General features: G+C 71.2%; 57 protein-coding genes, 1 tRNA gene and 2 pseudogenes (2 of these 60 running past the window's edge). 28 read left to right on the top strand and 32 right to left on the bottom strand.

The window, feature by feature from the left end; translation table 11 throughout:
- From fabF to fasR, 5 genes are all read right to left on the bottom strand, one after another.
- Nucleotides 1-14, bottom strand: the beginning of a protein-coding gene (gene fabF, locus ACGFZN_RS23630) for a beta-ketoacyl-ACP synthase II (RefSeq protein ID WP_393860441.1). The gene continues 1,249 nt to the left of window position 1, outside the view; only the first 14 of its 1,263 coding nucleotides appear in the window; its start codon is at nt 12-14; the stop codon falls past the left edge of the window.
- Between the two features lie 85 nt (nt 15-99).
- Nucleotides 100-348 carry an acyl carrier protein gene (locus ACGFZN_RS23635; protein ID WP_030341284.1) on the bottom strand — a complete coding sequence of 83 codons (249 nt, stop codon included), beginning with the start codon at nt 346-348 and terminating at the stop codon, nt 100-102.
- An 81-nt stretch (nt 349-429) separates the two neighbouring features.
- Nucleotides 430-1,461, bottom strand: coding sequence for a ketoacyl-ACP synthase III (locus ACGFZN_RS23640; RefSeq protein ID WP_393860442.1), 1,032 nt, complete (start codon nt 1,459-1,461; stop codon nt 430-432).
- Between the two features lie 10 nt (nt 1,462-1,471).
- Complete coding sequence (locus ACGFZN_RS23645; protein WP_393860443.1) at nt 1,472-2,398, bottom strand: ACP S-malonyltransferase; 927 nt, start codon at nt 2,396-2,398, stop codon at nt 1,472-1,474.
- A gap of 89 nt (nt 2,399-2,487) precedes the next feature.
- Nucleotides 2,488-3,705 carry a fatty acid biosynthesis transcriptional regulator FasR gene (gene fasR, locus ACGFZN_RS23650; RefSeq protein WP_393860444.1) on the bottom strand — a complete coding sequence of 406 codons (1,218 nt, stop codon included), beginning with the start codon at nt 3,703-3,705 and terminating at the stop codon, nt 2,488-2,490.
- 137 nt (nt 3,706-3,842) lie between these two features.
- On the opposite strand from fasR, the gene ACGFZN_RS23655 reads away from it, so the two are divergent.
- Nucleotides 3,843-4,493, top strand: a complete 651-nt coding sequence (locus tag ACGFZN_RS23655) for a pirin family protein (protein WP_393860529.1) — start codon at nt 3,843-3,845, stop codon at nt 4,491-4,493.
- 24 nt (nt 4,494-4,517) lie between these two features.
- Here the strand turns inward: ACGFZN_RS23655 and ACGFZN_RS23660 are convergent, their stop codons facing one another.
- Together ACGFZN_RS23660 and ACGFZN_RS23665 are read right to left on the bottom strand one after the other, a co-directional pair.
- Nucleotides 4,518-5,339: a serine hydrolase domain-containing protein gene (locus ACGFZN_RS23660; RefSeq protein ID WP_393860445.1), complete on the bottom strand. Its 822-nt coding sequence runs from the start codon at nt 5,337-5,339 to the stop codon at nt 4,518-4,520.
- 19 nt (nt 5,340-5,358) lie between these two features.
- Nucleotides 5,359-5,832, bottom strand: a complete 474-nt coding sequence (locus ACGFZN_RS23665; protein ID WP_393860446.1) for a GNAT family N-acetyltransferase — start codon at nt 5,830-5,832, stop codon at nt 5,359-5,361.
- 97 nt (nt 5,833-5,929) lie between these two features.
- Between ACGFZN_RS23665 and ACGFZN_RS23670 the strand changes: the two genes are divergently transcribed.
- Together ACGFZN_RS23670 and ACGFZN_RS23675 are read left to right on the top strand one after the other, a co-directional pair.
- The gene (locus ACGFZN_RS23670) at nt 5,930-6,394 is read left to right on the top strand and encodes a MerR family transcriptional regulator (RefSeq protein WP_393860447.1); all 465 of its coding nucleotides are present in this window, start codon (nt 5,930-5,932) and stop codon (nt 6,392-6,394) included.
- Nucleotides 6,391-6,948: pseudogene (locus ACGFZN_RS23675) on the top strand (aldo/keto reductase); the annotation flags it as partial. The gene ACGFZN_RS23670 and the pseudogene ACGFZN_RS23675, both read left to right, overlap by 4 nt.
- Nucleotides 6,949-7,643: 695 nt before the next feature.
- Here the strand turns inward: ACGFZN_RS23675 and ACGFZN_RS23680 are convergent.
- Nucleotides 7,644-7,895, bottom strand: a complete 252-nt coding sequence (locus ACGFZN_RS23680) for a winged helix-turn-helix domain-containing protein (protein ID WP_393860448.1) — start codon at nt 7,893-7,895, stop codon at nt 7,644-7,646.
- A 179-nt stretch (nt 7,896-8,074) separates the two neighbouring features.
- Here ACGFZN_RS23680 and ACGFZN_RS23685 point away from each other — a divergent pair, with 179 nt between their 5' ends.
- Both ACGFZN_RS23685 and ACGFZN_RS23690 read left to right on the top strand, forming a co-directional pair.
- On the top strand, nt 8,075-8,239 hold the full coding sequence (locus tag ACGFZN_RS23685; RefSeq protein ID WP_393860449.1) for a hypothetical protein: 165 nt from the start codon (nt 8,075-8,077) through the stop codon (nt 8,237-8,239).
- 209 nt (nt 8,240-8,448) lie between these two features.
- Nucleotides 8,449-8,619: a hypothetical protein gene (locus ACGFZN_RS23690; protein WP_393860450.1), complete on the top strand. Its 171-nt coding sequence runs from the start codon at nt 8,449-8,451 to the stop codon at nt 8,617-8,619.
- A gap of 252 nt (nt 8,620-8,871) precedes the next feature.
- Here the strand turns inward: ACGFZN_RS23690 and ACGFZN_RS23695 are convergent, their stop codons facing one another.
- The 6 genes from ACGFZN_RS23695 to ACGFZN_RS23720 form a co-directional block, all read right to left on the bottom strand.
- Nucleotides 8,872-9,027: a hypothetical protein gene (locus ACGFZN_RS23695; protein ID WP_393860451.1), complete on the bottom strand. Its 156-nt coding sequence runs from the start codon at nt 9,025-9,027 to the stop codon at nt 8,872-8,874.
- A 93-nt stretch (nt 9,028-9,120) separates the two neighbouring features.
- Nucleotides 9,121-9,576 (bottom strand): hypothetical protein, encoded by a 456-nt coding sequence (locus tag ACGFZN_RS23700; protein ID WP_393860452.1) that lies wholly within the window; start codon nt 9,574-9,576, stop codon nt 9,121-9,123.
- Between the two features lie 1,226 nt (nt 9,577-10,802).
- Nucleotides 10,803-13,046 (bottom strand): phage/plasmid primase, P4 family, encoded by a 2,244-nt coding sequence (locus ACGFZN_RS23705; RefSeq protein WP_393860453.1) that lies wholly within the window; start codon nt 13,044-13,046, stop codon nt 10,803-10,805.
- A gap of 125 nt (nt 13,047-13,171) precedes the next feature.
- Nucleotides 13,172-13,357, bottom strand: a complete 186-nt coding sequence (locus ACGFZN_RS23710) for a hypothetical protein (protein WP_393860454.1) — start codon at nt 13,355-13,357, stop codon at nt 13,172-13,174.
- A gap of 3 nt (nt 13,358-13,360) precedes the next feature.
- Entirely contained in the window at nt 13,361-13,666 is a 306-nt protein-coding gene (locus ACGFZN_RS23715) for a helix-turn-helix transcriptional regulator (RefSeq protein ID WP_393860455.1), read from the bottom strand.
- A 157-nt stretch (nt 13,667-13,823) separates the two neighbouring features.
- Nucleotides 13,824-15,374, bottom strand: a complete 1,551-nt coding sequence (locus ACGFZN_RS23720) for a recombinase family protein (protein ID WP_393860456.1) — start codon at nt 15,372-15,374, stop codon at nt 13,824-13,826.
- A gap of 25 nt (nt 15,375-15,399) precedes the next feature.
- Here ACGFZN_RS23720 and ACGFZN_RS23725 point away from each other — a divergent pair.
- Nucleotides 15,400-15,879 (top strand): annotated as a pseudogene (locus ACGFZN_RS23725) (aldo/keto reductase); the annotation flags it as partial.
- A 3-nt stretch (nt 15,880-15,882) separates the two neighbouring features.
- Here ACGFZN_RS23725 and ACGFZN_RS23730 read toward each other — a convergent pair.
- The 3 genes from ACGFZN_RS23730 to ACGFZN_RS23740 form a co-directional block, all read right to left on the bottom strand.
- Nucleotides 15,883-16,731 carry a DUF4429 domain-containing protein gene (locus ACGFZN_RS23730; RefSeq protein WP_393860457.1) on the bottom strand — a complete coding sequence of 283 codons (849 nt, stop codon included), beginning with the start codon at nt 16,729-16,731 and terminating at the stop codon, nt 15,883-15,885.
- 66 nt (nt 16,732-16,797) lie between these two features.
- A complete protein-coding gene (locus tag ACGFZN_RS23735; protein WP_393860458.1) occupies nt 16,798-18,015 on the bottom strand; it encodes an alpha/beta hydrolase in 1,218 nt (405 codons plus the stop codon).
- 83 nt (nt 18,016-18,098) lie between these two features.
- Complete coding sequence (locus ACGFZN_RS23740; RefSeq protein ID WP_393860459.1) at nt 18,099-18,734, bottom strand: TetR family transcriptional regulator; 636 nt, start codon at nt 18,732-18,734, stop codon at nt 18,099-18,101.
- Between the two features lie 66 nt (nt 18,735-18,800).
- Here ACGFZN_RS23740 and ACGFZN_RS23745 point away from each other — a divergent pair, with 66 nt between their 5' ends.
- Together ACGFZN_RS23745 and ACGFZN_RS23750 are read left to right on the top strand one after the other, a co-directional pair.
- A complete protein-coding gene (locus ACGFZN_RS23745; RefSeq protein WP_393860460.1) occupies nt 18,801-20,420 on the top strand; it encodes an MFS transporter in 1,620 nt (539 codons plus the stop codon).
- Nucleotides 20,421-20,659: 239 nt separating this feature from the next.
- Nucleotides 20,660-20,965: a small hydrophobic protein gene (locus ACGFZN_RS23750; protein ID WP_393860461.1), complete on the top strand. Its 306-nt coding sequence runs from the start codon at nt 20,660-20,662 to the stop codon at nt 20,963-20,965.
- Between the two features lie 85 nt (nt 20,966-21,050).
- On the opposite strand, the gene ACGFZN_RS23755 is transcribed toward ACGFZN_RS23750, so the two are convergent.
- Together ACGFZN_RS23755 and aceE are read right to left on the bottom strand one after the other, a co-directional pair.
- Nucleotides 21,051-21,794, bottom strand: coding sequence for an ion channel (locus ACGFZN_RS23755; RefSeq protein ID WP_393860462.1), 744 nt, complete (start codon nt 21,792-21,794; stop codon nt 21,051-21,053).
- A gap of 90 nt (nt 21,795-21,884) precedes the next feature.
- Nucleotides 21,885-24,632, bottom strand: a complete 2,748-nt coding sequence (aceE, locus tag ACGFZN_RS23760; protein WP_393860463.1) for a pyruvate dehydrogenase (acetyl-transferring), homodimeric type — start codon at nt 24,630-24,632, stop codon at nt 21,885-21,887.
- A 416-nt stretch (nt 24,633-25,048) separates the two neighbouring features.
- Between aceE and ACGFZN_RS23765 the strand changes: the two genes are divergently transcribed.
- The 6 genes from ACGFZN_RS23765 to ACGFZN_RS23790 all read left to right on the top strand — a co-directional run bounded on the left by ACGFZN_RS23765 (nt 25,049) and on the right by ACGFZN_RS23790 (nt 29,637).
- The gene (locus ACGFZN_RS23765) at nt 25,049-25,486 is read left to right on the top strand and encodes a DUF3052 domain-containing protein (RefSeq protein WP_330340350.1); all 438 of its coding nucleotides are present in this window, start codon (nt 25,049-25,051) and stop codon (nt 25,484-25,486) included.
- A gap of 132 nt (nt 25,487-25,618) precedes the next feature.
- Nucleotides 25,619-26,077 (top strand): peroxiredoxin, encoded by a 459-nt coding sequence (locus tag ACGFZN_RS23770; protein ID WP_330340351.1) that lies wholly within the window; start codon nt 25,619-25,621, stop codon nt 26,075-26,077.
- A gap of 138 nt (nt 26,078-26,215) precedes the next feature.
- Nucleotides 26,216-26,791: a calcium homeostasis/redox stress adaptation protein gene (locus ACGFZN_RS23775; RefSeq protein WP_393860464.1), complete on the top strand. Its 576-nt coding sequence runs from the start codon at nt 26,216-26,218 to the stop codon at nt 26,789-26,791.
- Nucleotides 26,792-26,897: 106 nt separating this feature from the next.
- The gene (locus ACGFZN_RS23780) at nt 26,898-27,476 is read left to right on the top strand and encodes a TerD family protein (RefSeq protein WP_393860465.1); all 579 of its coding nucleotides are present in this window, start codon (nt 26,898-26,900) and stop codon (nt 27,474-27,476) included.
- A gap of 142 nt (nt 27,477-27,618) precedes the next feature.
- Nucleotides 27,619-28,758 (top strand): DUF475 domain-containing protein, encoded by a 1,140-nt coding sequence (locus tag ACGFZN_RS23785; protein ID WP_393860466.1) that lies wholly within the window; start codon nt 27,619-27,621, stop codon nt 28,756-28,758.
- Between the two features lie 144 nt (nt 28,759-28,902).
- On the top strand, nt 28,903-29,637 hold the full coding sequence (locus ACGFZN_RS23790; RefSeq protein ID WP_360143923.1) for a Tellurium resistance: 735 nt from the start codon (nt 28,903-28,905) through the stop codon (nt 29,635-29,637).
- 12 nt (nt 29,638-29,649) lie between these two features.
- Here ACGFZN_RS23790 and ACGFZN_RS23795 read toward each other — a convergent pair whose 3' ends face one another.
- Complete coding sequence (locus tag ACGFZN_RS23795) at nt 29,650-30,396, bottom strand: TerD family protein (RefSeq protein ID WP_393860467.1); 747 nt, start codon at nt 30,394-30,396, stop codon at nt 29,650-29,652.
- A gap of 187 nt (nt 30,397-30,583) precedes the next feature.
- Between ACGFZN_RS23795 and ACGFZN_RS23800 the strand changes: the two genes are divergently transcribed.
- The 3 genes from ACGFZN_RS23800 to ACGFZN_RS23810 are packed head-to-tail and all read left to right on the top strand — an operon-like array spanning nt 30,584 to nt 35,006.
- Complete coding sequence (locus tag ACGFZN_RS23800; RefSeq protein WP_393860468.1) at nt 30,584-31,750, top strand: HpcH/HpaI aldolase/citrate lyase family protein; 1,167 nt, start codon at nt 30,584-30,586, stop codon at nt 31,748-31,750.
- Nucleotides 31,747-34,191 carry a phosphoribosyltransferase gene (locus tag ACGFZN_RS23805; RefSeq protein ID WP_393860469.1) on the top strand — a complete coding sequence of 815 codons (2,445 nt, stop codon included), beginning with the start codon at nt 31,747-31,749 and terminating at the stop codon, nt 34,189-34,191. The genes ACGFZN_RS23800 and ACGFZN_RS23805 overlap by 4 nt, the downstream gene beginning before the upstream one ends.
- Entirely contained in the window at nt 34,191-35,006 is an 816-nt protein-coding gene (locus ACGFZN_RS23810) for an HAD family hydrolase (protein WP_393860470.1), read from the top strand. The genes ACGFZN_RS23805 and ACGFZN_RS23810 overlap by 1 nt, the downstream gene beginning before the upstream one ends.
- Before the next feature lie 48 nt (nt 35,007-35,054).
- Here the strand turns inward: ACGFZN_RS23810 and ACGFZN_RS23815 are convergent, their stop codons facing one another.
- The 3 genes from ACGFZN_RS23815 to ACGFZN_RS23825 all read right to left on the bottom strand — a co-directional run bounded on the left by ACGFZN_RS23815 (nt 35,055) and on the right by ACGFZN_RS23825 (nt 37,400).
- A complete protein-coding gene (locus ACGFZN_RS23815; protein WP_393860471.1) occupies nt 35,055-35,270 on the bottom strand; it encodes a zinc ribbon domain-containing protein in 216 nt (71 codons plus the stop codon).
- A 9-nt stretch (nt 35,271-35,279) separates the two neighbouring features.
- Nucleotides 35,280-35,888, bottom strand: coding sequence for a DUF4383 domain-containing protein (locus ACGFZN_RS23820; protein WP_393860472.1), 609 nt, complete (start codon nt 35,886-35,888; stop codon nt 35,280-35,282).
- A gap of 120 nt (nt 35,889-36,008) precedes the next feature.
- Nucleotides 36,009-37,400 (bottom strand): hypothetical protein, encoded by a 1,392-nt coding sequence (locus ACGFZN_RS23825; RefSeq protein ID WP_393860473.1) that lies wholly within the window; start codon nt 37,398-37,400, stop codon nt 36,009-36,011.
- 246 nt (nt 37,401-37,646) lie between these two features.
- Between ACGFZN_RS23825 and ACGFZN_RS23830 the strand changes: the two genes are divergently transcribed.
- Nucleotides 37,647-37,721, top strand: a tRNA-Val gene (locus tag ACGFZN_RS23830).
- 45 nt (nt 37,722-37,766) lie between these two features.
- Here the strand turns inward: ACGFZN_RS23830 and ACGFZN_RS23835 are convergent.
- The gene (locus tag ACGFZN_RS23835) at nt 37,767-38,108 is read right to left on the bottom strand and encodes a hypothetical protein (protein WP_393860474.1); all 342 of its coding nucleotides are present in this window, start codon (nt 38,106-38,108) and stop codon (nt 37,767-37,769) included.
- 131 nt (nt 38,109-38,239) lie between these two features.
- Nucleotides 38,240-39,151 carry a ketopantoate reductase family protein gene (locus tag ACGFZN_RS23840; RefSeq protein WP_393860530.1) on the bottom strand — a complete coding sequence of 304 codons (912 nt, stop codon included), beginning with the start codon at nt 39,149-39,151 and terminating at the stop codon, nt 38,240-38,242.
- Nucleotides 39,152-39,244: 93 nt separating this feature from the next.
- Between ACGFZN_RS23840 and ACGFZN_RS23845 the strand changes: the two genes are divergently transcribed.
- Both ACGFZN_RS23845 and ACGFZN_RS23850 read left to right on the top strand, forming a co-directional pair.
- Nucleotides 39,245-39,475: a DUF2277 domain-containing protein gene (locus ACGFZN_RS23845; protein WP_393860475.1), complete on the top strand. Its 231-nt coding sequence runs from the start codon at nt 39,245-39,247 to the stop codon at nt 39,473-39,475.
- A 269-nt stretch (nt 39,476-39,744) separates the two neighbouring features.
- A complete protein-coding gene (locus ACGFZN_RS23850) occupies nt 39,745-40,200 on the top strand; it encodes a DoxX family protein (protein WP_393860476.1) in 456 nt (151 codons plus the stop codon).
- A 69-nt stretch (nt 40,201-40,269) separates the two neighbouring features.
- Here the strand turns inward: ACGFZN_RS23850 and ACGFZN_RS23855 are convergent, their stop codons facing one another.
- The gene (locus ACGFZN_RS23855) at nt 40,270-40,803 is read right to left on the bottom strand and encodes a superoxide dismutase family protein (protein ID WP_393860477.1); all 534 of its coding nucleotides are present in this window, start codon (nt 40,801-40,803) and stop codon (nt 40,270-40,272) included.
- A 256-nt stretch (nt 40,804-41,059) separates the two neighbouring features.
- Between ACGFZN_RS23855 and ACGFZN_RS23860 the strand changes: the two genes are divergently transcribed.
- The gene (locus ACGFZN_RS23860) at nt 41,060-41,674 is read left to right on the top strand and encodes a DedA family protein (protein WP_393860478.1); all 615 of its coding nucleotides are present in this window, start codon (nt 41,060-41,062) and stop codon (nt 41,672-41,674) included.
- A 10-nt stretch (nt 41,675-41,684) separates the two neighbouring features.
- Here the strand turns inward: ACGFZN_RS23860 and ACGFZN_RS23865 are convergent, their stop codons facing one another.
- On the bottom strand, nt 41,685-42,329 hold the full coding sequence (locus ACGFZN_RS23865; RefSeq protein WP_393860479.1) for an HNH endonuclease family protein: 645 nt from the start codon (nt 42,327-42,329) through the stop codon (nt 41,685-41,687).
- A 394-nt stretch (nt 42,330-42,723) separates the two neighbouring features.
- Between ACGFZN_RS23865 and ACGFZN_RS23870 the strand changes: the two genes are divergently transcribed.
- Nucleotides 42,724-43,305, top strand: a complete 582-nt coding sequence (locus ACGFZN_RS23870) for a TMEM165/GDT1 family protein (protein WP_393860480.1) — start codon at nt 42,724-42,726, stop codon at nt 43,303-43,305.
- Between the two features lie 186 nt (nt 43,306-43,491).
- Nucleotides 43,492-44,160: an HAD-IA family hydrolase gene (locus ACGFZN_RS23875; protein ID WP_393860481.1), complete on the top strand. Its 669-nt coding sequence runs from the start codon at nt 43,492-43,494 to the stop codon at nt 44,158-44,160.
- 122 nt (nt 44,161-44,282) lie between these two features.
- On the opposite strand, the gene ACGFZN_RS23880 is transcribed toward ACGFZN_RS23875, so the two are convergent.
- Nucleotides 44,283-44,846, bottom strand: coding sequence for a peptidoglycan-binding protein (locus tag ACGFZN_RS23880; RefSeq protein ID WP_393860482.1), 564 nt, complete (start codon nt 44,844-44,846; stop codon nt 44,283-44,285).
- 893 nt (nt 44,847-45,739) lie between these two features.
- Here ACGFZN_RS23880 and ACGFZN_RS23885 point away from each other — a divergent pair.
- The gene (locus tag ACGFZN_RS23885; RefSeq protein WP_393860483.1) at nt 45,740-47,779 is read left to right on the top strand and encodes a DHA2 family efflux MFS transporter permease subunit; all 2,040 of its coding nucleotides are present in this window, start codon (nt 45,740-45,742) and stop codon (nt 47,777-47,779) included.
- Here ACGFZN_RS23885 and ACGFZN_RS23890 read toward each other — a convergent pair.
- Nucleotides 47,766-48,269: a GNAT family N-acetyltransferase gene (locus tag ACGFZN_RS23890; RefSeq protein WP_393860484.1), complete on the bottom strand. Its 504-nt coding sequence runs from the start codon at nt 48,267-48,269 to the stop codon at nt 47,766-47,768. The genes ACGFZN_RS23885 and ACGFZN_RS23890 overlap by 14 nt on opposite strands.
- A 167-nt stretch (nt 48,270-48,436) precedes the next feature.
- Here ACGFZN_RS23890 and ACGFZN_RS23895 point away from each other — a divergent pair, with 167 nt between their 5' ends.
- Both ACGFZN_RS23895 and ACGFZN_RS23900 read left to right on the top strand, forming a co-directional pair.
- Entirely contained in the window at nt 48,437-49,069 is a 633-nt protein-coding gene (locus ACGFZN_RS23895; protein WP_393860485.1) for a hypothetical protein, read from the top strand.
- Nucleotides 49,070-49,683: 614 nt separating this feature from the next.
- Nucleotides 49,684-50,283: a hypothetical protein gene (locus tag ACGFZN_RS23900; RefSeq protein ID WP_393860486.1), complete on the top strand. Its 600-nt coding sequence runs from the start codon at nt 49,684-49,686 to the stop codon at nt 50,281-50,283.
- A 24-nt stretch (nt 50,284-50,307) separates the two neighbouring features.
- Here the strand turns inward: ACGFZN_RS23900 and ACGFZN_RS23905 are convergent, their stop codons facing one another.
- Nucleotides 50,308-50,745, bottom strand: a complete 438-nt coding sequence (locus tag ACGFZN_RS23905) for a DUF1992 domain-containing protein (RefSeq protein ID WP_393860487.1) — start codon at nt 50,743-50,745, stop codon at nt 50,308-50,310.
- Between the two features lie 126 nt (nt 50,746-50,871).
- Between ACGFZN_RS23905 and ACGFZN_RS23910 the strand changes: the two genes are divergently transcribed.
- Nucleotides 50,872-51,264, top strand: a complete 393-nt coding sequence (locus ACGFZN_RS23910; protein ID WP_393860531.1) for a hypothetical protein — start codon at nt 50,872-50,874, stop codon at nt 51,262-51,264.
- Nucleotides 51,265-51,292: 28 nt separating this feature from the next.
- Here the strand turns inward: ACGFZN_RS23910 and ACGFZN_RS23915 are convergent, their stop codons facing one another.
- Nucleotides 51,293-51,964 carry an O-methyltransferase gene (locus ACGFZN_RS23915; RefSeq protein ID WP_393860488.1) on the bottom strand — a complete coding sequence of 224 codons (672 nt, stop codon included), beginning with the start codon at nt 51,962-51,964 and terminating at the stop codon, nt 51,293-51,295.
- Nucleotides 51,965-52,141: 177 nt separating this feature from the next.
- Complete coding sequence (gene proP, locus ACGFZN_RS23920; RefSeq protein WP_393860489.1) at nt 52,142-53,515, bottom strand: glycine betaine/L-proline transporter ProP; 1,374 nt, start codon at nt 53,513-53,515, stop codon at nt 52,142-52,144.
- Nucleotides 53,516-53,903: 388 nt separating this feature from the next.
- Between proP and ACGFZN_RS23925 the strand changes: the two genes are divergently transcribed.
- Nucleotides 53,904-54,647, top strand: the 5' end (the start) of a protein-coding gene (locus tag ACGFZN_RS23925) for a bifunctional glycosyltransferase 87/phosphatase PAP2 family protein (protein WP_393860490.1). It continues 1,299 nt past the right edge of the window; the window shows 744 of its 2,043 coding nt (coding positions 1-744); it begins with the start codon at nt 53,904-53,906; the stop codon falls past the right edge of the window.

Consider the following 54,647-nt stretch of genomic DNA (forward strand, 5'->3'; position numbering starts at 1 on the left):
TTGGTCGGGCTCACGGGAATTCTTTCTCCAACGGATGCGGGAATCAACGGCGCCACCGCCGGGTGGCGGGGCCTTGGGCCCTGGGCCTAAGGGGTGTCCTTAGGCCTGGTGCTTGAGGATGTAGTCGGTCGCGTCGCCGACGGTCTTGAGGTTCTTGACGTCCTCGTCCGGGATCTTCACGTCGAAGCGCTCCTCGGCGGCGACGACGACCTCGACCATGGACAGCGAGTCGACGTCCAGGTCGTCGGTGAAGGACTTGTCCAGCTGGACGTCCTCAACGGGGATCCCGGCGATCTCGTTCACGATCTCGGCGAGACCGGCGACGATCTCTTCCTGAGTGGCGGCCATGTCAGGCGCTCCTTCTTCGATGTTCCAGACGGTTTGTGGCGATTTCTGCCGTGCCCGATCGCAAGATCCGGCACGGAGTGCCTAGGGGAGGGTAACGACCGTGGCGGCGTAGACGAGACCCGCCCCGAATCCGATGACGAGCGCGGTGTCGCCGCTCTTCGCCTCCCCGGTCGCCAGGAGCCGCTCCATCGCGAGCGGGATCGAGGCGGCCGAGGTGTTGCCGGTGGTGCGGATGTCACGGGCGACCGTGACGTGCTCCGGCAGTTTGAGGGTCTTCACCATCGAGTCGATGATCCGCACGTTGGCCTGGTGCGGGATGAAGACGTCCAGCTCTTCCGAGCTGATGCCGGCCGCGTCCAGCGCCTGCTGGGCGACCTTCGCCATCTCGAACACGGCCCAGCGGAACACCGCCTGGCCCTCCTGCGTGATGGCGGGGAACTTGATGTTGCCCTCGCTGTCCAGGGGCAGCTGGGAGACGTCGCCGACCCGGAAGCGGTCCCAGGTGACGGTCTGCTTGATCGTCTCGGCCTTGTCGCCCTCGGAGCCCCACACCGTCGGGCCGATGGCCGGCTCCTGGGAGGGGCCGACGACGACCGCGCCGGCGCCGTCGCCGAACAGGAAGGCGGTGGCCCGGTCCTCCAGGTCGGTCAGGTCGCTGAGCCGCTCCACGCCGATGACGAGCACGTACTCGGCGGAACCTTCCACCACCATGCCCTTGGCGAGGGTCAGGCCGTAGCCGAAGCCCGCGCAGCCCGCCGAGATGTCGAAGGCGGCGGCCTTGGCCGTGCCCAGCTTGTCGGCGATCTCGGTGGCGACGGCCGGGGTCTGGCTGAAGTGCGAGACCGTCGAGACGACCACGGCGCCGATCTGCTCGGCACGGATGCCGGCGTCGGCGATCGCCTTGCCGGCGGCCTCGATCGACATCGCGGCCACGGTCTCCTCGGGACCGGCCCAGTGCCGGGTCTCGATGCCGGAGCGGGAGCGGATCCACTCGTCGGACGAGTCGATCTTCTCCAGGATCACCTCGTTGGGCACGACCCGGGTCGGCCGGTAGCCGCCGACACCGAGGATGCGCGCATACGGGGCACCCTTGCTGGGCTTGATCTTCGCCATGTACGGCTCCTTAGGCGCCGGCGTGCTCGGAGAGGAGCGCGCGGGCCGCGTCGAGGTCGTCGGGGGTCTTCAGGGCCAGCGTCGTGACGCCGGGCAGCGCGCGCTTGGCCAGTCCGGTCAGCGTGCCGCCCGGGCACACCTCGATGAGCGCGGTGACGCCCAGCTCCTTGAAGGTCTCCATGCACAGGTCCCAGCGCACGGGGCTGGCGACCTGGCCGACCAGCCGCTCGAGCACCTCGGCGCCGCTCGTGACCGCCTTGCCGTCCCTGTTGGACACGTAGGTCACCTTCGGGTCGGCCGGGTCCAGCTCCGCGGCGGCCTTGGCCAGCGTCTCGACGGCGGGGGCCATGTGGTGGGTGTGGAAGGCGCCGGCGACCTTCAGCGGGATCACCTTGCGGACGCCCTCGGGCTTGTCCTCGTTCAGCGCGGCCAGCTGCTCCAGCGTGCCCGCGGCGACGATCTGGCCCGCCCCGTTGATGTTCGCCGGGGTCAGGCCCAGCTTCTCCAGGTGCGCCACGGAGGTCTCGGGGTCGCCGCCGAGCAGCGCCGACATGCCCGTCTCGGTGACCGCGGCCGCGTCGGCCATCGCCAGGCCCCGCTTGCGGACCAGGCCCAGCGCCGCGGTGTCGTCCAGCACGCCCGCGAAGGCGGCGGCGGTGATCTCACCGACGCTGTGGCCGGCGACCGCGCCGGGCGCGATCTCGGACATGGCACCGAGTGCCGCGGCGGACAGGATCCCGGCGGCGACCAGCAGTGGCTGGGCCACCGCGGTGTCGCGGATGGCGTCGGCGTCGGCCTGGGTGCCGTAGTGCACCAGGTCCAGGCCGAGGGCGTCCGACCAGGCGGCGACGCGGTCGGCGGCGCCGGGCAGTTCGAGCCAGGGAGTCAGGAAGCCGGGCGTCTGGGCGCCCTGGCCGGGAGCGACGAGTACGAGCACTCTCACACTCTCTCTTGGGGACGGCCGGGGCCGCCCGTGAGGACAAGGACGAAGAACACGAAGGGCTTTTGTGGACCTCCCACAAAACCTTATGCCGGGGGTTCGCCGTCGACCAGACGCCCCAGGATGAGCGCAATCCGCAGTGTGAACGCGGATCGTACATCCGAAGGCGACCAACCGGTGACGTCTGTCACACGTCTGAGCCGGTAGCGGACGGTGTTCGGGTGAACGAAGAGCATCCGGGCCGCGCCTTCCAGGCTGCTCGCCTGCTCCAGATAGACACTCAAGGTTTCCAGCAGCGCGGAACCGGCCTCTTCCAGAGGTCTGTAGATCTCCTCCACCAACTGCTCGCGGGCGCTCGGATCACCCGCGATCGCGCGCTCCGGGAGGAGATCGTCCGCCAGCACCGGCCGCGGGGCGTCCTGCCAGGCGGAACACGCCTTCAGCCCCGCGGCGGCGGCCTGCGCGGACCGTGTGGCGGCCAGCAGATCGGGCACCACGGGCCCCGCGACGACCGGACCCGCGGCGAAGGGCCCGATCAGCGACTTGGCAACCGCGAGCGGGTTGTTGCTGCCGCCGGCGATGACGACGAGCCGGTCGCCCAGCACCCCGGTGAGCACCTGGAGCTTGGCGTGCCGGGCGGCCCGCCGGATGGCCTCGACGGTCAGCTCGCTGTCCCCGTCCGGTGCCGTGCCCAGCACCACGCACACGTGCTCCGGCGAGTTCCAGCCGAGCGCGGCGGCCCGGCTGACGGCCCCTTCGTCGGCCTCCCCGCTCAGCACGGCGTTGACCACCAGCGACTCCAGCCGCGCGTCCCAGGCACCGCGTGCCTCGGCGGCCTGGGCGTACACCTGCGCGGTGGCGAACGCGATCTCGCGGGCGTACACCAGCAGCGCCTCGCGCAGCACGCTCTCGTCCCCGGGCGCCGCGACCTCGTCGATCGCGCTCTCCATGACCTCGATGGTGGTGCGCACCATCTCCACGGTCTGCCGCAGCGTGATGGCCCGGGTCAGCTCGCGCGGCGCGGTGCCGAACACGTCCGTGGAGATCGCCTGGGGCGCGTCCGGGTGCCGGAACCACTCGGTGAAGGCCGCGATGCCCGCCTGGGCGACCAGCCCGATCCACGAGCGGTTCTCCGGGGGCATCGCCCGGTACCACGGCAGGGTCTCGTCCATGCGCGCGATGGCCTGAGCGGCGAGCGACCCTGAGGACTTCTCCAGCCGCTTGAGGGTCGCGGCGTGCGGGTGGACGTCGTGCATGTGGAGATCGGCGTGCGGATCGCTGCTGCGGGATTCGGGTTCGGGCACGGGACAAGACTGCCTTATCGGGCCGGGACGGTGTGCCGCCGGGGTTCGGTCGCCTTCGCAGGCCGCCTCCCGCGGGGCCTTGCGGCCGGGGTACAGCGGGTCCCGGCGGCCCGTGCCCGGCTACCGTGGTGCGCGTGATGGACGTACGGCGCGCCGGTGAGCGCTACCCCGGGGGCGATCCCGGGGCCGGGATCGAGTCGTGGCACGCCTTCTCCTTCGGCCCGCACTACGACCCCGGCAACCTCCGCTTCGGCGCGGTCATCGCCTGCAACGAGGAACGGCTCGCGCCCGGCGCCGGGTTCGACGAACACCCGCACAGCCACACCGAGATCGTCACCTGGGTCGCCGAGGGCGAGCTGACCCACCGCGACTCCACCGGCCACGAGACGAAGGTCCGCCCCGGCGACGTCCAGCGGCTCAGCGCGGCGGCGGGCGTCCGGCACGTCGAGCGCAACGACGGCCCGGCGCCGCTCACCTTCGTCCAGATGTGGCTGGCGCCCCTGAAGCCGGGCGGCGAGCCCGCGTACGAGATCGTGCCCGGCATCGCCGACGCCACCCCGTACGCCGTGCCCGAGGCCGGCGCGATGCTCCACGTGCGCCGCCTGGCGCCGGCCGAGCGCACGGCCGTCCCCGACGCGGCGCACGTCTACGTGCACGTGGTCCGCGGCGCGATCCGGCTGGGGGAGGAGCACCTGGACGCGGGCGACTCGGCGCGGATCACGGACGCGGCCGGTGTGGAGGCCGTGGCCGTCACACCGGCCGAGGTGCTGATGTGGGAGATGTCATAGCGGCGGGGGAGAGGGGCCGGGGGCTCAGCCCCGCAGCTCCGCCAGCACCGCGTCGGTGAACACCGGCCACGCCTCGATCGCCCAGGGACCGAACGCACGGTCCGTCAGCGCCACCCCGGCGACCTCCGCGTCCGGGTCGATCCACAGGAACGTACCGGACTGCCCGAAATGCCCGAAGGTGCGCGGTGACGAGGAACTCCCGGTCCAGTGCGGGGACTTGGAGTCGCGGATCTCGAAGCCCAGCCCCCAGTCGTTGGGGTTCTGGTGCCCGTACCCCGGCAGCACCCCCTTCGTGCCCGGGTACTGCACGCTCATCGCCTCCGCGACCGTCCGCGGGTCCAGCAGCCGCGGCGCCTGCACCTCCGCCGCGAACCGCAGCAGGTCCGACACCGTGGACACGCCGTCCTTCGCCGGGGAGCCCGCCAGCGACGTCGACGTCATGCCCAGCGGCTCCAGCACCGCCTGCCGCAGATAGTCGGCGAACGGGATCTGCGTCGCCCTGGCGATGTGGTCGCCGAGCTGCTCGAACCCGGCGTTGGAGTAGAGCCGCCGCTCACCGGGCGGCGCCGTCACCCGGTGCTCGTCGAAGGCCAGCCCGGAGGTGTGCGCCAGAAGGTGCCGGACGGTCGCCCCGGGCGGCCCGGCCGGCTCGTCCAGCTCGATCGCGCCCTCCTCGTACGCGACGAGCGCGGCGTACGCGGCCAGCGGCTTGGTGACCGAGGCCAGCGGAAACCGGTGTCCGGCGGGACCGTGCGTCCCGAGGACGGTCCCGTCGGCTCGTACGACGCCCGCCGCGGCGGTGGGGGCGGGCCAGTTCTCGATCAGCGCCAGGCTCTGCAACGACATGCCGGCGAGCCTATGCGGCTCACAGGGCCAGCCGCATCGAGGGGTCCGGCTTGCGCACGAAGCCGAGGGACGCGTACAGCGGCTCGGCCTGCGCGGACGCGTTCAGGTCGACCTGTCCGGCGCCCCGCTCCCGGAACCACTGCAGCAGCTCCTCCATGCACGCGCGCGCGTACCCGCGCCGGCGGGCGTCCGGGTCGGTGGCGACGCTGAAGACGTGCCCGACCCGCCCGCGCGGGTTCCCGGCGCGGCCGATGCGGTACTCCAGCGCCCCGCATACCAGCGCGGCCAGCGCCCCCGGCCGGTCCGGGTGATCGACGACGAACGCCACGAAGTCCCCGTCCGCATCGGCCAGTTTCTCCCGCAGCACCGGCAGGGACGCGGCGTGCCAGTCGGTCGGCCCGCCCCCGGCCTCGAACATGGAATCGATCATGACCTGGCGCAGCCGCAGCACTTCCGCGGCGTCCTCGGGCACGGCCCGGCGTACGAGACTCATGGACCGCACGCTAGCGACGCGCCCCGGCCCGCGTCCTGGGGATTTCTTACCGGATCCGCTTGCTTGGAGTGCACTCCAACCCCATAGCGTGGAGGGCATGACGGTGATGCAGACCACGCCAGCGGACACCGCACCCACGGCCCCCGCCGACATCTGCTCCGCCCCGCCCAGACGCCATCCGCGCCCCGACGGCCAGGACCGCTACACGATCAGCGAGGTCGTGGCGTTCACCGGCCTGACCGCGCACACCCTGCGCTGGTACGAGCGGATCGGCCTGATGCCGCACGTCGACCGCTCGCACACCGGCCAGCGGCGCTACAGCAACAGCGACCTGGACTGGCTGGACTTCGTGACCAAGCTGCGGCTGACCGGCATGCCGGTCGCCGACATGGTCCGGTACGCGGAGCTGGTCCGGGAGGGCGAGAGCACCTACGCCGAACGGCGGGAACTGCTGGAGTCGACCCGCAGGGACGTGCTGAACCGGATCGCCGAGCTGCGCGACACGCTCGCCGTGCTCGACCGCAAGATCAGCTTCTACGCGATGGAGGGGACCGCGCGATGACCGACGCCAGGATTCCGGCCGTACGGCTCGGCGAGGGCGGACCGGAGGTGGGCGTCCAGGGCCTCGGCTGCATGGGCATGAGCTTCGCGTACGGCCCCACGGACGCCGGCCAGGCGCGCGCCGCGCTGGAGCGGGCGCTCCAGCTGGGCGTGACGCTGTACGACACGGCCGACGCCTACGGCGCGGGGGAGAACGAGCGCTTCCTCGCGCCCTTCTTCGCGGCGCACCGGGACGAGGTGGTGATCGCCACCAAGTTCGCGCTGTCGATCCCCGAGGACGACCCGGCCAAGCGGATCATCCGCAACGACGCCCCGTACATCCGCCAGGCCGTCGAGGGCAGCCTGAAGCGGCTCGGCGTCGACGTGATCGACCTCTACTACATGCACCGGCGCGACGTGAACGTCCCCATCGAGGAGACCGTCGGCACGATGGCGGAGCTGGTCCGCGAGGGCAAGGTCAAGCACCTCGGGCTGAGCGAGGTCACCGCCGGCGAACTGCGCGCCGCGCACGCCGTGCACCCGATCGCGGCCGTGCAGTCGGAGTGCTCCAAGTTCATGATCGCCGCATAATTGTGACCCTTGGAATCGAAGGAGCGTTAGCCCAGGTCAGCGCGCTGCGCTCCCAGCGAAGTAGCCCATGATCACGCATCATGGGCTCCCTGCATTTCCAAGGAAAGTTCGCTCTCCGGCCTGCGATTCGTAGCCAGCCTGCATTCTGCTGAGCGCCCCTGAGAGCGGCCAGGCAGCGCCCCGGGCAGCCTGTCCGGCTGGCCCGCCGGAGGCTGGCACAGCCCTCTCAGGACGGCCAGCCACGGCCCCGCCGGAGCCGTGCCAGCACGGCCAGCACAGCGTGAAGACATAGGCCGTGATCTAGCCCGCCACCTCCACCTGCGTGGAGGTGCTGGCCGTGAAGACGTGGCCAGCCTGGCACTACCGTTTCACTGGCCACGCATGCACCGTGCAGCCATGCGCGCATTACCTGGCCGTGGTCAATGCATGGCCTGCGCATTGCCACGTTTGCTGAGCAATCGCAGGCAACGTCGTACATATCCACGAACGTGCAGGCCATCGGCCTGGCCGAGCCCTGCGCCGCAGCCTGAGCGAGGCTGGAGCAAACGCCCCGCCGCCCCACCGGCGCGCATCACCGCAGGTCAGCCGGCTGAGCCCCTGGCTCTGACCCGGGGGTGTTAAACCGGGGCCGCTGGGCTGGGCTGGAGTGCGCCCTCACATTCGCCCCAGACCCCTCAGACTCACGCCTGAGGCGGCTGCGCCGTGTCCGGTGTGGCAATGACGTACGTGCCCTTGGACGGCAGCTTTGCCACCAGGCCACGGGTCACCAACTCGCGCACCGCGCGGCGCACTGTCCCGATGCTCACGCCGTGGATATCGACCATGGCCCGCTCCGAGGGGAGCGCGGCCCCTATGGGCAGCGTGCCCGACGCAATGTCGGCGGCGATCTGATCGGCCAGCTTCACGTATTCGTAGCGCGGGAGATCGGTCACCTCTCCACCCTTGCGCGGCCGTCCGCGTCCCGCATCACGGGGACGCGTCCCGACTCGGAGGGACGCAATGGAACGCAGGGGGGTGCGGGGGGACGCGGTTGGCACTACGGTCGTAGATGAAAGGACCCCGGCGAGTCGGTCAGGACTCCCGGGGCATGGCCGACTGCATAGGAGTCGACATGGCCGACGATATCCCCCGGCTGACGATCCGCGTCTACCGCGTGAGCGCGTCCGGTGCCGTCGTGGAGGACCGGGGCACCGTCCACGTACGCGACATCAAAGAGCCTCTGCTGACCGGCGAATGGCCGCCGTGCCGCTGCCCGCGCCACCGGGCGGCATCATGACCCGCGCCGTCCACGTATGCCGCCACTGCGACGAAGTAATCACCGACCCTGAAGACGCAGTTCTCGTCTGGCACGAGATGAGCAACAGCGGTCCCGGCTGGAGTGTGTACGCCCACCGGGCGCACGTCCACCTCGTGAAGCCGGACCCGCAATTGGTAGCGATCCTGACCCGCATCCGCGCAACGCGCGCACGGAAGAACTGAGGGTCAGTGATTCAGTTCCTCGCCGGAATGGCCGTCGCCTGGCTCATCGGCCAGGCGCACCGCAGCATCAAGGCCACCGACAAAGCTATCCGAACCCTGCGCCGCCGCGCGGCTGAGCAAGACGCCGAATGGCGCAGGCACTACCCGAAGGACCAGGAAGGGCAGCAGGAGCCGTAGGGGGCGGACAGGGACGCGGAGCGAGAGTGGGGGAGTCGTCCCCTTACCGTCCCCAGCGCCAACAAATGCACGGCATGTGCGGCGTTTTTCCTTGAATATCGCTGCATTTGCAGTGCGGGCATAGGAAAACCCCCCGGGGTGGTGAGCCGGGGGGTTTTCTCATGGCCTGTCAGGGCTTATTCATGCCGGTCTGCCATGGCGTCGACGGGGTCCGTCAGCGTGAATGCAGCCCTGCCAGGTGCTTGTGCAGGCTCAGCCCGTGTAGTTCTGCATGGAGCCGCCCATGTGGCCGGAGTCGGGGGACTCCGTGTCCATGGCGTTGGGTCCGGGGCGCTGTGCGCCCGTGTTGGTGCCCCCGAGAGGCTGAACGACATTGGGTGCGGCACAGCCGCCCTTAAGCGCGCTCATAGGCTGTGAGCCGCCTTCGTGACCGGGGTCACCCGAAAGGTCAGTGCCGGGTACGGCACGCGTGGAATCCATGGCGTTACTCCTGTCCGGCAATCAGTTGCCGTTGTAGTAGTTCGGATTGCCCTGGGACTGGAGGTAGGCCATCAGTTCCTCAGGAGTCTTGCAGTTCTGGATACGGGCGGCCTGCTCGCGTTGGGTGCCCATGGGCGCGGCTACGCCGAGAACGCCCATCTCCTGCATGCGCTGCATCTGCTGCATCTCTTCTTGCGTGAGACGCGGAGAGCGCGGGTGACCACTCTGCTGCTGAAATAGGCGGTTCCTCGTGGCCGCTTCGTCATCCACGAGTTCCTGAACCATGGCCTTGGTTTCGTCCAGCTCGCGCTTTAGCTGCTGGTTCTCCGCGTTGAGCTGCCTCATGGCCTGACGCAGTCCGGGAGATCGTGGCGCATTCCGCTGCCTCTGCTGCGGCTGCTCTTCGTACTGGTCCTGCTCTTCGTACTCGTCGGCGTCGTATTCGTTGCCGTCGTAGTACCCCATGCCGTAGGACACCTGCGCCCCTTCCTAGGTCACTCGCCCCCGGGAATGAAGGCGGGTTCCGCTCCGGACTTGGAGAACCACCAGTGCCGGTCGATCTGGTCGGTGAAAGCAGGCTACCGGGAATTCGGAACCCCCCAGCCGGCCACCGGGGTTCCATATCGTTCTCGATGCCTACGGCCATCTCGTCCTCGGTGAAGGTCTAGGCGTTCGCCGCGACCTTGTCCCGCTTGTGTGGCGGGAGATACCGGCCAGGCTGTGCGGGAAATCGCTCAAGCCCTGGCCGGACATAGGGCACCCGCTTTGGCCGTCGCTCCCTGTTCGGCCACTGGATACCGAACCGGTCCCGGTGTAGTCCTCGGTGCCCTGGCTTTCGCTGACAGGGCTTCTCTTCGTGGCGTGGCCGGGTGGCCGCGCACATGGCGATCACGGGGATGGGCGACATACGATCGCCTCCTCTTGATTGGCGTTGAGGGATTAGTGGCCCACCCCGGAGTCCGGCCAGGGTGGGCCGCAGCTCTTATGCGGCGGGGTTCTCTTCCTGACGCTGCGCCCTAAGCAGATCCAGGAGAGTCGGGTCCTGCGGCCCGGTCCATCCGTCGTCCGTGGCTAGAAGGATTCGCAGATACTCCGCGCCTTTGTGGTTGCCGATGAACAGGCCGAAGGTCAAGCCGCACACAGAGCACCACAGGTCTATGCGGACGTACTCACCACGAGTTCCGACCGGGCTGTCGTAGTCATCTCGGTCGGGGTGGACATAGATGCTCGGCGCGGAGTTCTCCGGCGGGCCACCGTTTTCGATTCCGTGTGTCTCGCCACAGTGGGGACAGCGGAGTGCGCCGTCGTCATCGAACGTTGGAACATAGCCATTCACTTCTTCTCCTCGATGTCGTTGTTGACCGCCCACTTGATGGCGGCCTTCAGCGCCAGGACGGCCCTGGCGATATGGGGGCCGGTCCGGCCGTTCTTCATGGCGCACGGCTCCCCGGCCGGAGCGGAGCAGTGGGGGCACGGAAAGTCGTCTGGTGTGGGCATGGGGCGGTCGGCCACAGCGGTCACTTCTTCTCCTCGGTCCCAGGGGGCACAATCTGTGCCCCCTCCGATTTCTGCATTCGTGCTGATCAGAGCGATATCGGCTTCGCCAGGGGGCACAAGGGGGCACAAATCTCTAACCCCCCTTACGTACGTACGCGTGGGGGGTAGGGCCGTAGCTGCCCCCTGTGCCCCCTGCTGCCCCCTGGTCACCGGGGGCGGCCCATTCCTTCGGCCGTGTCCGTGACCCTGATTCCGGCGAAGCCACGGTTCCCGTTCACCTTCGCTGGCCGTACTCCGGCGGACTCCAGCCGGTCATAGAACTCGGTGGCCTTCAGCGTCCCGTGGCCGTCGCGGGCGGCCCAGTTCTTGTAAACGGCGTACAGCGCGGTGCGCGGGGACCAGGAGGCGGGATCAGGTGCCGTGCATTCCGATATCCACGTGCGCACCTGGTCCACCCGGCGGATGAACTCCTCCCGCGCCTCCTGCGCGGACGTGGACAGCTCGAAGTCCCCTCGCGCCATAAGTCGCTTCAGTGCCGGGACTGCCTTGGCCGCGATACCGGCCAGCTCCGATTTCGTCTGGAGCCGCTGATCAAGCGTGCGGTCCTCGCGCCCCTCGAAGTTGTGCGGGAAGTGCTGGATAACCCAGCGCGAGAGATAGCCAACGGTGGTGTCCGCTGACCCCGGAATCTTGTTGGCGCTGAACACCGGTACCGCCCAGGGCGTGAACTCGAAACCGTCGCGTCCCTTGTGTTCGGCCCTGATCGAGTCCAGTCCCGTGATGTTCTTGAAGACGCCCGTGGTCTCCAGATAGGTCCCGTCGATATCGCCCGCAATGTTCGCGATCTTCCCGAACAGGGACGCGGTGGCGAACCGATTGGTGACCAGGTCGGTGAGCGACGCGGAGCTGATGTTCTGCTTTCCGAGCAGTGCCTCCAGCACTCGCAGGAACGTGCCCTTTCCGTTGCGCCCGCTGCCGGTCAGCATGACCGCTTTGTGGAGCGGGTTGCCGGAGTACATGAGATAGCCGATCAGCTCCCACATCATGTCGACCGTGTCGGCATGCAAGACCTGGCCTAGAAAGGCGTCGAATTCGGGGCAGCCGGCAGTCGGGTCCCAATCCACGGAAAGCTGAACCGTGGACAACACGTCCGGTGAATGCGGGACGAGCATCCCTGTCTGCCAGTAGTACAGGCCGTTACGGAAGTTGATGACTTCTGGGATCGGTTCGCATTCGATGTCCGGGATGCGACTGCGGACTACGTCTTCGGCGTTGACCGCGTAACTGCGCCGGTAGTTCTCCCCAAGGAGAGACGCAGCGCGGTGACGCGCCACGTCCTTGGATGGCACCCAAACGCCCTCCCGGTACTCCCACAAGAGACTGTCGATACCGGCCGCGAGCGGGCCGATACCGAGAACGTCTGTCGCCAGGGTCGCCGCAAGGAAAGTCCGCGTCCCCTCGACACGGGCGAAGTATTTCTCCGGGTCTTTTGGCCGCATTTGCCGCTCTTCCCAAAGCTTCGGCCGGTGTTCCGGTGTGCCGATGTGTCGTAGACCGTGCTCGATGCCGTCATAACCCCTGTCATGGCCTTTGACCCAAATACGCACGGCCGCGTACAGCGCGGTGCGCAATTCCTGCTCCGGGAGCTGGAGGGGCACGAACTTGGAGAGTCCAAAGGCGATGTTGTTCACCGGGGTCTCACCCGGGCCGTTCACCGGCAGGTCCCGGATGGTCTGGAGTTTGCGCTCAAGGTGCCGCCGTAGGCCTTCAGGCGTCCCCTGGAACCCTTCAAGGACTTCCCCGGTCTCCTTGTCCACCGGAGGCTCGTACGGGGCCTCAGAGCGCTTTGCCTCCGCCAGGTAATCCGCCCACGCCTGAGGGAGAACAGGGCAGTCCTCCGGCCGTGGCGGGGCGTCCATGAGATTCCCGTCGGCGTCGTACCACCGGTATGTGGTGCCGGTTTTCGGGTGCACGCTCGGCCACACCACCATCGTGCGGTGATGGTGCTGGATGATCTCAACGTCGGAGACGGAGTTCCCGTCGATGACGGCCGTCACCTCACCCTTGAGTACCCGGTGTTCGCCTGGCAGGTGGAAAGGGCGGATCCCGTGTTCTCCTGGCCCCCGGGCGCTGGAGTACGGCCCTTTCGGCAGCGGACCGCATATGGCCTCCACAGCGGCGATGGTGGCCGCGCCGTGCTTATCGTCGTGCTCGTCCACGTCCAAGCCGACCATGCCCTTACGCATGCGCAAGGCCAGGTTGTTTCGGCTGTACGGCAAGCGCCCCGCCAGGCGTACCGCTTCGTCGGCGTCGATTTGGCGTCCGTCGTAACCGGTGACATCCCTCATGGACGGGTGTTTGGTCCCCGGGTGGATGGGAGTAATCCCATCCCAGCCCTGTTCAACATAAGCGGGAACGCCCTGCCCATAAGGGCCGGAGAGATCTGGCATCCTTTACCTATCCGGTGTTCAGACCGCCCTGGCCCTTCCTCTCGGCCGGGGCGGTTGCCTTTTCTGGACCGGCAGTCAGACCCCGCACTAGGCAGGGCTCCTCTCCTCCAGACCGGTCCTAAGGCCTAGGTCATGTCATGCTGGTCCTGTTCTGCACAGGCGGTTGAGCCGTCCTCGGATACCTGAGCCGGGGGCGGCTCTTCCGTGTTCTCGGTCTCGTCGTCCTGCTCAGCGCAGATGACTTTCCAGTCCAGTCCGGCCCTGCCGAAGTGGCGGCGAACGGCGGGGTTTTCAAACCAGTCGGTAGACATGGCTCATGCCGCCTCAGACTGTGCGGGGACCGGAGCCAGCAAGGAGCGCAGCCTTTCGCGTTGCTCAGGGGTGAGTGAAGGCGCAGCGTCGACTATCAGGGCGATATGCGCGTCCAGCGTCACGGACGGTGGGGTGACGTACGAGAGGAGCGAATGAACCTCCGCCTCGGAAACGCAGAGACTCCCGCTTGTGGCGCGGTACCCGATGAGTTCCCCGCGCTTGATCATGTTGTAGACCGTGGTGCCACTGACGCGAAGGACCTTCGCCGCGTCCGTGACTTTGATCAGGTCGTCGGGAACGCAGTTCATCACTGACTCTTTCGGAGAGCAGGCGGACGCAACGACCCCACGTCGTTACGGCCGGGGACTCTCCTTTCCCGACGGCACTCCGCAACGTACAAGGCGCTTCGCAGGATCTCCAAAGAAATCTGCAAAGCGCCTTGTCAGAGCTGTTTTTGGCCTCTTGCTACCGGACCCATTTGATGTCGACGGACTCCGGGTCGAAGGCCGGGGCACCTGCCTTCGGTCGCCCACGGCGGCCGGGCAGGAGCGTCACCGTGACCAGGGTGGCCAGGATCTTGCGCCGCCTGCCCAGGCCGTACGTCTCGCGCCACCAGGCCAACGCGTCCTCGGGGTCGGCTGTGTGGCGTCGGATCAGTTCCGGGAGGTCTGCGGCATCGAGCGGTCCCGGCTCCGCCGCTGCTGCTGCTGCGGTGACCGTGTCGGCCATCTGCTGCTCCACGGCCAAGATGCGCTCCCGCAGCCTGCGGGACGCTGCCCGGTACTCCACGGGGTCCGTGTCGTCGTCCTCTGCGAACGCCTCTGCCAGAGCCTCCAGGCGGGCTGTCAGGGCCGCGTGACGCGCGCTCAGGTCGGCCATGGACTGCGTGTCCGTGCCCTCCGTGGTGGGGCTCGCGAACAGGTCGTGCGCGTCCTGGCGGCACAGCCGGGCAATGATCACCCGCTCCACATAGTCATCGATCGGAGAGGCGTACCGGGTCACATGTCCTGCGGCGCAGCGGTAGCGCTGCGGCTCGCCCGCTCTGGCTCCGCCCGCACCGACCGGATCCGTGCACTTGTGGCACAGGTACAGGCCGGTGCCCAGGTACTTGATCTTCTGGTCGGTGGGCCGGTCGGGGTAGGTGTTCCGGCTCGGGTCCCGCAGCACCGTGCGCAGGGCCTGCCATGTGGGGCGGTCCAGGATCGGCTCCCAGGTGGCCGGACCGATGATCTCCCCCTCGTGCTCGATCAGTCCGGCCAGCCGGGCACCGGTGAGCATGGTGCGCAGGGACGGGATGCCCCACGTCTTGCCGCGCGGCGTACGGATGCCCCGGGCGTTCCAGTCGCGGCAGATGGCACCCAGGCTCTTGCCGGTGGACGGGTTGGCCGCATAGGCGAGCACGTCCTGTGCCGCCTGCCGGATGAGCGCGGCCTCGCGCGGGTCGGTCTGCGGCACCTGCGGCGGGCTGCCGGGAGCGCGCTTCTTCAAGGGCTTGTGCCCGAACCCACGGGTGCCGCCGTGGTAGTGCCCCGCCGCCCGCAGCTCTGCCTTCTTCTCGCGCATCCGCTCGATGGCGTGCTCGATCTCGTGAGTGCTCACGCTGGCAAGGATGCGGGCCACCATGCGGCCGGATGCGGTGCCCAGGTCCAGCTCTCCGTGTGTCACGGGGCGGACCACCGCGCCCGTCCGCTCCACCACATCGATCAGGGGTTCAAGGTCGCGTGCCTGCCGGTACAGGCGGTCGACGTGCCAGACCAGGACGGCGTCAGCCTCCCTGGTGCTGAGCATGTCGAGTAGGGCCGCGTAGGCGGGGCGCTGCGCGCGCATGCCGTTCTTGCCGTACGCCGTCTTGTCGTCGTCCACCTTCACGCCGACCACGTGCCAGCCGAGATCTGCGGCCAGCTTGCGGCAGGCGTCCTCCTGACGCCCTACGCCGAGTTGGTCTCCGTCGCGGTCCTCACTGATGCGGGTGTAGATCACGGCCCTGCGCTGGCTGTTCGCGGTGTGTGTGCTCACGCCTTCAAAGTACGCCCGGAGCCGTAAGTCGGAGTGGTCGCTGTTCAGCCGGGACATCGAGGCCAAGGTCGTGCCGGCCGCGCGGGACCTGGGCGTCGCCCTCGTGCCGTACTCGCCGCTCGGCCGCGGCTTCCTCACCGGCTCCTTCACCCACGCCGAACAGGAGCTGACCGCCGACGACTTCCGCCGCCGGCAGCCCCGCTTCACCGGCGCCAACGCGGCCGCCAACGCCGTCCTGCTGGAGCCGGTCCGCGCCGTCGCCGAGGCCCACGGCGCCACCCCCGGCCAGGTCGCCCTGGCCTGGGTGCAGCAGCGGGCGACGGTCCACGGCCTCCCGGTGGTGCCGATCCCGGGCACCCGCAAGCCGCAGCGGGTGGAGGAGAACGTGGCGGCGGCCGCCCTCACCCTGACCGGTGAGGAACTGGCCCTGCTGGAGCCGATCGCGGGCCAGGTGGCGGGCGAGCGCTACGCGGACATGGCGTTCACCTCCGCGGGCCGCGAATAGCTCTCACAGTTCCGCGAGCAACTCCGCCTTCTTGGAGGAGAATTCCTCGTCGGTGACCAGCCCCGCCTGATGCAGCTCGCCCAGGTGCCGGATCCGCTCGGCGATGTCGGCGGGGTCGCGCCGTGCCGGGGCCGGTGCCACGGGCACCGGCCCCCGGGTGCGGACGGCGGCGAGGACGGCCGCCGCGAACGGCAGCGACTCGTGCACCGGCCCGTACCCCAGCCCGAACACCACCGCGGCCGGATCCTGGTCGGCCGGCACGGGCGCCGCCGCCTCGGCCGACCTGGGCAGCAGGCGCAGATGCCCCTCGAACACCTCCGGCGAGCGCCACTGGACCCCGCTCAGCTCTGTGACCGGAAAGCTCTGGTCGCCCGCCTTCCACTTCGCCGACGACGCCCCCGTCCACGACCAGCGGAACTGCACGACCGTGCCGTCGAAGCTCGCCTTGCCGTCGTACGCCTTGAAGGACAGCGGCGCCTCGGGCGCGGCCACCAGGTGGTGCTCGACGGGACCGGACTCGGTCAACAGCCCCTTCAGCTCGTCCGCGTAGTACTCGGCGAGCGTCTCCCGCTCGGCCGGCAGCACCAGCCGGTACGGGTCCGAGCCCTCCTTCAGCTGCCCGGCCGCCGCATCCATCAGCGGATCCGCGCCCGCCCGCGGCAGCAGCCGCAGGACGACCGTGCCGCGCTTGCCGGGACCGATGGTCACGCCCTCGACCGCGGACAGCGGGACGCGCCGCTCCCCGAGCGCCTGGAACAGCTTCGGTGTCCGAATCCCCCGTTCGTAACGGATGAGCACGGAGTCGGACTCGAACTCCCAGACGGCATGAAATCCCGCCAGTACGTCACCCATGCGGCTCATCGTATGCGGCACGTGCTCCTCCGTCGCCACCCGCGCAGACCGCACTTCCTGCTGTTTCTACGCGCGTCCGGCGGGAGACGCGCCGGACAGACCGGCTCGGCACGCGTCGTTGTCGTGGGCGCACGTCACCGCGTCGTACGCCCCGACGGCCACGTCGGCCAGGTTGCGCAGACTGTCCGTGCCCGGCTGGAAATAGCCGGCGTGACCCCGCGCGTCCCGGGCGGACAGCACCCGCGCGCCGAACGCCGACGACACCGGATCGGCGCCGTGCCCGAGCCCGCCGAGCTCCAGATACGGCACGTCCTGGATCCAGTCGCTCGCGTCGCGCATCGCCCACACCCGCGCCCCGGTGCCCAGGTGCGAGGCGCTGGAGACACGCATGCCGGGGCTCGCCGCCACCGCGATGTCGGTGACCCGGCGGGGCATGGCGTGCGCCGCGACCCCGCAGACCACCGAGCCGTAGCTGTGGCAGACCATCGCCACCGGGGCCCGCCCGGGCAGGGCGTCCAGCAGGGCGTCCAGCCGTACGGCGCCCTCCGCGGCGCGCCCGCCGGTGGCCGCGTCCATGCCGAGCCCGTCGGGGGCGGTGTAGTCGGCCCAGGCGATCACGGCCGTACGGACCGCGGGGCTCTGGGCGCGCTCCGCCGCGTACAGCGCCTCGGCCATGCCGACCGGGGCGGTGTACGGGCGGCCCGTCTTCTGGAAGGTGAGCAGATCGGTGTCGACGCCGGGGACGACGACGGAGATCCGCTCGGCCTTGTCGAGACTTCCGAACACCTCCGCGATCCGGCCCGAGCCGTCCGGGTCGAAGGCCAGGATGTGCCGGCCCCGGGTCAGCAGCGACTCGTAGCGGTGCATGCGCAGGCCCGCGTCCTGCTGGCCGGCCGCGCTGAGCCGGCTGTCGTGCATGCGCTTGCGCTCGACCTCGCGCTGCTGCTCCAGCGCGAGGTGGTTGGCGCGGTAGCGCAGGGTCACGGGCGCGCCGTTCATGTTGCCGACCGCGAGCGGGTAGCGGCGGGCCAGACGGCGCTGGTCCTCCGGCGAGAGGGAGGCGAAGAAACGGCTGAGCACGGCCGGTGCGGCATGCGGGTCCGGCAGATGGAGGCCGTGGATGCCGCCCTGCTCCCACTCGGTGAGCGAGGCCTGCAGTGCGGTCGACTCCCGGTGGCTGCGCAGGGCGGTCCAGCCGGTGGTCGCGAGCATCACGAACACCACGGCCAGCGCCAGCAGTGCGCGCCAGACGTTCAGTTGCGGGGAGGTGTCGAAGGAAGTCACTGGGAGGACACACTAGGAGAACGAGAGGGTCTCGGGGTAACCGAGTGACCGGTATCACGTTTCGTCGGGCATCGAACGGGTCGTCAACGATCTTCCGTCGCGCGCCAGTTCCCGGTGAGCGCCGAACCCACCCGATCGAGGTAGGACGCGGTGAGTTGACGCATGGCGTCCAGGCTGAAGTCGTCGCCCGTGCACCACTGCCGCTCCGTGACCCTTATCACGCCGCCGAACACGGCCACGGCCAGCCTCGGCCGCGGGTCGGCGTCCACGTCCACGCCCTCGCGCTCGGCCAGCAGCCGGGCGATCGTCTCCTCCGTCGCCGCCGAGCGGCGCAGGTGCGCGGCGAGCAGCGCGGGCGTCGACTCGATCGTGCGGTACATGCGCAGGTACAGCTCGACCGGGACGCACGTCTCGACCGTCTCCCGGATCGCGTCCCACCCTTCCAGGACCGCCTGCCGCAGCGCCTCCAGCGGCGCCTCGTGCGGCGGACGCGCGCGTACGGCGTCGACGAAACGCGCCTCCGTCATCTCCTGGACCGCGAACGCCGCGTCCTCCTTGCCGGCGAAGTAGCGGAAGAAGGTGCGCTGCGAGACGTCGACGGCCTCGGCGATCTCGTCGACGGTCGTGTGCTCGTACCCCTGGGTCGTGAACAGTTCGAGGGCGGCCCGCAGCAGCGCTTCCCGGGTGCGCTGTTTCTTGCGTTCGCGCAGTGTTTCCATAGGTGTCAGTTACTGACGGATGAAATGGTTTGTCAATTGTCAGAGGCTGTCACTAGCCTCGTATGTATGACTAGTCAGACCACCATCGATGCGACGGGGCCGGAGGGCGCGGCGCCCAAGGCCCCGCTCGAGTCGCCTCCGGCCGCGGGGCTGCGCGGCCATCCCTGGCTCACCCTGATCACCGTCGCCGTCGGCGTGATGATGGTGGCCCTCGACGGCACCATCGTGGCCATCGCCAACCCGGCGATCCAGAAGGACCTGGGAGCCACCTTCGCCCAGGTGCAGTGGATCACCAACGGCTACTTTCTCGCCCTCGCGGTCTCCCTGATCACCGCGGGCAAGCTCGGCGACCGCTTCGGCCACCGGCAGACCTTCCTCATCGGCGTCACCGGCTTCGCCGCCGCCTCCGGCGCCATCGGCCTGTCCCACAGCATCGCCGCGGTCGTCACGTTCCGCGTCTTCCAGGGACTGTTCGGCGCCCTGCTGATGCCGGCCGCGCTCGGCCTGCTGCGGGCCACCTTCCCGGCCGAGAAGCTCAACATGGCCATCGGCATCTGGGGCATGGTGATCGGCGCCTCCACCGCGGGCGGCCCGATCCTCGGCGGCGTCCTCGTCGAGCACGTCAACTGGCAGTCGGTGTTCTTCATCAACGTGCCGGTGGGAGCGCTCGCCCTGGTCCTGGGCGTGCTGATCCTGCTCGACCACCGCGCGGAGAACGCCCCGCGCTCCTTCGACCTGCCCGGCATCGCGCTGCTCTCCGGCGCGATGTTCTGCCTGGTCTGGGCCCTGATCAAGGCCCCGACCTGGGGCTGGGGCGACGGAAAGACCTGGCTGTTCATCGGCGCGTCCGCGGTGCTCTTCGCCGTCTTCGCGTTCTGGGAGACCAGGGTCAAGGAGCCGCTGATCCCGCTGGGGCTGTTCCGCTCGGTCCCGCTGTCGGCCGGTGTCGTCCTGATGGTCCTGATGGCCATCGCGTTCATGGGCGGCCTGTTCTTCGTCACCTTCTACCTGCAGAACGTGCACGGCATGAGCCCCATCGACGCGGGCCTGCACCTGCTGCCGCTCACCGGCATGATGATCGTCGGCTCTCCGCTCGCCGGCGCCGCGATCACCAAGCTCGGCCCGCGCATCCCGCTGGCCGGCGGCATGGCCGCGACCGCGGTCGCCATGTACGGCATGTCGACACTGAAGGCCGACACCGGCAGCGGTGTGATGTCCGTCTGGTTCGCGCTCCTCGGCCTCGGCCTCGCGCCGGTCATGGTCGGTGCCACAGAGGTCATCGTCGGCAACGCCCCCATGGAGCTGTCCGGTGTCGCCGGCGGCCTCCAGCAGGCGGCCATGCAGATCGGCGGCAGCCTGGGCACGGCCGTCCTGGGCGCCGTGATGGCCTCCAAGGTGGACAGCGACCTGCCGGGCAACTGGACGGGCGCGGGCCTGCCGAAGCTGACGCCGGATCAGCTGGACAAGGCCTCCGAGGCGGTCCAGGTCGGTGTCGCCCCGGTGCCGAAGGGCGTGCCGGAGCAGATCGCCGCGAAGATCACCGAGGTCGCCCACCACACGTTCATCACCGGCATGAGCCTCGCCTCCCTGGTCGCGGCCGGCGTGGCGGCGGTCGCCGTGCTGGTCGCGCTGCTCACCAAGCGGGGCGCGAACGCGGAGGCCGGCGCGGGCGTGGGCCACATCTGAGGCCGCCTCGGCTCCGGAACGCGCGCGGAGTTCGCCTATCAGGGTGACTCCGCTAAAGATCGCTCGCACCGGCGCGCGCCACGGGTCACAGTGGGTCAAGTCCTCCGCAGGGCATGGGAGGAGGCCGGGCCGTGGCGCGCGCTGCTGGGAGGGGGGCAGCGCGCGCAGGTCTGCCGGCGGCGAACCGGGGTACCCGCACATCGAAGCCGAACTGTCCATACGGCCTCAGGGAGTTGATGATGGCAGGCTTCGGGCACGGAACGCGCGGGTACCCCCGGTCACGTGGCCGCACGTGGCACCGGACCGGGCCGGACCGTGCGACGCTCGGCATCATCGGCACGATCTGTGCCGTGGCCGGTTTCTTCGCCCTGGGTATCGTCCTCGGCCCGGTGGCGGTGTTCTGCGGCTGGCAGTCCATGGGCCGCACCTGGTCCAACGACCGTGACATCCCGGCCCTGGTGGCGCTGGTCCTGGGCGCGATCGACACGCTCCTGGCCATCGTCGCCCTGGCAGGCGCGGCGACATGGGGCCACGGGCTGCTCTAGGCGAGGTTCCCGGTAGCGGGGTGCGGGTCGCACGCCTGCGCGGCGAGCGACCGCGCCTCGCCCCGCCGCACCACCCGGCGGCCGGTCAACTCCGTTGCCCGGAGCGTTCCTCCGCCAGCCGGGCCACCTCGGCCCGCAGCAACCGCACCTCCTCGGCCAACTCCGCGATGGCGAGCGTCTGCCGCCGCTCCTCCGCGTCGTCCTTCTCGAAGCGCGAGATGAACCACGCCGCGATGTTCGCGGTGACCACACCCAGCAGCGCGATCCCGGACAGCATCAGCCCGACGGCGATCATCCGCCCGAGCCCGGTCGTCGGCGCGTGGTCCCCGTAGCCCACGGTCGTCATCGTCGTGAACGACCACCACACCGCGTCACCCAGCGTCCGGATGTTCCCGTGCGGCGCGTCCCGCTCCACGGACAGCACGGCGAGCGACCCGAACATCAGCAGCCCGATCACGGCCCCGCCGACGTACGTCGTCAGCCGGATCTGCGAGGCCATCCGCGCCCGCCGCCCCACCAGCAGCAGCGTCGACACCATCCGCAGCAACCGCAGCGGCTGCAGCACCGGCAGCACCACCGCGCACAGGTCCATCCAGTGCGTGCGGACGAACTCCCGCCGGCGCGGGGCGAGCGCCAGACGCATCAGGTAGTCCACCGCGAACGCGGCCCACACCACCCACTCCGTGGCGGTGCACACGACCGTCACGGAGCGGCGCGCGGGATTGTCCACGATCGGCACGGCATAGGCGACGGCGAACGCCACCGCCAGCGCGAGCAACGGCCGCTGAGTACACCTCTCCCAACGCGCCTGCGCCGACCGCTCGTTCATACCCGCATCGTAAACGCGCCCCGAAGGGGGCGCGGGGAACCGCGCGACCAGGCCCCGCGCACCCGCACCCGGCAACCGAGAGTGGGGAGGCTACGCGTCGCCCCCCGCCGCCCCCGGATCCGCCGCCGACACGTCCAGCAGCTGGTACCGGTCGATGGCCTGCTTCAGCACCGAGCGGTCGACCTTGCCCTCGCGGGCCAGCTCGGTCAGCACCGCGACCACGATCGACTGGGCGTCGATGTGGAAGAAGCGGCGCGCCGCGCCGCGCGTGTCGGCGAAGCCGAAGCCGTCCGCGCCCAGCGACTGGTACGTGCCCGGCACCCAGCGCGCGATCTGGTCCGGAACCGAGCGCATCCAGTCGGACACGGCCACGAACGGACCCTCGGCGCCGCTGAGCTTGCGCGTCACGTACGGCACCCGCTGCTCCTCCTCCGGGTGCAGCAGATTGTGCTCCTCGCACGCCACCGCCTCGCGGCGCAGCTCGTTCCAGGAGGTGGCCGACCAGACGTCGGCGCGCACGTTCCAGTCCGCGGCGAGGATCCGCTGCGCCTCGAGCGCCCACGGCACCGCCACGCCCGACGCCATGATCTGCGCCGGGACGGAGCCGCCGGTGCCCTCGCTCAGCCTGCGGATGCCCTTGAGGATGCCCTCGACGTCCACGTTCGCCGGCTCGGCCGGGTGCTGGATGGGCTCGTTGTAGACGGTCAGGTAGTAGAAGACGTCCTCGCCGTGCGGGTGCTCGGCGTCGCCGCCGTACATGCGGCGCAGGCCGTCCTTGACGATGTGCGCGATCTCGTACGCGTACGCCGGGTCGTACGCCACGCACGCCGGGTTGGTCGAGGCCAGCAGCTGGGAGTGGCCGTCCGCGTGCTGCAACCCCTCACCGGTCAGGGTCGTACGGCCGGCGGTCGCGCCCAGGACGAATCCGCGCGCCAGCTGGTCGGCCATCTGCCAGAACTGGTCGCCGGTGCGCTGGAAACCGAACATCGAGTAGAAGACGTAGACCGGGATCAGCGGTTCGCCGTGCGTGGCGTAGGCCGAGCCGGCCGCGATCAGGGAGGCCGTGCAGCCCGCCTCGGAGATGCCGTCGTGCAGCATCTGGCCGGTCGGCGACTCCTTGTAGGCGAGCAGCAGGTCCCGGTCGACCGCCTCGTACTGCTGGCCGAGCGGGTTGTAGATCTTCGCGCTCGGGAAGAAGGAGTCCATGCCGAACGTGCGGTACTCGTCCGGCGCGATCAGCACGAACCGCTTGCCGATCTCCTTGTCCCGCATGAGGTCCTTCAGGAGCCGGACGAACGCCATCGTCGTGGCGATGGACTGCTGGCCCGTGCCCTTCTTCACCGTCGCGTACGCCTTGTCGTCCGGCAGCGCGAGCGGCTTGGAGCGCACGACGCGCGTGGGGACGTACCCGCCGCACGCCTTGCGCATGTCGTGCATGTACTGGATCTCTTCGGTGTCGCGGCCCGGGTGGTAGTACGGCGGCGCGCCGGACTCCAGCTCCTTGTCGGAGATCGGCAGGTGCAGCCGGTCGCGGAAGCGCTTGAGGTCGTCGACCGTCAGCTTCTTCATCTGGTGCGTGGCGTTGCGGCCCTCGAAGTTCGGGCCCAGCGTCCAGCCCTTGACCGTCTTGGCCAGGATCACCGTCGGCTGGCCCTTGTGCTCCAGGGCCGCCTTGTACGCGGCGTAGATCTTCCGGTGGTCGTGACCGCCGCGGCCCAGCATCAGGATCTGGTGGTCGGTCATGTTCTCGACCATCGCGCGCAGCCGTACGTCGTCGCCGAAGAAGTGCTCGCGGATGTACGCGCCGGACTCGGTGGCGTAGGTCTGGAACTGGCCGTCCGGCGTGATGTTCATCTTGTTGACCAGCACGCCGTCGCGGTCCTGCGCGAGCAGCGGGTCCCAGGTGCGGTCCCAGATCAGCTTGATCACGTTCCAGCCGGCGCCGCGGAAGACGGACTCCAGCTCCTGGATGATCTTGCCGTTGCCGCGCACCGGGCCGTCGAGCCGCTGCAGGTTGCAGTTGACCACGAAGGTCAGGTTGTCCAGGCCCTCGCGCGCGGCGATGGACAGCTGGCCGAGCGACTCCGGCTCGTCCATCTCGCCGTCGCCGAGGAAGGCCCACACATGGGACTTGGAGGTGTCGGCGATCCCGCGCGCGTGCATGTAGCGGTTCATCCGCGCCTGGAAGATCGCGCCGAGCGGGCCGAGGCCCATGGAGACCGTCGGGAACTCCCAGAAGTCCGGCATGGAGCGCGGGTGCGGGTAGCTGGACAGGCCGTTGGGGTACTTGGACTTCTCCTGGCGGAAGCCGTCCAGCTGGTCCGCGGTGAGCCGGTCGAGCAGGTACGCGCGCGCGTAGATGCCGGGGGAGGCGTGGCCCTGGAAGAAGACCTGGTCGCCGCCGTCGCCCTCGTCCTTGCCGCGGAAGAAGTGGTTGAACCCGACGTCGTACAGCGAGGCGGAGGAGGCGAAGGTGGCGATGTGGCCGCCGACGCCGATGCCGGGACGCTGGGCGCGCGAGACCATCACCGCGGCGTTCCAGCGGGTGGCGTTGAGGATCCTGCGCTCGATCTCCTCGTTGCCGGGGAAGAACGGCTCGTCCTTGGTGGCGATGGTGTTGACGTAGTCCGTGCTGCGCATCTCGGGCACGGCGACGCGCCGCTCGCGGGCTCGCTCGATCAGCCGCAGCATGAGGTAGCGGGCCCGCTCCCGGCCGCGCTCGTCGACTGCGGCGTCCAGGGAGTCGAGCCACTCCTGGGTTTCCTCGGGATCGAAGTCAGGAACCTGACTCGGAAGGCCGCCAATGATGATCGGATTGCGATCGGATCCGGAAGCCACGCTGTTCCTTACCTGTCAAAGGGCCGATTTTTTACTCGTGCCTGCACCGTTCCCCATCGTGTACCTCGGGACGGCGTACGTCATCTCCTCGGTGTCCCCCCACTGTCTCCAGCGGTCAAAACGCAACGATACGCCCGGGGTGTGACGGGCTTGGCAAAGTTGTTCGAGGGGCGTATCACCGGATGATTCCGAGAGGGTTCCGATCCGGGCAAAGCGGGCACATCGGTGTGATGTGGGTCGCCGACAATCGGGGTACGGTGCCAGGAGTTGCGTCGACACGGCCGGGATCGTCACCGTTTCGGCGGTCCGGAGGGCCGGGTACTTGCGCGATCCGCCCCGCCCGTGTGGACTACGGCCAATGCTTCGCGCACGCGCGTGGCTGAGATACTCACCAAGACATGATCAGGAGGCAACCCGTGAGCGCGACCGCGGACCACGCGGAGGAGCGGACGAACCCTGCCGCCAGGCTGGGGTTCCAGCCCGGGCAGGTGGTCCAGGAGATCGGCTACGACGACGACGTCGATCAGGAGCTCCGCGAGGCCATCGAGGAAGCCATCGAGGGCGACCTCATGGACGAGGACTTCGACGACGTGGCCGACGCCGTTGTGCTGTGGTTCCGTGACGACGACGGCGACCTGACGGATGCGCTGGTGGATGCCACCACGTACATCGAGGAGGGCGGCGCGATCCTGCTTCTCACGCCGAAGACCGGCCGTGCGGGGTACGTGGAGCCGAGCGACATCCAGGACGCCGCCACGACGGCCGGCCTGACGGCGTCGAAGAGCGTCAGCGTGGGCAAGGACTGGAGCGGAAGCCGCCTGGCCACGCCGAAGGCCGCCAAGTCCAAGAGGTGATCTTCGCCGTGTGAGCGGCCGGGCCGGTTTCCGGCCCGGCCCGTCCCCGGCTCCCCGGTGATCGCTGCGTAGGGTGGACCCGAGCGTTTGCTGTGCGCTCACCCGAACAGCCCACCGAAGGGATGCACGACGATGGCGATCCAGGTCGGCGACAAGGCGCCCGACTTCGAGCTCAAGGACAACCACGGCCGCACCGTGAAGCTCTCGGACTTCCGCGGCGAGAAGAACGTGGTCCTGCTCTTCTACCCCTTCGCCTTCACCGGTGTGTGCACCGGTGAGCTGTGCGAGCTGCGCGACAACCTGCCGAAGTTCTCCGACCGCGGGACGCAGGTGCTCGCCGTCTCCAACGACTCCATCCACACCCTGCGCGTCTTCGCCGAGCAGGAGGGCCTGGAGTACCCGCTGCTCAGCGACTTCTGGCCGCACGGCAACGTCAGCCGCGCGTACGGCGTCTTCGACGAGGACAAGGGATGCGCCGTCCGGGGCACCTTCATCATCGACAAGGAGGGCGTCGTGCGGTGGACCGTGGTCAACGGCCTGCCGGACGCGCGCGACCTGAACGACTACGTGAAGGCGCTCGACACCCTGTAGGCCGACCGTGGCCGACATCCGCGCCGGCGCGGGTCCAGGGCCTGCGGGGGGCGGGAACCCGTCACTAGGATCGGCTCGTTGATCCCATATCCGAAGCACGACGGGGCTCCCCGCCCCTGGACACCACATGGAGGACCCGTGGGAGTCAGCCTCAGCAAGGGCGGCAACGTATCGCTGACGAAGGAGGCCCCGGGCCTGACCGCCGTCATCGTCGGTCTGGGCTGGGACGTGCGCACCACGACCGGCACGGACTTCGACCTCGACGCCAGCGCGCTGCTGCTGAACAACTCCGGCAAGGTCGCCAGCGACCAGCACTTCGTCTTCTTCAACAACCTCAAGAGCCCCGACGGGTCGGTCGAGCACACCGGTGACAACCTCACCGGTGAGGGCGAGGGCGACGACGAGCAGATCAAGGTCAACCTCGCCACCGTCCCGGCCGACATCGAGAAGATCGTCTTCCCGGTGTCGATCTACGACGCGGAGAACCGCCAGCAGTCCTTCGGCCAGGTCCGCAACGCCTTCATCCGCGTCGTGAACCAGGCCAACCAGCAGGAGATCGCCCGCTACGACCTGAGCGAGGACGCCTCCACCGAGACCGCCATGGTCTTCGGCGAGCTGTACCGGCACGGCGCGGAGTGGAAGTTCCGCGCCATCGGCCAGGGGTACGCCTCGGGCCTGCGCGGCATCGCCCAGGACTTCGGCGTCAACGTCTGATCCCGGCAGGGATCCGGCATCCGTACCGTCCGGCGCCGCACCGTTTACGGGCGGCGCCGGACGCGCAGGACAACCAGGGAAGCACCACTAGGGGAGGACCAGCATCATGGGCGTCACGCTCGCCAAGGGAGGCAACGTCTCCCTCTCCAAAGCCGCACCGAATCTCACCAACGTCATGATCGGCCTCGGCTGGGACGCGCGTTCCACCACCGGTGCCCCCTTCGACCTGGACGCGAGCGCGCTGCTGTGCGGCGCGAACAACCGGGTGCTGGGCGACGAGTGGTTCGTCTTCTACAACCAGCTCAAGAGCCCCGAAGGTTCGGTCGAGCACACCGGCGACAACCTCACCGGTGAGGGCGAGGGCGACGACGAGACGATCCTGGTCGACCTCGGCAAGGTCCCCCCGCAGTGCGAGAAGATCGTCTTCCCGGTCTCCATCCACATGGCCGACGAGCGCGGCCAGACCTTCGGCCAGGTCTCCAACGCCTTCATCCGGGTCGTCAACCAGGCCGACGGCCAGGAGCTGGCCCGCTACGACCTGAGCGAGGACGCCTCCACCGAGACCGCCATGATCTTCGGCGAGCTCTACCGCTACCAGGGCGAATGGAAGTTCCGGGCGGTGGGCCAGGGGTACGCGTCGGGTCTGCGCGGCATCGCCCTCGACTTCGGGGTGAACGTCTCGTAGCGAGCCTCGGTCCCGGACGGCACCGCCGGTAGGGTGCACCTCTACACTCGGGGTCAACGTTTCGCAAAGCCGAGTACGGCGCGGGGGAGACCCTCACCCAGACTTCGTCTGGGAGGCGCCCCCATAGATGATTGGGTAGCCAGTGCTTCTGAAAACCTTCGGCTGGTCGTTCGCGGTCACCGCGCTCGGTCTGGTCGCCGCGGTCTTCTACGGGGGGTGGGAGGCCTTCGGCGTCGTCGCCATCCTGGCCGTCCTGGAGATCTCCCTGTCGTTCGACAACGCCGTGGTCAACGCCGGCATCCTGAAGAAGATGAACGCCTTCTGGCAGAAGATCTTCCTCACGGTCGGCGTTCTGATCGCGGTCTTCGGCATGCGGCTGGTCTTCCCCGTCGTCATCGTCGCGCTCACCGCCAAGCTCAACCCCTACGACGCGGTCCACCTCGCCCTCACCGACAAGGACCGCTACCAGCAGCTCGTCACCGACGCCCACCCGGCCATCGCCGCCTTCGGCGGCATGTTCCTGCTGATGATCTTCCTCGACTTCATCTTCGAGGACCGGGACATCCAGTGGCTGCGCTGGATCGAAAGGCCCCTGGCCAAGCTCGGCAAGGTCGACATGCTGTCGGTCTGCATCTCCCTGATCGTCCTGCTGATCACCTCCTTCACCTTCGCCACCCACGCCCACCAGCACGGCGGCGCGCACGCGGACAAGGCCCAGACGGTCCTGATCGCCGGCATCGCCGGCCTGATCACCTACATGATCGTCGGCGGTCTCTCCGGCTACTTCGAGGACCGGCTGGAGGAAGAGGAGGAACGCGAGCACGAGGAGGAGGAAGAGGCCGCCCGCACCGGCAGGAAACGCTCGGCGGTCGTCCTGGCCGGCCAGGCCGCGTTCTTCATGTTCCTCTACCTGGAGGTCCTGGACGCGTCCTTCTCCTTCGACGGTGTGATCGGCGCCTTCGCCATCACCAACGACATCGTCATGATGGCCCTCGGCCTGGGCATCGGCGCCATGTACGTGCGCTCCCTCACCGTCTACCTGGTCCGCCAGGGCACCCTGGACGACTACGTCTACCTGGAGCACGGCGCCCACTACGCCATCGGCGCCCTGGCCGTGATCCTCATGGTCACCATCCAGTACGAGATCAACGAGGTCATCACCGGACTCGTCGGCGTCGTCCTGATCGCCTGGTCCTTCTGGTCCTCCGTCCGCCGCAACCGCGCCCTGGCAGCCGCCGGCGACGGCACCGGCGAGAAGACCGAGGTCTCCTCGGGGGTGTGATCCCCCGTCCCCTACGGGACAGATCCGGGCGGTGACGGGGTGTGGCACCGCGTCCGGCGAGGGAACGCTCTGAATCGGGGCGGCCGACGCGGTCGGCCGCCCCGAGCGTCATGGACGACGGGCACACGAACACCTGGGGCGGGAATGGGTCTCTTCGACGGGCTGCGCGGCGCCGGCGCCGCCGACTTCGACGCGGGCAACTCGGCGAACGGCATCGAACTCACCAAGCGGCACCAGACGGTGTCGCTCACCAAGCAGGGCGCGGCCACCGGCCATCTGCGCGTCAACCTCACCTGGCGGATGCGCACCTCCGACTTCGACGCGGGCCGGCGCCCCAGCCTGCTGCGGCACCCCTTCAAGGCGCTCAGGCCGCCGGAGGTCCTCGGCCACGGCCAGAGCATGGTCAACGTCGACCTGGACCTGGGCTGCCTGTACGAACTGTCCGACGGCACGAAGGGCGTCGTCCAGCCGCTGGGCGGCTACCTCGGCGACGTCAACGCGCCGCCGTACATCAAGCTCAGCGGCGACGACCGGTTCGGTTCGGCGTCCGGCGAGACGATGTACGTCAACCTCGACCACCGCGACGCCATCAAGCGGCTGCTGGTCTTCGTCTACATCTACGACCAGACCCCGGCCTTCGACCGCACCCACGCCATCGTCACCCTCTACCCGAGCAACGGCCCCCACATCGAGATAGGCCTCGACGAACGCCACCCCCAGGCCCGCTCCTGCGCCGTGGTGATGATCGAGAACGTCAAGGGCGAGCTGGTCGTCCGCCGCGAGGTGAAGTTCGTCTACGGCTTCCAGGGCGAACTGGACCGGCTGTACGGGTGGGGACTGCAGTGGGGCAGGGGCTACAAGACGAAGGTGGAGCGGTGAGGCGGCCCGCGCTCACCGCCCGATGAACTGCGGCCCCTGCGGAGGCAACCGGAAGTCGGGGTCCACCGGCCCCACGGCCGCCGGCACCGGCGCCGGCTGCGGGTAACCGTACGCGGGCGCAGCCGAGACCGGCTGCGGATAGCCGTACGCGGGCGGCTGCTGCGGCACCGCCGACGTCGGCTGCTCGGGCGCGACCGCCGGGCCGTCCTCGCCCCCGGACTCGTCCACCGAGATGCCGAAGTCCGTGGCCAGCCCCTTCAGCCCGTTCGAATACCCCTCGCCCAGCGCGCGGAACTTCCAGCCCTCCCCGCGCCGGTACAGCTCACCGCAGATCAGCGCCGTCTCCGCGCCCGTCTCCGGCTTGATCTCGAACACGGCCAGCGGCTCGGCGTCCGCGACCGCCGCGTCGTACAGCAGGATGCACAGCGACGGCACCCGGTCGAAGGTGACGCCGTCCGCGGACGCGACCAGCAGGATCCGGGTCACGTCCGGCTCGACACCGGGCAGCTCGGCCTGGACCGTGTCGGTCAGGCCCTCGGCGATGCGCTTCTTGCCCAGCCGCCACACCTTCCCCGAAGGGTGCCGGGGCTGGTTGTAGAAGACGAAGTCCTCGTCGGAGCGCACACGGCCGCCGGGGCCCAGCAGCAGCGCCGACGCGTCCACGTCCGGGACCGACTGCCCCGGCGTCCAGCGCAGCACGGCACGGACCGTGCCGGCTTCCAGAGGGACGTTCGACCCCTTCAGCATCGCGTGCGTCATGCGGTCATCCTGCCTTCTCGGTCCTGGCCACGACAATGCGGGGGGTAGTGTCCACAGCGGCGCGGACACGGGCGGGTTACCGGAAATTCATGCCCGCGGGGAACCTCCGACATGGGTCCTTACGTACTATTACCGGCCACCCTTTACCGAACACTGAGACTCGGGTTCATCGCCCTGGGGGAGTTCTATGCGTCATTTCGGGCACATCGCCCCCGAGGCGCGGCGGCGCCTCTTCCACCGGGAGCCGTGCGCGTTCACCGCGGACGGGCCTGCCCGGCTGCTCGCCGCCGCCCTCGGCGCCACCCTGTACAGCCCGGCCACCCGGCCGCGGCTCGCCGACGACATCGTCAAGCAGGCCGGGAACGGCGTGGTCTCGATGGTGCTGTGCCTGGAGGACTCGATCGACGACGCGGACGTGGTGGCCGGCGAGGAGAACCTCGTCCGGCAGTTCGCCGACCTGGCCGCCCGGCCCGGTTTCGAGCCGCCGCTGCTCTTCATCCGCGTGCGCGCCCCCGGGCAGATCCCCGACCTGGCACGCCGGCTCGGCGCGTCGGTGCGGCTGCTGTCCGGATTCGTGCTGCCCAAGTTCACCGAGGAGCGCGGCATCCCCTTCCTGGAGGCCCTGACCGCCGCCGAGGCGGAGTGCGGGCGCCGGCTGTTCGCCATGCCCGTCCTGGAGTCCCCGGAGCTGCTGTACCGCGAGTCCCGCGTGGACACCCTGGAGGGCATCTTCCGCGCGGTCGACAAGTACCGGGACCGGGTGCTCGCGCTGCGCCTCGGCGTGACCGACTTCTGCTCCTCCTACGGCCTGCGCCGCGCCCCCGACATGACCGCCTACGACGTCCAGATCGTCGCCTCGGTGATCGCCGACGTCGTGAACATGCTGGGCCGGGCCGACGGCACCGGATTCACCGTGACCGGGCCGGTCTGGGAGTACTTCCGGCTCTCCGAGCGCATGTTCAAGCCCCAGCTGCGGCAGAGCCCGTTCCTCGAGGTGCAGGCGGTCGAGCTGCGCGAGAAGCTGATCGAGCACGCCCTGGACGGGCTGCTGCGGGAGATCTCCCTCGACCAGGCCAACGGCCTGCTCGGCAAGACCTGCATCCACCCCACCCACGTGCTGCCCGTGCACGCGCTGTCCGTGGTCAGCCACGAGGAGTACAGCGACGCCCAGGACATCCTGCGGCCGGAACGCGGCGGCGGGGGTGTACTCCGGTCGGCCTACACGAACAAGATGAACGAGGTGAAGCCGCACCGCGCCTGGGCCGAACGGACCCTGCTGCGCGCCGAGGTCTTCGGGGTCGCCCGGGAGGACGTCGGCTTCGTGGAGCTGCTCGCCGCGGGAATGAGCGCATGAGGAACGCAGTGCACGACGCCGTATGGTCCGGCAGCTGGGTCGCCGAGCGGCTCGGGGTCGAACTCGTGGGGGACGACGCCCTGCGCTCCCTGCTGGGCCTCGCCCTGCGCCGCAACCCCAAGCGCGCCCATCTTCTGGTGTCGAACGTCCTCGGCAAGCATGTGCCGCAGTCGCCCGCGGTGGTCTACGGCCACGGGTTCCGGCTCGGCCGCAAGGTCGCCGACCTGCTCACCCCGGCCGAGGCCCGCGCCGCGGTGGTCCTCGGCTACGCGGAGACCGCGACCGGCCTGGGCCACGCGGTCGCCGACGGGCTCGGCACGGCGCCGTACCTGCACTCCACGCGCCGGCCGGTGGCCGGCGTCGCCCCCGCGGGCGGCTTCGAGGAGTCGCACTCGCACGCCACGTCGCATCTGCTGCTGCCCGAGGACCCCGCCCTGCTGGCCGGCGACGGTCCCCTGGTGCTCGTCGACGACGAGTTCTCCACCGGCAACACCGTGCTGAACACCATCCGTGACCTGCACGGACGGCATCCGCGCGCCCGGTATGTGGTGGTCGCCCTGGTCGACATGCGCTCGGCCGAGGACGTCGCGCGGATGGAGCGGTTCGCCGCGGAGACCGGGGCGCGACTGGACCTGGTCGCCGCCGCCTCCGGGGCCGTACGGCTGCCGCAGGACGTGCTGGAGAAGGGGCAGCGGCTGGTGGCCGCCCACGAACCGCGGCCCGGCGCCGGTGCGGTCCCGCAGCGGCCGGCGCACGTCGTCCGGGTCGACCTGCGCTGGCCCCATCGCCTCCCCGACGGCGGCCGCCACGGCTTCACCCCCGCCCACCGGGCCCGCCTGGAGGCCGCGCTGCCCGAGATGGCGGCCCGCATGTCGGACGCCCTGCCCGCCGGCGCCCGCCGCGTCCTCGTGCTCGGTTTCGAGGAGCTGATGTACGCCCCGCTGCGCCTCGCGCGTGAGCTGGAGCAGGTCGCGGACGCGGAGGTGCGCTTCTCGACCACCACCCGCTCGCCCGTCCTCGCCGTGGACGACCCTGGCTACGCCATCCGCACCCGGCTGGTCTTCCCCGCGCACGACGACCCGGCCGACGGCCCCGGCGAGCGCTACGCCTACAACGTCGCGGGCGGAGGCTTCGACGCCGTCGTCGCCGTGGTGGACTCCGTCGCCGACACCCCCGCCCTGCACGCGCCCGGCGGCCTGCTGGCCCGGCTCGGCGCGCACACCCCGCACGTCCTGCTCGCGGTCGTCCCGTCGTACGTACCGCACGCTCCCGAAAGGCCGGCCATGCTGCCCGAGCCCCTCCGCGGCCCCGCGTTCTCCAGTTACCCGCCCGAGGAGGTCGGCTGGCTGCTCCAGGACCTCTCCGACGTCACGCTGGAGGCGCCGACCGAGGAGCGCGAGGAGGCCATCCAGAGCGGCGGCGCGCACTACGCCGAGTCGCTGCCGGTGGAGTACCAGCCCAGCGAGCAGTACCAGGAACTGTTCCACGCGGCCCTCGACGCCTCCGCCGCCCGGATCGCGCAGGCCGTCGGCGTGGTGACCGAGACGGTCGTCGCCGAGCGGTCGCCGCGCCCGGTGCTGGTCTCGCTCGCCCGCGCGGGCACCCCGGTCGGCATCCTGATGCGCCGCTGGGCCCGGTTCCGGCACGGCCTCGACCTGCCGCACTACGCGGTGTCGATCGTGCGCGGCCGGGGCATCGACGCCAACGCCCTGCGCTGGCTCGCCGCCCACCACGACCCGCGCGACGTCGTGTTCGTCGACGGCTGGACCGGCAAGGGCGCCATCACCCGCGAACTCGCCCAGGCCGTCGAGGAGTTCGAGGCCGCCGAGGGCATCACCGGCTTCGACCCGGAGATCGCCGTGCTCGCCGACCCGGGCTCCTGCGTGCGCACCTACGGCACCCGCGAGGACTTCCTCATACCCTCCGCGTGTCTCAACTCCACCGTCTCCGGCCTGATCTCGCGCACCGTGCTGCGCGCCGACCTGGTCGGCCCGGACGACTTCCACGGCGCGAAGTTCTACCGCGAACTCGCGGGCGCCGACGTCTCCGTCGCCTTCCTCGACACCGTCACCGCCCGCTTCCCGGAGGTCGCCGACGCCGTCGGCACCGCGGTGAAGGAGCTGATGGCCGAGGACCGCACCCCGACCTGGGCCGGCTGGCGGGCGGTGGAGCGGATCAGCGAGGAGTACGGCATCCACGACGTGAACCTCGTCAAGCCCGGTGTCGGCGAGACCACCCGGGTGCTGCTGCGCCGCGTGCCGTGGAAGATCCTGGCGCGCGCGGGCGCCGGTGCCGACCTCGACCACGTCCGGCTGCTCGCCGCACAAAGGGGCGTCCCCGTCGAGGAGGTCGGGGAACTGCCGTACAGCTGCGTCGGGCTGATCCACCCCAGGTACACGCGGGGCGCCACCGGCGCCGACGGCAGGGCGGTGGGCGTCTGATGCCGGTGCTGGTGGCGAGCGACCTCGACCGCACGCTGATCTACTCCTCGGCGGCCCTCGCCCTGACCATGCCGGACGCCAGGGCGCCGCGGCTGCTGTGCGTGGAGGTGCACGAGAGCAGGCCGCTGTCGTACATGACGGAGACGGCGGCCCAGTTGCTGACCGATCTCGGCGACGCGGCGGTCTTCGTCCCGACGACGACCCGGACGCGCAAGCAGTACCAGCGGATCAACCTGCCGGGGCCGCCGCCGAAGTACGCGATCTGCGCCAACGGCGGCCATCTGCTGGTCGACGGGGCCACCGACGCCGACTGGCACGCGGGCGTGCAGGCCCGTCTCGCCGCCGAGTGCGCGCCGCTGGCCGAGGTCGCCGGGCACCTGCTGCGCTCGGCCGACCCCGCCTGGGTGCGCAAGCACCGCATCGCCGAGGACCTGTTCGCCTATCTCGTCGTCGAGCGCGAGCTGCTGCCCGAGGAGTGGGTGAAGGAGCTGGCGGTGTGGGCGCAGGACCGCGGCTGGACGGTCTCCCTCCAGGGCCGCAAGATCTACGCCGTGCCGCAGCCGCTCACCAAGAGCGCGGCCGTCCGCGAGATAGCCCGCCGCACGGGCGCCGGGCTCACCCTGGCGGCCGGGGACTCCCTCCTGGACGCCGACCTCCTGCTCGCCGCCGACCGGGGCTGGCGCCCGGGACACGGCGAGCTGGCGGACACCGGCTGGCGGGCCCCGGAGGTCGCGGCGCTGCCGGAGCGCGGGGTGCTGGCGGGGGAGCGGATCGTACGGGAGTTCCTGCGGGCGACGCGCACGGCGACCGGCTAGACGCGCGGGGCTGTGGCGCGTGGGGCTGTGCGGCGCCCCCGTGGGCGGCTATCCGCAGCAGCCCCCGCCGCAGCAGCCACCGCCGCCGCCGGCCGGCGCCTGGGGGGCCGCTCCCGCCCTGCCGCCCACCGCCACGGTGGACAGGAGCTTGACCGTGTCGTCGTGCCCCGCGGGGCACGACGCGGGCGCGGCCGACTCGGCCATCGGACGGTTCAGTTCGAACGTGTCGCCGCAGGTACGGCACCGGTACTCGTAGCGAGGCATGCGCACAGATTAACCGGCGCCGCGGGACCCGGGCTCTTCCTCGCCCTTGCCGGGCAGCGGCATCGTCATCGGCGGCACACCGGTCTCGTGCTCGCGCCCCGGCGGCTCGGTGCCCGGATCGGGATGGCGGGCCCGCCAGTACGGGTTGTCGTGCGGCAGGCTGGAGCCGACCCGGCCGTACATGCCGAAGGTCATCAGCAGCAGGCCGACGACGAAGCTGAAGAACACGTTGGGGATCCGGAACGCCAGGAAGTTGTAGTCCGTGTCCAGCAGGCCCAGGAACAGGAAGCCGCTCAGCAGGAAGAGCACGCCGAACACCATGTTCAGCGTCGAGGCCGCGTTCCCGCCGATCACCATGCCGGCCAGCAGGATCGCCCCGACGACGATCGACAGCACACTCAGCGTGCCGTTGGTGTTCAGCCCGGCGACGCGGTCACCGCTGAGGCTGAAGAAGCCGATGTGGTTGATCAGGCCCAGGACGCCGAAGACGACGAGGAACGCGCCGATCAGCCCCGCGCCGATCCGGTAGACCGTGTTCAGCTTGTGGTCGACGGGCAGATGCTCGTCGAACGAGATCCGCCGCCGCGGCCTCGTGTGCACTGGTGCGTGTGTGGCCATGTCCGCCTCCCTCGGGCGCTAGCGGAGGCCATCCGTCCATCCAATATCCGCCTGCCCGACCACACCCGGCAACACACACGCCCGCCGCGCACCCCGCCGCGCACCCGGCGGGCCGGCCGCTCAGTGCCCCCCGCGCTCCTCCCGGATCCGGGCCACCACCTGGGCCGCCGTCTGCCGGACGGCGTCCGTCTCGGTCAGGAAGTGCCAGTAGTCCGGGTGGCGCCCCTCCAGCGAGCCGATCGCCCGCTCCAGCCGCTCCACCGCCTCGTCCAGCGGCCGGGCGTGCCGGGGGTCGGGGGTGGTGCGGCCCGTCATGGCCAGCCGCTGGGCGTCGCGGATCGCGAACCGGGTCCGCTCGATCTCCGCCTGCGGATCCTTCTGCGCCTCGTTCAGCCGCCGCAGCCGGTCACCCGCGGCCGACACGGCCTCGTCGGTGGTGTTCAGCAGGGCCCGTACCGTCGACAGCAGCGACGTGGCGTCCGGCCAGCGCTGGGCCTCCCGCGCCGCCTGGGCCTCGCGGAGCTTCAGCTCGGCCTGCCGTACGTTCTGAGCGGCCTGCTCGGGCACGTGCTGGAGGTCCTGCCAGCAGGCGGCGGCGAACCGGCGCCGCAGCTCGCTCAGCACCGGGTCCACCTGCCCGGCCCTGGTGGTGAGCGCCTGCGCGCGGGTGCGCAGGCTGACCAGCCGGTGGTCGATCTCGGCGGCCTTCTCCGGCAGCCGCTCGGCCTCGGCGCGGATCGCCCCGGCCTCCCGCTGCACCCGCTCGGCCCGCTCCAGGGTCTGCTGCGCCCCGTGCTGCCCGGCTCCCTGGTTCAGCTTGGTCAGCTCCGGCGACAGAGCGGCGAGCCGGGCGGCGAGGTCGTCGGCGCGCAGGCCCTCGGCCCGTACGGCGTCCAGGGCGTTGCTCGCGCCCAGCAGTGCCTGCCGGGCCCGCTCCACGGCGGGCGCCAGCCGGGCCAGCTGGGTCTCGGCCTTGTCCAGCAGCGGCCCGAGCGAGCTGCCGAAACGGTCCAGCTCCTGCTTGGCCCGGACCAGCTCGTCCTTCGCCGCCGTCAGCTCCGAGCGCGCCCGCGCCGCCGCGGCGGCCTCCAGGTCGTCCCGGTCCAGGTCGTGGGCGTCCACGGCCTGGATGTAGCGCCGGCTGACCTCGTCGATGCGCTGCCCGAGCGCCGCGAAGTCGGCGGCGGCGCGCCGGGCGGCGGGGGAGTCGTCCACGGCCGTGATGGTCTCGACGGAGATCCGCAGGTCGCGCTGGGCGGTGTCGAGTTCGTAGAACGCGGCCGCCGCGGCGTCCTTCGCGGCCTGCGCCTCGGCGCGCTGGCTCTCGGCCCGGCCGCCGAACCAGCGCCGGGTGCCGCCGCCGGCGAACGCGGCGGGCAGGGCGAGCGCGGCCAGCACCGGCAGGCCGATCAAGGTGAGGGTGTCGCGCAGGGCCGCGGACCCGGACCGGGCCCGTGCGGCGGTCGACGGCGGGTACGACCGCGTCGCTGGCGTGCCCGGTGTCCCCGTCACATCCCTCTCCCGTGCTGTGGTCCGCCCCTGGGTGGTGTCATTCTCCCACCCGTTGTAGACGAACACACGGGCCGGTCAGTTCGCGGTTCCGGCGGCTCGGTTCGCCGTGCGGACGTCCGGCAGCCTCCCGGACCCGGGGCGGGGCAGCCCCCGTACCCGGCCCCTGGCCCGGCGTTACGGGTTTGCCGCGCACCGGTGCGGGCAAGGTAGGCTGTCGACTCGTCCTGGGCGCGTGCCCGGGTGTCCGGGTGCGTAGCTCAGGGGTAGAGCGCCTGCCTTACAAGCAGGATGTCGGCGGTTCGAAACCGTCCGCGCCCACCAGCGAGCCCCCGGCCCATGCGGCCGGGGGCTTTCGTCGTCGCGCCGTCATCCCTCCTCTGCGGGCTGTTCGTGGGCGTGCTTCAGCTTGGAGCGGGCGTCCGCGCGGTCGGCCGCCGCGACCTCGGCCCAGAAGCGGTGCGTGGTGACGAACACCGCGAGTTCGTGCTCGCGGCGGCGCAGCTTCTCCACCTCGGCCTGTTCGTCCGCCGTCCAGCCCGGGGACGCGGGACGCTCCACCTTGCGCCAGCCGGTGTCGTCGCTGAAGCCGTCCATCGGCTCGACCGACCAGGGCAGGCGCTTGAGCAGGGCCGACAGCTCGGCCCGGACCTGATGCAGCTCCTCCTGACCGGCGAGGAGGTCACTGGGGAATTCATAGGTCGTAGCCACACGCCAATGCTACGCCTGTTCGATTTAGGGGAGCGAGTTCGTTCGCGGGGTGCGCGGGAGGTTCAGCCGAACGGGTGGCCCGGCGGGCAGGACGCCCCGCCCGCCGGTGCCGTCTCCGTCTCCTTGCGCGGTCAGTGGCCGGCGGCCCGCAGCTCGGCCACCAGGCGGGCCGTCACCGGCGCCGCGACCCCGTGTTGGGCGGCCGCACGGAGCAACGCCCCGCCGATGGCGTCGAGTTCGAGCGGCCGGCCCGCTTCGGCGTCGCGCTGCATGGAGGACTTGGCGCCGGGCGGGAAGGCGTCGTACCGGGCCATCGCCTGGGCCGGGTCGGCCGGTCCGCCGCAGGCGCGGCTGACCGCGGCGGCCTCGGCGACCAGCGCCTGAAGCTCCTCGCGGTGCCGGGTGCGGGCCTCGCCGAGCGGGAGGCCGTACCGCGTGGTGAGCAGGGCGAAGGGGGCGAGGAACGCCATCTTCGCCCACAGGGCCGCCGTTTCGTCCCCGACCGCGCGGGCGGTCGCCCCGCCGGACGTGAGGACGGCCGCCAACTCCTCGAGGCGGGGTCGCGGTACGGCGTCCCCGGCCAGGTCGATCTCCGTGAACGGGCTGCCGTGTTCGATCACGCCGGGGCCGACGCGGGTGGACTCCACGCGGATCACGGCGGGGGCGACCCGGTCGGGGCGGTACCGGGCGCGCAGGGCCGCCGGGTGTTCGACGCCGTTCAGCAGCGGTACGACGAGGGCGTCGCCCAGCGCGGCGGGCGGCACCCGGGTCAGGGCGGCGTCCAGCGCGGTGTGCTTGACGGCGATCAGGCAGGCGTCCACCGGTTCGCGCAGCTCGGTGTCCGCCTCGACGGGGGCGGTGAACGGGCCGAACTGCGGGCTGCGGACCGCGATTCCGCCGCGGCGCAGGGTCTCGGCGGTGTCGTTGCGGGCCAGGCAGATCACGCGGTGCCCGGCGCGGGACAGCAGGGCGGCGAGGAGACCGCCGGTGCCGCCGGGGCCGAGCACGGCCAGAGTGTTCTTTTTCGCCACGGCGTTCGCCATGAGGCTCATCCCTTCGACGGTCGGCCCCGGGGATCGGTGGCCGCCTTCGGCGGGATCATCGCACCGCGCCGCCGGCTGCGTGAGACTGGGGGCATGTGCCGGAGCATCAAGACCCTGCGTCCGCCCGTGCTGCCTGGTGAGGCCACGGAGGAGGACATCCACGCCGCCGCTCTGCAGTACGTGCGGAAGATCTCGGGCTTCCGGGCCCCCGCCGCCCACAACCGCGAGGTCTTCGACCGGGCGGTGGCGGCGGTGGCCGCGGCCACGGCGGAGTTGCTCGCGGGGCTGGAGGTGCGCGGGCAGTCGGCCAGGAGCGAACCGTAGCGCCCCGGTGACGTGTCATCAGGACAACCGGGCCGGGAATCGGCGCAGTTGGCGGCCCTGCCGTGCCCTCGTGCGGCCGTCCGCGCCCTCCCGCGGCCCTGCGCGGCGCACGGCCGACGCGTGCCGCTCATCCATGGCCAGATGTTGAACTTGCAAGCACTGGTTAGGTCCCCCTAACCTGGGTGCTCCATTCGGTACCGCCGCCCCCACGACCGGCCCTTCTCCCGTCCCCGGCCGGCCCGACCGACACCGAAGAGGAGCACCCCCTCATGACCGCACGCCTCCATACCGCTCAGCCCTATGTCCTCGGGCTCTTCCGCATCGTCGTAGGCCTGCTCTTCACCGTGCACGGCGCCGCGTCGCTCTTCGGCGTCCTCGGCGGCGCCGCCGGCACCCACGGCGGCACGATCCCGGCCGGCACCTGGCCCGGCTGGTACGCGGCCGTGATCCAGCTGGTCGCGGGCGGCCTGGTGCTGCTCGGCCTCGGCACCCGCGGGGCCGCGCTGATCGCCTCGGGCTCGATGGCGTACGCCTACTTCGACGTCCACCAGCAGGCCGCGCTGTGGCCCATCCAGAACGGCGGCGAACTGCCCGTGCTGTTCTGCTGGTCCTTCTTCCTGCTGGTCTTCACCGGGTCCGGCGCCTTCGGGCTCGACCGGCTCGTCGCCCGCCGCACCGCCGCGGACGCCCGGGCCGCCACCGAGCGGGCCCCGATGGCCGCCTGACACGGCCGACGGCGCCCTTCCCCGCCACGAGGGGAAGGGCGCCGTCCTGTCTCCCGCGGCCGGCCCCGCCTACGACGCGCTGCGGAACGGCACGGTGACGCAGGCGACGCGGGCGCCCTTCATGCCGGGCGCGTCGTGGATCAGCACCGAGCCGGCCTCGCCCTTGCGGAAGGACCAGGCGTGCTTGGCGCTCGCGCTGCCGATGCCGTTCGCGTTGGACTTGAAGTCCAGCCAGATCTCGTTGTCCTTGGTCATGTGGGCGGCGTCCGTGCCCGGCTTGTTCTGGTAGTGCTTGCCCGCGGCGGCGGGGTCGGCGCCGCAGGCCTTCTGGTGGACGTGGACCCCGAAGTGATGGTTGGGCTTGACGCCGGCCACCCGCAGTTCGACGGTCGTGGCGCCGTTCGCCGCCGTCTTCTGGCGGACCTGGACCAGGGCCCCGGACGGGACGAGTTTCTTGTCGTACGTCACCGCCATCGGCTTCGCGGACCCGGCCGGCGCGGAGAACACGCCGTAGGTCTCCACCGAGTAGCCATGGGCGGTGCTCGGCGTCCCGGTCGCGAACAGGGCCGCGGCGAGGACGCCCGCGTAAACGGCTGCCACCATGATGTGCACCTTTTTCTGCGCTTGACGCGCCGTCTTTCGTGTCGGACGTGGGCCGGTATGTGTGCCCGGACTCCGTGCAGGTCTGTCTCCATTGCTACGGATACGGCCCCGACGCGCCGCCCAGCGGGCGCCGTCCGGGTGACAGCGCGCGTCCACCGCTTCGACGCTCCGTAGCATCTCCGGGCCCCTACGGCACTGCTGTCCCACCCGCGGCGTACGCTGTACGGCTGTCAACGGGGGAGCTACGGGAGTCGTCGTGTTCGAGAGTGTGGGGTCGCTGGCCGCCGGGCCATGGATCTATGCCGCGGTGGTCATGTCCGTGCTGCTCGACGTGTTCGTGCCGGTGCTGCCCAGCGGAGTGCTCGTCATCACCGCGGGTACGGCCGCCGCCGCCGGGTCGGGCGCGGCGGCCGGCCGGGTCCCGCACGACGTGCCGGACCTGCTGGTCCTGGTCCTGTCCGCGGCGACCGCCTCGGTCCTCGGCGATCTGGTGGCCTATCGCCTGGCCTGGCGCGGCGGCGAGCGGCTGGACCGGGCCATAGCGCGCTCCCGGCGGCTGACCACCGCGCAGGAACGTCTCGGCGACGCCCTGGCCCGGGGCGGCGGCGCGCTGGTCGTCCTCGCCCGCTTCGCCCCCGCGGGCCGCTCGGTCGTCTCCTTCTGCGCGGGCGCCGCCCACCGCCGCGCCCGCGACTTCGTGCCCTGGTCGGCTCTGGCCGGCCTGTCCTGGGCCGCCTACAGCGTGGCCCTGGGCTACTACGGCGCCCAGTGGCTCGGCGCGACCTGGCTGGCCACGGCCGTCTCGTTCGCGGCCCTGGTCGCGGCGGGCGCGGCGGCGGGCTATCTGATGCGCCGCCGCCCGGCTTCCTGACGCCGAGGGATCAGCAGCTCGCCAGGTAGTTCGTCAGCGCGCTCTTCTCCGCGGAGTCGACCGAGAGGTCGTAGTAGTACTTCACCTGCACCCAGGCCCGGACGTAGGTGCACACGTACGCGGAGCGGGACGGCACCCAGGTCGCCGGGTCCTGGTCGCCCTTGGACTGGTTGACGTTGTCGGTGACGGCGAGGAGCTGGGGGCGGGTGACGTCGTTGGCGAACGCCTGCCGCTGCGCGGTCGTCCACTTGCTCGCGCCGGAGTCCCAGGCCTCGGCCAGCGGCACGAGGTGGTCGATGTCGACGTCGGAGGGGGAGGTCCAGGTGGCGCCGTCGTACGGCGAGTACCAGCTGCCGCTGGTGGCGGTGCAGGCGGAGTCGGTGACGACGTTCGTGCCGTCCCGCTTCAGGATCCACTCGCGGGTGTTGCAGGTGCCGGAGATGGTGATCCAGGTCGGGAACTTGTCGCGGCTGTAGCCGGTGCGGTCCTCGGTGGCGACGGTGAGCTGGGAGAGGTAGCTGCGCGCGGTGGCGGCGCTGACCGGGGTCGGCAGGGCGGCGGAGGCGCTGGGGGAGTCGAACAGGGCGGCGGAGGCTATGAGCCCGGTGAGAACGGCGAGTATGCTCAGCCGTCGACGCGCGTAGAACCTGGGCATGCGAACTCCCTTGTGGGGTCAAGGACTTGGGTGCGAGCAAGGGAATGCTCGCGGGGCCGCGTGGCCGGTGGGTGAGCGCTCGGTAAGAAACTAGTGACGCGTCCATGTCACGACAAGGGCCGGGCGGGGTTCGCGGCGGAACCTTCACATCCCGTAGGATGGGCGGCGCAGAAGGGGAGTAGCTCTTCGCCGGACCGTCGACATACTGCTCAGCCAGCCTGAGCCGGCGCCCGGAGGCGGACCCTCGGGTCCCTCGAGGACCGCCAGCGAGACCTTCGGCAAGCAGTGCACGCCCGTGCCCCCACGGCACGGGCGCCGAGTGCGCTGCCGTGCCGAGGTGTCATCGCGTGACGTACCGCACTCTCGGCGGGGCAGCCCGACCGATTGAGGAACCTTGATCAGCATCACCGTGACGGCGCTCGTCTTCGGCGTCATCTTCCTCGCCGAACTGCCGGACAAGACCGCGCTGGCCGGCCTCGTCCTCGGCACCCGGTACCGCGCGAGCCACGTCTTCGCCGGAGTCGCCGCCGCCTTCCTGCTGCACGTCGTGCTCGCCGTCGCGGCCGGCAGCGCCCTGACGCTGCTGCCCCAGCGGATCGTGCACGCCGTCACCGGCGTCCTCTTCCTCGGCGGCGCGGCGATGCTGCTGCTGCAGAAGGGCGAGGAAGAGGAGGAGATCAAGAAGCCCGCCGACCACTCCTTCTGGAAGGTCGCCGGCACCGGCTTCACGCTGATCCTCGTCGCCGAGTTCGGCGATCTCACGCAGATCATGACCGCCAACCTCGCCGCCCGCTACGACGACCCGGTCTCCGTCGGCCTCGGCGCGGTGCTCGGCCTGTGGGCCGTCGCCGGACTCGGCATCGTCGGCGGGAAGGCCCTGATGAAGAGGGTGCCGCTGCGGCTGATCACGCAGATCGCGGCGCTGCTGATGCTGGGGCTCGGCGTGTGGAGCCTGTACGAGGCGGTGGCGGGCTGAGCCCGGCCGAGCTGAACGCCCGGTGAACCCTTCGCGGGGGCGGTGGCGGGAGCCGCCCCTATTTTGTACCGTAGAAAAACAAAGTGGCTCCCGCCCGTTTTCCCTGACCGGCGGGCGGGGCTTCTTTGTCCGTCCCTTCGGGGCCTGTCCCACCCTTCGGGGCCTTCCTCGTTCCTGGAGCTGCCGATGACGGCCACCGCCACGCCCACCGTCCTCCCCGCCCGCGCCCTCCTGCTCGACATGGACGGCACCCTCGTCAACTCGGACGCCGTCGTCGAGCGCATCTGGCGCCGCTGGGCCGAGCGGCACGGGCTGGACGGCGACGAGGTGATGAAGGTCGTCCACGGCCGGCAGGGGCACGCCTCCATGGCCGTACTGCTGCCCGACCGGCCCAGGGAGCACAACCTCGCCGACAACGCGCGCATGCTCGCCGAGGAGACCGCCGACACCGAGGGCGTCGTGGAGATCCCCGGCGCCTCGGCCCTCCTCGCCTCGCTGCGCGGACTGCCGCACGCGCTGGTGACCTCCGCCGACGTGCCGCTGTCCACCGCGCGCATGAACGCCGCGGGGCTGCCGCTGCCGGACGTCCGCATCACCGCCGAGTCCGTCGGCGCGAGCAAGCCCGACCCCGAGGGCTTCCTGAAGGGCGCGGCCGAGCTGGGCGTCGATCCTGCGGACTGCGTGGTCTTCGAGGACTCGGGGGCCGGTATCGCCGCCGGGCGCGCCGCGGGGATGACCGTGGTGGGCGTCGGCCCGCGGGCCGACCTGCACGGGCCCGACGTGGTGGTGCGGGACCTCACGCGGGTGCGGGTGGAGGCGACGGGGGACGGGGCGATGCGGGTGCACATCGACTGACGCCCGCTCGCGCGGCGGGGCCCGGGGGAGTGCTTGCCGGTCGGGCGGGGGGTTCGGCCGGGTGCGGGCGTCGGGTGCGGGTGCCCGGTGCCGGGTGCCTTGTCCTCGAACGCCCTGCGGCCCTACGGCTCGGAGGTCTCCGCCTCCAGGCTCTTGCGTGTCGCCGGTCCGTACACGCCCAGGGTGTCGCCCCGGACGCCGCGCGCCAGTTGGTAGTTGCGCACGGCATCCTCCACAGGGCGGGTGAAGACGCCGGTGATCTGGTCGCCGTAGAGGTTCAACTGGCGCAGGCGCTGCTGGAGTCCGGTCACTTCCGGGCCCCGGTCGCCGAGTCGCAGCACCGGGGTCGCCGAGGGGGTGCTCCGTGTGGTGGTCGGGGCGGTGGGGGAGGCCGGGCGGGTCGTACCGGCGGCGGAGCCGGTCGGGGACGGCGACGCGGACGGCTTCGCCGACGGGCTCGCCGGGCGGGGCGAGGGGGACTGCGCCGTCGGCACGGCGGAGTACGGCGGCGCGGGCGAGGAGGGCGCCGCCGGTGACGCCGGGGTCGGGCGGCGTACGTCCGGCACGCTCTCCCGCACCTCCTGCACCGCCCGGTCGCGGGTCGGCGGGTGGTACGACAGCAGCCCGCTCGCCAACCCGGCCGCGGCCACGACGGCCACTCCCGCGCCGGCGACCGACAGCAGCACGGCACGGCGACCACTCCGCGGGCGCGGGCGCACATCCGGCCCGGCGCCGCCCGGCTGCCGCTCCGCCGCGTCCGCGAGCCGTGGGCCCTCGGTATGCGGCCACACCCCGGTCCTGCCCGTCCGATCCCCCGCGCCCCCGGCCCCGTGTACGGCGTTCCCGGCCCCGCCGCGCGCGCTCTTGGCCCGGCTCCCCACGGGCTCGGCTCCGTGCTCGGCGTCCTCGGCCTGGTCTGCCGCGTTTCCGGTTCCGCGCCCGGTGACCTCGGCCGGATCTGTCAGGTCGCCGACCCCGGCGCTCTTCGCCCGGCCCCCCGTGTTCCCGGTTCCGTCCCCCGCGTCCTCGGCTCGGTCTGTGGGGTCGTCGGCCCCGCCCCCGGCGTTCTTTGCCCGGCTCCCCGCCAGCCCGCTTCCGTGCCCCGCGCCCCCGGCCCCGGCTGCCGCGTCTCCGACCCCGCGCCCCGCCTTCTCCGCCCGGCCCCCCGCCGGCTCGGCGTTCCCCTCCGCGGTCGGTGATGGGCCGGTCTCGTCCGGTGTGTCTGATGCGGCCGGTGTCGTAAGGGAGTCCTCGAAGTCCACGTACGGGCGTATGCGCAGGGGGTCGAAGTCCTCCGCTGCTGCCGCTTCGGCCGTGCGGGTCTCGTGGAGGGCCTCGGCCGCGCGGGCGGTGCAGTCGCAGGACGGGCTGCGGTCCGGGTGTCTGGGCGCGCCGCACTCCGGGCAGGCGTGGCCCAGGGGACCCTCGGAATCAGTCATGTGTTCGTCCTCCCCTCACGAACTACCGACCTTATGCGCACCTTCTTCGCATGCGCCGCCGGAAACGCGGGACTCAACAGGCCATAAAAGGTGACACCGACCACGATGGAAGAGGTGCACCCGAGCCCCGGGAGGTCTCCATGGCCCTGGACACGCACGGCACGGAGAAGGAGGCGCAGGCCGCCGAGCACGTCACCGGCAACGTGTTCGTCTCGATCGGCGCCCTGCTCCTCGGCCTGCTGCTCGCCGCACTCGACCAGACGATCGTGTCGACCGCGCTGCCCACCATCGTCAGCGATCTGGGCGGACTCGAGCACCTGTCCTGGGTCGTCACCGCCTACCTGCTCGCCTCGACCGCCGCGACCCCGCTGTGGGGCAAGCTCGGCGACCAGTACGGCCGCAAGCGGCTCTTCCAGACGGCGATCGTCATCTTCCTGATCGGCTCCGCGCTGTGCGGCATGGCGCAGAACATGCCCCAGCTGATCGCGTTCCGCGCGCTGCAGGGACTCGGCGGCGGCGGGCTGATGGTGCTGTCCATGGCGATCGTCGGGGACATCGTGCCGCCACGCGAACGCGGCCGGTACCAAGGGCTGTTCGGGGCCGTGTTCGGGGCGACCAGCGTGCTGGGGCCGCTGCTCGGCGGGCTGTTCACCCAGCACCTGAGCTGGCGCTGGGTCTTCTACGTCAATCTGCCCGTCGGCGTCGTCGCCCTCGCCGTGATCGCCACCGCCCTGCACATCCCGCGCCGCACCGCCCGCCACGTCATCGACTACCTCGGCACCCTGCTGATCGCCTCCGTCGCCACCTGCCTCGTCCTGGTCGCCTCCCTCGGCGGCACCACCTGGGCCTGGGGCTCGCCGCAGATCATCGGGCTGGCCGTGCTGGGCGTGCTGCTCGCCGTGGCGTTCGTCGCCGTCGAGCGGCGGGCCGCCGAACCGGTGCTGCCGCTGAAGCTGTTCGGCATCCGCACCTTCACGCTCGCCGCCGTCATCAGCTTCATCGTCGGCTTCGCCATGTTCGGCGCGATGACCTATCTGCCGACGTTCCTCCAGGTCGTGCACGGCATCTCGCCGACCCTGTCCGGCGTGCACATGCTGCCCATGGTCGTCGGCCTGCTGCTGTCGTCCACCGTCTCCGGGCAGATCGTCAGCCGCACCGGCCGCTGGAAGGTCTTCCCGGTCACCGGCACCGCCGTCACCACCATCGGCCTGCTCCTGCTGCACCGGCTCGACGAGCACAGCCCGACCGCCGAGATGAGCGCCTGCTTCTTCGTCTTCGGCCTCGGACTCGGCCTGGTCATGCAGGTGCTGATCCTCGTCGTGCAGAACGCGGTGTCGTACGAGGACCTGGGCGTCGCCACCTCCGGCGCGACCTTCTTCCGCTCCATCGGCGCCTCCTTCGGCGTGGCCATCTTCGGCACGGTGTTCGCCAGCCGGCTCGGCGACAAGCTCACCGCCGCCCTCCGCGGCGCCCATCTGCCGCCCGGCGCCTCCGCGAACACGCTCAAGTCCGACCCGCGCGGGATCGCCGCCCTGCCGCCCGCCCTGCGCCCGGCGGCCCTGCACGCCTACGCGTCCGCCATCACCGACGTCTTCCTCTACGCCGCCCCCGTCGCCGTCCTCGGCTTCCTGCTGGCCTGGTTCCTGAAGGAGGACCGGCTGCGCGGCTCGGTCACCGCGCCGGACGTCTCCGAGACGATCCCGCCCAACCCGGTCGAACGGTCCTCCTACGACGAGTGCGCGCGGGCCCTGTCCCTCCTCGGCACCCGCGAGGGCCGCCGCGCGATCTACCGGACGATCACCGAACGAGCCGGGTACGACCTGCTGCCCGCCGCCAGCTGGATGCTGCTGCGCATCCGCAAGTACGGCGCCGTCGAACCGGCCCTGCTCGCCGAGCGCAGCCCCGTCCCGCTCGACGCCGTCATCGCCGCCGCCCGCCAGGTCGAGGAACGGCACCTCGCCGAACGCCGGGGTCTGGACCTGTACTTGACCGCGTCCGGCCGCGTGGCCGCCGAACGGCTCGCCAAGGCCCGCGAGGAGTCCCTCGCGGAACTCCTCGGCGACTGGTGGACGGCCGGCCGTCCGACCGACCTGACCCAGCTCGTCAGGGAGCTCACCACCGAACTGTGCGGCACCGACCGCGAACGCCCCCACCAGGAGGCGGGGGTCAGGTCCCGCTGACCGCCAGCTCCTTGCGGAACCAGTGCTCCGCGTACACGTCGTCGTTGTGCGGGGCGGTCTCGGTGTAGCCGAGGCGGGCGTACAGGGCGCGGGCCTCGACCAGGTCGTCGCGGGTGTCCAGGAGCAGCCGCCGGGCCCCCAGCGCGCGGGCCGCGTCCTCGGCGGCGGCCACGAGGAGCGGGGCGCCGCCCCTGCCGCGCAGGTGCGGGTGGACGAAGACCCGGGTCAGCTCCGCCGTGTCCGGCTCCAGCAGCCGTACGCCCGCCGAACCGGCCGGCTCGCCGTCGTACCGGCCCACCAGCAACCGTCCGGTCGGCGGGGCGAGTTCGGCGCCGGTCCGGGCGGCGATCTCCCGCTCCAGCTCCGCCGGGTCGGTGCGCCGGCCCTCGTGCAGCAGGTACCAGCGGTCGCTGACCTCGGTGTAGTACGCCCGCCACAGTGCGGCGGCGACCGGGGAGTCGTACGGCTCGGGGCTGATCGTCCACGTCATGCCGCCCATTCTCGGCGGCCGTGACGGCGCCGCCGAGCGAATTTCCGGCGGGCGCCGGATGCGGGGCGTGCGCCGCCCGGGCGGGCCGGTCGCCGTTTGTGACGGTGCTTCCGGGTGACCCGGAAAGAGAGCCGGCCAAAGGGGCCGGCGCGAAGCGGAAGGCAACCATGTCCACAGGCCTGATCGTGTTGATCGTGATCGTCGCGGTCCTGGTCGTCATCGCGGCTCTCGCCGTGGCCCGGTTCGGCCGCGGCCGGGCCGGCGGGGCCGGCCTGAAGCGGCGCTTCGGACCCGAGTACGAGCGGACCGTCGCCCGGCACGGCGGTGACACCAAGGCCGCCGAACAGGAATTGGCCGAGCGTCTCGAACGCCACGGCGACCTGCGGGAACGGCCGCTGGACCCGGCGGGGCGTGAGCAGTTCGAGGCCCGCTGGACGGCGGTACAGGAGCACTTCGTCGACGCGCCGCGGCAGGCGGTGGCCGAGGCCGACCGGCTGCTCGCGGAAGTCGCCGCCGCGCGCGGCTACCCGGACGGCGGGCGGTACGACGAGCAGCTCGCCGCGCTGTCCGTGCACCACGCCGACCACGTCGACGGCTACCGGCGGGTGCACCAGGTGGCCCAGGACGGGCCGAGCCACGGGCTGACCGAGGCGGGCTCCGGCACCGAGGAGATGCGCACCGCGCTCGTCGGCGCCCGCGCCCTCTTCGAAGACCTGACCCACCCGGCCCCGGAGACCGGCCGCCATCGCGCGACCCACGCGCCGCGGGTGCTCGCCCGGAGCCATCCGAAGGAGAGCTGAGCGTCATGACGGACAGGACGAGCGGTCCCGGCGACGAGCGCGAAGCGCCAAGGGCCGGCCGCATTCCGCAGCCGCTGCCGGACGAGGACTGGACCCCCGAGGACGCGCCGCTGCACCACCACACCCCGGGGGACCTGCCGGAACCGGAGGAACGCCTCCCCGGCTCGGCCGGCCCCGGCCGAAGCGGCCTCACAGCCGACGACCGCACCCCCGGCACACCGCCCGAGGACCGGATGCCTCCGACGGGGGCGCCTGGTGAGGGTCGGATGTCGGGCGAGGGTCGGATGCCTGGGGAGAGCCGCATGCCGGGTGAGGGCCGGATGCCTCCGGCTGGGGCGCCTGGGGAAAGCCGGATGTCCGGCGCGGGCCGGATGCCGGGTGAGAGCGGGATACCGGGGGAGGGCCGCATGCGAGGTGAAGCCGAGATGCCTGTGGAGGGCCGGATGCCTGGCGAGAGCCGGATGCCTGCGGAGGGCCGGATGCCCGGTGAGGGCGGAGTGCCCGGTGGCGCCCGGATGGCGGGCGCGTACGGACCGGACGCGGGGGCTGGTCGGGCCGGGGTGCCTGGTGAGGGACGGGCCCCGGGTATGCGCGGAGGGGCCGGTGAGGGCCGGATGTCCGGTGAGAGGCGTGCCGGATTCGACAGCCCCATGCCGGACGACGGGCTGGGGGTGCCGTCCTCCGGGGAGATGGCCGGGCGGGAGTCGCACACCACCGACTACCCGGCGCCGGACGCCTGGCCGGCGGCACCGGGCGGCGGGGCGGCGGTGCGCGGCGCCGCGCCCGAGGCGGCGGCCGCAGCCGGTACCGGTGCCGCGGCCGGACGTGGCGGCGGGCCCGGAACGGAGGAAGGCGGCCGTGCCGGCGGCACGCCCGCGGCCGCGTCCGGCGCTGTCGGTGAGGCCGCTCCCGGTCCCTCCGGGGTGGGCGCGCCGTTGCTGCCGCACGAGGAGACCGATCGGTGGGAGCAGGAGATGCGCCGTCTGGCCGTGGGGTTCGTGGACGAGCCCCGGACCACGGTGGAGCAGGCCGATCACGTGCTGGAGGAGATCACGGGGCTGTTCGAGGAGGCGGTGGAGCGGCGCCGCCGTACGCTGCGGCGGTCCTGGGAGGCTTCCGAGGACCGGGGCCCGGGCTCGGACGCCGACACCGAGCAGCTGCGGCTCGCCCTGCGCGACTACCGGGAGCTGGCCGGACGGTTGCTGCACATGTGAGCCCCGGATCCGCCCGCCGCGCGCCTACGCGGCGCCCGGATCCGGCAGCTCCCTCGTGGCGGCGGCCCTGCGCTGCCGCCACTCGCGTACGACCTCCTCGACGTCGTACGGCTTCTTGCCCAGCGGAGGACCGGGCGGCGGCTTGAACATCATGTCCTTGATCTTGACGTTGACGTCCTCGATGATCTTCCGCGCGATCCGCTCGGACGGCGCCGCGTAGGCCGCCGCGAGCGCGTCCTCCGCCTCCTTGCGCAGGGCGAGGGCGGGAGGCAGGACGGACAGCCCCTCGCGCGCCAACTTCCGCTTGACCCACCACAGTTCGTCGTACGCGGCGTACAGGTCGGCGGGCAGCGGCTCCCCCGCCCCCGGCAGCCGCTCGAACTCACCGCGCTGCTGCGCGTCGCGGATCTGCTTGTCGGCCCAGGACTCGAACGGCACACCCGGTGGTTTTCGCTCGGTCATGAACCCATTGTGCCGGACGCGGCCCGGCCGGGCGTTTTATCATGCGGCGGCGGTCCGCCGATGCGGCGCCGCGCCACGAGGGTCGTGCAGCTGGTCTCGCAGCTGGTCGTACAGGGGGAAACGCACGTGCTCGAACTCACCATGGCCACCGTCTCCGGCCAGGACGCGGGCGCCACCGCCGGCATGACGATGGCGGAGGCGCCGAGCGAGCCGGGCGCGGTGCTGCGGGTCGGCCGGGACGCGTCGCTGTGCCGGCTGGTCACCCCCGAGGACTGGCTGTTCGTCTCCCGGGTCCATCTGGAGTTCGTGTGCGGCCCCGACGGCGGCTGGCACCTCACCTGGCTGCGCGGTTCACAGCCCGACCCGGCCGCCGAAGTGCGGCTGACCGCCGGGGAGTACGTCCAGCCCCTCGGCTACGGCGCGACCGTGGCCCTGCCGCGCGGCGGATCCGGCGAGATCGTCGTCCAGGACCGCACCGCGCCGCGCAGCGTCAACGTCGGCTTCTACCACGAGGCCTGAGCCGCCGGCCGGGCGGCGCCGACGCCGCTCAGTCCAGCACGCGGGCCAGCGCGAAACCGTCGTAGCCCTTGGCGCCGACCGTCTGGATCGCCGTGCCGCTCAGCCGCGGATGGGTGGCGATCAGCTCGATCGCGGCGCGCGTGCCCACCACGTCGGGCTCGGTGCTGTCCGCGTTGGTGACCCGGCCGCCGCGCACCACGTTGTCCACGACGATCAGGCTGCCGGTGCGGGTCAGCCGCAGCGCCCACTCCACGTAGTGCGCGTTGTTGGCCTTGTCGGCGTCGATGAACACCAGGTCGAACGGCGCCGGGTTCTCGTCGGCGAGCTTGGGCAGCGACTCCAGGGCGGGCCCCACCCGCACCTCGGCGATCCGGTCCAGGCCCGCCCGGGCGAGGTTGCGGGTGGCGACCTCGGCGTGCTTGGCGCTGTACTCGAGGGACACGAGCCTGCCGTCCTCCGGCAGGGCGCGGGCCAGCCAGATCGTGCTGTACCCGCCGAGCGTGCCGATCTCCAGGATGTGCCGTGCGCCCTGCACCTGGGCGAGCAGCTGGAGCAGCTTTCCCTGTGCCGCCGTGACGGCGATGTGCGGCAGCCCGGCCGCGTCGTTCTCCCGCCGGGCCGCCCGCAGCGCCTCGTCGTCGGGCGCGAGGCGGCTGGTGAAGTAGTCGTCGACGTCGTCCCAGAGCTGGGAGTCGCTCATGGTCCTGCTGCCTTTCCCGAGTGCCTGCGCTTCCCCGACATCGTCTCAGCCGAGGGGCACGCACGGGGTGATCACCGGCGGATTCGCCGCCCAGGGGGTCGGTCCAGGCGCGGGCGGGGGCAGGGGGCTCGGCTCACCGGCGCCGGCCGGATGCCCTCTCCGCGCTCCCTGCGGCGCCTACCGCTGCTCCACCGCCGGCGCGGAACCCGGCAGCGGCCGCCCCGCCGACTCCGCCATCCGCCACACCGCGAAACCACCGATCACGGCCGCGGCCATCATGTAGTACGCGGGCATCATCATGTTCCCCGTCGCCCCGATCAGCGCGGTGACGACCAGCGGCGTCGTCCCGCCGAACAGGGACACCGACACGTTGAACCCGATGGACAGGGACCCGTAGCGCACCCGCGTCGGGAAGAGGGCGGGCAGCGCGGCCGGCATGGCCGCGGTGAAGCAGACCAGCAGCAGGCCCAGCGCACCCATGCCCAGCCCCACCGCGAGCAGGCTGCCGTGGCGGATCAGCAGCAGGGCCGGGATCGAGAGGAACAGGAAGCCCGCACAACCGGCGGCGATCACCGGGCGGCGGCCGACCCGGTCGGTCAGCGCGCCGGCGAACGGCTGGACGATCATCATCAGGGCCATCACGCCCAGCACGACCAGCAGCCCGTGCGTCTCGTCGTACTTCAGCTCACTGGTGAGGTAGCTCGGCATGTACGACAGCAGCATGTAGTCGGTGACGTTGAAGACCAGCACCAGGCCCATGCACAGCAGCAGCGCCTTCCACTGGCCCGCGACCATCTCGCGCAGCGGCACCTTCGGCCGGGCCGCCTCCGCCTTCTCGACCTCGGCGGCGAAGGCCGGGGTCTCCTCCAGCCGCATCCGCAGGTACAGGCCGATGACGCCCATCGGGCCCGCGATCAGGAACGGGATGCGCCAGCCCCAGGCCACCAGGTCGTGCGAGGACAGCAGCGCCGTCATCACGGTGACCAGGCCCGCGCCGCCGATGTAACCGGCCAGCGTGCCGAACTCCAGCCAGCTGCCGAAGAAGCCCCGCTTCTTGTCGGGGGCGTACTCGGCGATGAAGGTCGAGGCGCCCGCGTACTCGCCGCCGGTGGAGAAGCCCTGCACCAGCCGGGCGGCGAGCAGCAGCAGCGGCGCGCCGACGCCGATCGAGGTGTACGACGGGATCAGGCCGATCGCGAACGTGCCCGCCGCCATCATGATCATGGTGAGGGCGAGCACCTTCTGCCGGCCCACGCGGTCGCCCAGCGGACCGAAGACCATGCCGCCGAGCGGCCGGACGAGGAAGGCCGCCGCGAACGCGCCGAACGTCGACAGCAACTGCGCGGTCGGGTTGCCGGACGGGAAGAAGACCTTGCCCAGCGTGACGGCGATGTAGCTGTAGACACCGAAGTCGAACCACTCCATCGCGTTGCCGAGCGCGGCCGCCTTCACGGCGCGCTTGACCAGGGCGGGATCGGTGACGGTGACGTCGCGGGCCTTGGTGGCCCGCCGGGTCTTCAGGGACGGGGTGACGGCAGTGACGGTCGCCAAAACGGGGCTCGCCTACCTTTCGTCGGGGACAGGGCACGGTCCGTGCGGCGACGCTGCCGGAAAACGGGCCGAAAAAAGACCATAGGCGGAGTTCGGCCCCTTACGTACCGTACGCTCTTAGCTGCACAGTGCATCTAAATGGCGCGTACGCAGGTACGTCTGCCCGCCCGTGACCAGCCGATCCCGCCGGTCGCTGTGATCCTTGTCGCGCCCCGGCGGGGCAACCGTCCCGGCCCCCCACTATCGTCTTCCGGACAAAAGGAGAACGGACGTCAGGTGAAGTCGCGGTAGCCTGCGTCCTTCTTCGGGGGACAGGGGCCCTCATGGGGTTCTCAGCAGCACCCGGCGTGCCCGGCGCCGGGACGACGGGGCGGGAGGCCGACGAGGCGTGGCGAACGTGGAGCACAGCGGGCGACCGGCGGACACCTTCGGAGCGGCACCGGCCGGGGCGCGGCTGCGCGCGGCCCGGCTCGCCCTGTGGGCGGTGGCCGCCGTCCTCGCGGTACGGCAGCTGGCCGTGGTCCTCACCACGCCGAGCGGCGAGCGGCTGACCGACCTGGAGACCTGGGTCGGCCCGCACGGCGTCCTGCACGTGAAGGGCTCCCTCTACGACTCGACCCGGTTCACCGGCACCCCCTTCGCCGGCCTGGTCCTCAAACCCCTCACCCGGTCCGCGCAGGCCGCCCTCGGCTGGGGCTGGACCTTCGGCACCCTCCTGCTGGTCGTCGCCCTCGGCCTGGTGGCCGCCCGCGCGCTGCCCCAGCCGGTCGGCCGCCGCACCTCCCTGCTGGCCGCGCCGGTCGCGATCAGCCTGCTCATGCTGTCGCTGCCGGTCCGCAACGCCCTCTGGCTCGGGCAGACCAGCATCATCCCGGTGCTGCTCGTCCTGCTCGGCTGCTTCGCCGTACGCGGAGAGCGGGGCAGCGGGGTGTGCATAGGCCTGGCCGCCGCGCTGCAGCCCACCATGCTGCTGTTCGCCCCGCTGCTGTGGTTCACCGGCCGCCGCCGGGCCACCGCCGCCACCGCCGCCGCCTTCACCGCCTGCGCCGCGCTCGCCTGGGCGGCGCTGCCGCACGACTCGTACACCTACTGGGTGCACCACATGGCCGGGGTGGGCCTCGGCGGCAAGGCC

This window comes from Streptomyces sp. NPDC048192 (assembly GCF_043202415.1).
Lineage (GTDB): Bacteria > Actinomycetota > Actinomycetes > Streptomycetales > Streptomycetaceae > Streptomyces.

Coding starts and splice junctions, on each gene's coding strand:
- ACGFZN_RS23635 (WP_030341284.1), bottom strand. CDS start 348: ATGGCCGCCACTCAGGAAGAGATCGTCGCCGGTCTCGCCGAGATCGTG.
- ACGFZN_RS23640 (WP_393860442.1), bottom strand. CDS start 1,461: ATGGCGAAGATCAAGCCCAGCAAGGGTGCCCCGTATGCGCGCATCCTC.
- ACGFZN_RS23655 (WP_393860529.1), top strand. CDS start 3,843: ATGGACGTACGGCGCGCCGGTGAGCGCTACCCCGGGGGCGATCCCGGG.
- ACGFZN_RS23660 (WP_393860445.1), bottom strand. CDS start 5,339: ATGTCGTTGCAGAGCCTGGCGCTGATCGAGAACTGGCCCGCCCCCACC.
- ACGFZN_RS23665 (WP_393860446.1), bottom strand. CDS start 5,832: ATGAGTCTCGTACGCCGGGCCGTGCCCGAGGACGCCGCGGAAGTGCTG.
- ACGFZN_RS23670 (WP_393860447.1), top strand. CDS start 5,930: ATGACGGTGATGCAGACCACGCCAGCGGACACCGCACCCACGGCCCCC.
- ACGFZN_RS23685 (WP_393860449.1), top strand. CDS start 8,075: ATGGCCGACGATATCCCCCGGCTGACGATCCGCGTCTACCGCGTGAGC.
- ACGFZN_RS23695 (WP_393860451.1), bottom strand. CDS start 9,027: ATGAGCGCGCTTAAGGGCGGCTGTGCCGCACCCAATGTCGTTCAGCCT.
- ACGFZN_RS23705 (WP_393860453.1), bottom strand. CDS start 13,046: ATGCCAGATCTCTCCGGCCCTTATGGGCAGGGCGTTCCCGCTTATGTT.
- ACGFZN_RS23710 (WP_393860454.1), bottom strand. CDS start 13,357: ATGTCTACCGACTGGTTTGAAAACCCCGCCGTTCGCCGCCACTTCGGC.
- ACGFZN_RS23715 (WP_393860455.1), bottom strand. CDS start 13,666: ATGAACTGCGTTCCCGACGACCTGATCAAAGTCACGGACGCGGCGAAG.
- ACGFZN_RS23730 (WP_393860457.1), bottom strand. CDS start 16,731: ATGGGTGACGTACTGGCGGGATTTCATGCCGTCTGGGAGTTCGAGTCC.
- ACGFZN_RS23740 (WP_393860459.1), bottom strand. CDS start 18,734: ATGGAAACACTGCGCGAACGCAAGAAACAGCGCACCCGGGAAGCGCTG.
- ACGFZN_RS23745 (WP_393860460.1), top strand. CDS start 18,801: ATGACTAGTCAGACCACCATCGATGCGACGGGGCCGGAGGGCGCGGCG.
- ACGFZN_RS23750 (WP_393860461.1), top strand. CDS start 20,660: ATGGCAGGCTTCGGGCACGGAACGCGCGGGTACCCCCGGTCACGTGGC.
- ACGFZN_RS23755 (WP_393860462.1), bottom strand. CDS start 21,794: ATGAACGAGCGGTCGGCGCAGGCGCGTTGGGAGAGGTGTACTCAGCGG.
- ACGFZN_RS23770 (WP_330340351.1), top strand. CDS start 25,619: ATGGCGATCCAGGTCGGCGACAAGGCGCCCGACTTCGAGCTCAAGGAC.
- ACGFZN_RS23780 (WP_393860465.1), top strand. CDS start 26,898: ATGGGCGTCACGCTCGCCAAGGGAGGCAACGTCTCCCTCTCCAAAGCC.
- ACGFZN_RS23790 (WP_360143923.1), top strand. CDS start 28,903: ATGGGTCTCTTCGACGGGCTGCGCGGCGCCGGCGCCGCCGACTTCGAC.
- ACGFZN_RS23795 (WP_393860467.1), bottom strand. CDS start 30,396: ATGACGCACGCGATGCTGAAGGGGTCGAACGTCCCTCTGGAAGCCGGC.
- ACGFZN_RS23800 (WP_393860468.1), top strand. CDS start 30,584: ATGCGTCATTTCGGGCACATCGCCCCCGAGGCGCGGCGGCGCCTCTTC.
- ACGFZN_RS23805 (WP_393860469.1), top strand. CDS start 31,747: ATGAGGAACGCAGTGCACGACGCCGTATGGTCCGGCAGCTGGGTCGCC.
- ACGFZN_RS23810 (WP_393860470.1), top strand. CDS start 34,191: ATGCCGGTGCTGGTGGCGAGCGACCTCGACCGCACGCTGATCTACTCC.
- ACGFZN_RS23815 (WP_393860471.1), bottom strand. CDS start 35,270: ATGCCTCGCTACGAGTACCGGTGCCGTACCTGCGGCGACACGTTCGAA.
- ACGFZN_RS23820 (WP_393860472.1), bottom strand. CDS start 35,888: ATGGCCACACACGCACCAGTGCACACGAGGCCGCGGCGGCGGATCTCG.
- ACGFZN_RS23840 (WP_393860530.1), bottom strand. CDS start 39,151: ATGGCGAACGCCGTGGCGAAAAAGAACACTCTGGCCGTGCTCGGCCCC.
- ACGFZN_RS23845 (WP_393860475.1), top strand. CDS start 39,245: ATGTGCCGGAGCATCAAGACCCTGCGTCCGCCCGTGCTGCCTGGTGAG.
- ACGFZN_RS23850 (WP_393860476.1), top strand. CDS start 39,745: ATGACCGCACGCCTCCATACCGCTCAGCCCTATGTCCTCGGGCTCTTC.
- ACGFZN_RS23855 (WP_393860477.1), bottom strand. CDS start 40,803: ATGGTGGCAGCCGTTTACGCGGGCGTCCTCGCCGCGGCCCTGTTCGCG.
- ACGFZN_RS23865 (WP_393860479.1), bottom strand. CDS start 42,329: ATGCCCAGGTTCTACGCGCGTCGACGGCTGAGCATACTCGCCGTTCTC.
- ACGFZN_RS23875 (WP_393860481.1), top strand. CDS start 43,492: ATGACGGCCACCGCCACGCCCACCGTCCTCCCCGCCCGCGCCCTCCTG.
- ACGFZN_RS23885 (WP_393860483.1), top strand. CDS start 45,740: ATGGCCCTGGACACGCACGGCACGGAGAAGGAGGCGCAGGCCGCCGAG.
- ACGFZN_RS23890 (WP_393860484.1), bottom strand. CDS start 48,269: ATGACGTGGACGATCAGCCCCGAGCCGTACGACTCCCCGGTCGCCGCC.
- ACGFZN_RS23895 (WP_393860485.1), top strand. CDS start 48,437: ATGTCCACAGGCCTGATCGTGTTGATCGTGATCGTCGCGGTCCTGGTC.
- ACGFZN_RS23900 (WP_393860486.1), top strand. CDS start 49,684: ATGTCCGGTGAGAGGCGTGCCGGATTCGACAGCCCCATGCCGGACGAC.
- ACGFZN_RS23905 (WP_393860487.1), bottom strand. CDS start 50,745: ATGACCGAGCGAAAACCACCGGGTGTGCCGTTCGAGTCCTGGGCCGAC.
- ACGFZN_RS23915 (WP_393860488.1), bottom strand. CDS start 51,964: ATGAGCGACTCCCAGCTCTGGGACGACGTCGACGACTACTTCACCAGC.